Below are 57,671 nucleotides of genomic sequence, written 5' to 3'. Positions count from 1 at the left end.
AGCAGCTGGCTCGAGATGCGTAGCGTTGCGCGGTCCTCCATGAGGGCGACATCGTGGATGTCGGGAACCTTGGAGCAGCCGACGCCCGCGTCGATCCACCGGACGACGTAGCCGAGGATGGACTGGCAGTTGTTGTCGAGTTCTTCCTTCTTCTCCGCGTCCGTCCAGTCGGTGCTGGGGGCGAGCGGAATGGTCAGGATGTCGTCGACGCTCGCGCGCGGCTTACCCTTCAGGCCGTCCTGAACCGCGAACACGTCGACGCGGTGGTAGTGCGTCGCGTGCAGGGTGGCGCCGGTGGGCGAAGGCACCCAGGCGGTGTTGGCGCCGGCCTTGGGGTGACCGATCTTCTGCTCGAGCATGTCCGCCATCAGTTCGGTCATGGCCCACATGCCCTTGCCGATCTGAGCCTTGCCCTGCAGACCGCAGGCCAGGCCGGTGTCGACGTTCCAGTCCTCGTACGCGCCGATCCACTTCTGCTTCTTCATCTCGGCCTTGCGCACCATCGCGCCGGCTTCCATGGAGGTGTGGATCTCGTCGCCGGTGCGGTCGAGGAACCCGGTGTTGATGAAGACAACGCGGTCGACGGCTTCCTTGATGCAGGCTGCAAGGTTGACCGTCGTACGACGCTCCTCGTCCATGATGCCGACCTTGAGCGTGTTCGCCGGAAGACCGAGGACCTGCTCGACACGGCCGAACAGTTCGGTGGTGAAGGCAACTTCCTCGGGACCGTGCTGCTTGGGCTTGACGATGTAGATCGAACCGGTGCGGCTGTTGTCCAGTGGGCCGTTGGCGTCGCTGATCGACAAGCCGTGGACAGCACAGGCGCTGGTGATCAACGCGTCGAGAATGCCCTCGGGAACCTCGTTGCCGTCGGCGTCGAGGATCGCCGGGTTGGTCATGAGGTGACCGACGTTGCGGACGAACAGGAGTGAACGACCGTGCAGGCTGAGTTCGCTGCCGTCGACGGCCGTGTACTTACGGTCGCCGTTGAGCGTGCGGGTGAAGGACTTGGCGCCCTTCTTGATCTCCTCGGACAGATCGCCGCGGTTCAGGCCCAACCAGTTGCGGTAACCGACGACCTTGTCGTCGGCATCGACAGCGGCGACCGAATCCTCGAAGTCCATGATCGTGGTGACCGCGGATTCGAGAACGACGTCCTTGACGCCGGCCGCGTCGGTGCTGCCGATCGGGGAGGACGCGTCGATCTGGATCTCCGCGTGCAGTCCGTTGTTGCGCAGCAGGATGCTCGTCGGTGCGTTCTTGTCGCCGAGGTAGCCGACAAACTTTTCCGGCTGGGCGAGCGTGGTGACAGTGCCGTCCGCGAGGGTGACCTTGACGTCAGTGCCCTCGATCGAGTACTTGGTCGAATCGGCGTGCGATCCCGACGCGAGAGGTGCTGCCGCGTCGAGGAATTCACGAGCCCACGCGATGACCTTGTCGCCGCGGACCTTGTTGTAACCCGAACCCTTCTCGGCGCCGTTCTCCTCGGAGATGGCGTTTGTGCCGTAGAGCGCGTCGTACAACGAACCCCAGCGAGCATTGGAGGCGTTGAGCGCGAAGCGGGCATTGAGGATCGGGACGACCAACTGCGGGCCCGCGGTTGAGGTGATCTCGGTGTCGACGTTGGTGGTCGTCACGGAGAACTCGGCGGGTGTGGGCAGGAGATATCCGATTTCCTGCAGGAACGCCTTGTATGCGGCGGCGTCGATGGGAGCGCCGGCCTGGTTGCGATGCCACTGATCGATCTGCGCCTGCAGATCGTCGCGCTTGGCAAGCAGGGCGCGGTTCTTCGGCGCGAGCTCGGTGATGACCTTGTCAGCGCCGGCCCAGAAGGTCTCGGCATCTACACCGGTGCCTGGCAGAGCCTCCTCGACCACGAAGTCGTAGAGAACCTTGGCAACCTGCAGACTGCCGACCTGAACGCGCTCAGTCATGAATAGCCTCACTTTTCCGAAATCGGAGCACCACGACGGGTGCCATGAACCACAATCAATGTTACTCGTGAGTATCTCGCAGGTGGACAGAGCCTCGATGGATACATCACAACCGGCCTGCGGAGATCTCGAAACCGCTACGACGCAGACGTTCGACCAGGACATCCCCCAAGGCTGTGGCCGGGGTGAGGACGCCTGCAGCGTTGGGTAATGCTGCGTTATCGGGCAATTCTGCGTTGCTGACAGCAAGACTCAGCGCTGATTCGCCGAGCATCACTGCGGTAGCACTATATCCCGGGTCGCCTTTGGCCCGGACACGCGAGGTGTAGCGCGCGCCCGTTGTGGTCACCGTGAATACGTCGAGGGTGAAGTGGCCTTTGCTCTGAGTTTCCTCGCTTGGTCCCTCGCCCGGGGACGGCAGAACCTTGTCGAGGAGGAAACGCGTCGGCGGCAGTGCGAGGCCTGCGATCAAGGCGCCGAGTCCCACGGCAACGCCGCCGGCGATCACCGGTGAGACCACCGACGAACCGACGTTCATCACCTCGGTGTACTTGAACTTTCGGCCGTAGGCCCACTCGCGAAGGGCATTGCTGCGTCGTACGACTCGGGTGTTGTACGACGCCATGAAGAACGGCGCCTTCCAGCCGTGCAGCGACGGATCGATCTTTCGGCCGTCGACCACCGTGGCGTCGCTCTGCTTGCCGAGATCGGGTTCGCTGGCGCGATCGGGGCTCAGCGAGTACGGCGAGGCCGCGAGTTTCCGCAACCGTGCGTCGTGTTTCGACACGTCGATCTGCGTGCGGAGTGAATCGATGGTCCCGCCGCTGACGCCGCCGCGCAGTGACGTGACCACCAGCGTGGTGTCCGTCAACTCCCCGGCGCCGTCCGCTTCGATCAGCTTGTGAAGAACATGGACTCCAAGATCGGAAGGGACGGAATCGAAGCCGCACGAATGGACGATGCGGGCACCTGTCGACACGGCAAGTTCGTGATTGGCGTCGATGCTCTCGCGGTGGAAGAGAACCTCACCGGTGAGGTCGACGTAATGGGTTCCCGCGGCGGCGCATTCGTGAACCAACTGATGGCCGTACTTGGCATACGGACCGACCGTCGTAGCTACGACGCGCGTTCGTTCGGCAAGCGCCTTCAAGGCGGTCGAATCATCGGCGTCGGCGACAACGAGGGGGAGTTCGGCTGCCGCAGCACCCAATCCGGCCCGCACTGCGGTCAGCTTCTCGAGGGAACGCCCGCCGAGGCCGATCTTCGTTCCGGCGGGTGCATGCTGAACGAGGTATTCGGCAAGGAGTTTGCCGACGAAGCCGGTAGCTCCGTAGACGATGATGTCGAGTTCGCGCTCGGGTCGACTGTCGATATTGCGGTCACTCACGGGTCCGGTCATGTAGTCAGCCTACAAATGCGGGACCCGAATGCGTGTGAGTGAGCTCACTCCGCAGGTAGTGGTTCCTTCACGACGAGGATCGGAACCTCGACTTCGAGCAGTAGCCGCTGCAGCGGGCGCTCGAGTAGGAACTTGCCGATCGGGGACATACGACGCGTTCCCACGATCAACAGATCGGCTTCGACGGCATCGACCAACTCGACCAGCGCGGTCACCGGATCGCCGTCGTGTTCTGTGGTGCGGAGCTCCCACGGAGTCTGCGCAAATCCTCCGGCGTCCAGTGCCGATTGGATCTCGCCGCGCAAAGCCGCGCTGTCTTCGTCAGTGTCCGGGACATTGACGTCGTCGAGTACGTGCAGCACGACAAGTTGCTCACGCCGATTCACGGATTCTCGTGCTCCGTGGACAATTGCCGCGCGGCCCTCCGGGCTGTCCTTGTGTACGACGGCAATCGTCATGGTTCCTCCGAGGCAGTGGGCAGTGTCGGGGTCCATTATCGCGCGGTATCGCCGGGCACTACCTCAAATGCGGTACTCGACACGGCGTATACGGGGTGTCGAGATCGCCACATCGAGACGGTGAGGTGTGTGAGGTCACCTCTCTCACCAGGGTGAGGGCTTGTAGTCCTTGAGGAAGCAGCCATGGATGTCGACGCCCAGTTCGCCCTGAACGATGGGGTCGTAGACGCGGGCGGCGCCGTCGACAAGGTCGAGCGGAGCGTGGAAACCCTCGTCGGCGAGGCGCATCTTGGTGAAGTGGGGGCGCTCGTCGGTGATCCACCCGGTGTCGACGGCAGTCATGAGGATGCCGTCCTCGAGCATTTCCTTGGAGCTGGTGCGAGTGAGCATGTTCAGTGCTGCTTTCGCCATGTTGGTGTGCGGGTGACCAGGACCCTTGTACGCGCGGCTGAACTGGCCTTCCATCGCGGAGACGTTCACGACGTACTTACGACGCGCTGCTGCTGCCGCCATCGACGGGCGCAGGCGCGAGACGAGAATGAACGGGGCAACCGAATTGCAGAGTTGCACTTCGAGAAGCTCGATCGGATCAACTTCCTCGACGGTCTGAACCCAGCTGTTGGTGTGTGCGAGGTCGGGGAGGAGTCCGCCTGCATCAATGGCGATGCCCTGCTCGATGCGATCGGGCGACGCTGATTTCGCGACCAGCGCGAGCGAGCTGACTGCGTCAGCGGAGAGATTTCCGGACGTGATGGCTGCGACGTCGGACAGTGAGCCTGCGAGCGCTGCGGGATGCGCGTCGCTGGTTTTGCCGAAGGTCACGACATCGGGGAGTTCGCCCGCCGGCAGTGCGCCGGATTCGGCGTCGACCAGAGCGCCGTACGCGCCGGGGGAGCGGCGCACGGTCTGGGCGGCGTTGTTGATCAGGATGTCGAGAGGGCCTTGTGCTGCAACGGAATCGGCAAGGGCGACTACCTGCGCAGGGTCGCGGAGATCGATGCCGACGATGCGAAGGCGATGAATCCAGTCGGCGCTGTCTTCCATCGCTTTGAAGCGCCGGATCGCGTCGTTGGGGAATCGCGTGGTGATCGTCAGGTGGGCGCCGTCGCGCAGGAGGCGAAGCGCGATGTACATGCCGATCTTGGCGCGGCCACCGGTCAGGAGTGCGCGGCGTCCGGTCAGGTCTGTGCTGGCGTCACGCTTGGCGCGGGAAGTTGCGGCGCAGTCCGGGCACAACTGGTGATAGAACGCGTCGACCTGGGTGTAGCGCTGCTTGCAGATGTAGCAGGGACGCGCCTTGATAAGGGTGCCCGCGATTGCCCCGGCAGTGTTGGACGTGATGGGGATGCCGGCGGTTTCGTCGTCGATTCGATCCGGTGATCCCGTCGCCGTTGCGGCGACGACACTGCGGTCGGCTTCGTTGACCGCCGCACGCGAGGCGAGGCGACGCTTCTTCTTGAGTCGTTTGAACAGATGGCCGACGGCACGCTGCATGATGATCGAGTCGGGATGCTCGTCGTCGAGTTCGGCTGCTTCGCGCAGAACCTTCAAGCAGATTTCGAGTTCTGCGGGGTCGAGTCCGGCCAGTTCTGCTCCCGCAGATTCTGTATCCGTTACGTCGAACTGCCGTGTGTCTGTATCCACGTGAACTTCTGTTCCATCTCGATCGCCGCTCGCGCGGTCTGTTCCCGGTGTGGGAACTTGGCCTTTTACGAGAAAAGCTCCGGTTCAATGAACCGGAGCTTTTCCTGTCTGTCTCAACACAGAGTGTCCGAGGGGGGACTTGAACCCCCACGTCCGTTAATAGGACACTAGCACCTCAAGCTAGCGCGTCTGCCATTCCGCCACTCGGACTCGGCCCCGATTTCTCGGTGCTGGGAAAGAGTATCCGATGCTGTCCCGCTCTCCCAAATCGCGTCGGCGGTGTGGACGTTTGTCCTGTTCAGGCGTGTCAGCTGCCGCTGCCGAATGGTCCCGGATTCGGAGCGACGGGGTAGGCCGCGACGTCCATGATCACCGAACCGTCGCAGGGCCCGCCGTAGATGTCGGTGCGCCACGAACCGACCAGGGTGCCGTCTGGCTGTGGCGTGTAATAGGCCAAGGAATGAGCCGGCGCCATCACTTTGGGTACACCCTCACCCTGATAGCAGTCCCATTCCCAGTCGTATGGATGAACCCAACTGGTGCCGTCCCACGTGTATTGCGCAGGCTGAGGCAAAGTCGGATTAGCCGGCGCCGGCCCGGCGATCACGGTGGCGACACAGGGTTCGGCGGAGCAATCGGTGTCGAAAGTGTAGATATCGGAGAAGTCCGGTTCCCACTGACTCGCCGCGAGACTGGTGCCGGTTTTCGAGGCTGCGAACCGCTTGACCGAGTAGTCACCGTCCCAGGTCTGCGTAGCGGCTCCCGCCGGCATTGCCGTGACGATCACGGACGTACCGAGCAACGCTGCGACCAGCAGTGATTTGCGCATAAACGAAGTCAAGCACACGGAATGTCCGGATTTCCGGCATTCGGTACATAGTGAACAAAAAATGACCCCAGCTTGATCAGCTGGAGTCATTGGTTGTTTATTCGAGTGTCCGAGGGGGGACTTGAACCCCCACGTCCGTTAATAGGACACTAGCACCTCAAGCTAGCGCGTCTGCCATTCCGCCACTCGGACTCGGCCCCGATTTCTCGGTGCTGGGAAAGAGTATCCGATTCGGTGAGGTTGCCCAAATCGCCAGGTCGGACCACGTCCATGCCGCCGCGGCGGGTGTTTCGGTGGTAGGAAAGTGACATGTCCTTATCGCCGAATAACTCAGGTCCTTCTCGCGCCGAAAGCGAAGTTGTCGAACTTGTCAGCTCACTGATCCGGTTCGACACATCCAATACGGGAGAACTCGAAACAACCAAGGGTGAACGGGCGTGCGCGGAATGGGTCGCCGCCCAACTTCAGGAAGTGGGATACGAGACCGAGTACGTCGAATCCGGCGCGCCCGGACGCGGCAATGTGTTTGCCCGGTTGAAAGGCGCCGAGTCCGGCCGTGGGGCTCTCATGCTGCACGGGCACTTGGACGTCGTCCCGGCCGAGCCCGCCGACTGGAGTGTTCACCCCTTCTCCGGCACCGTGCAGGACGGTTACATCTGGGGACGTGGCGCCGTCGACATGAAGGACATGGTCGGGATGATCCTGGCCCTGGCGCGGCAGTTCAAGGCAGAGGGAACAGTGCCGCCGCGTGATCTTGTGTTTGCCTTTGTCGCCGATGAAGAGGCGGGCGGCAAGTACGGCTGCCAGTGGCTTGTGGAGCACCGTCCGGATCTGTTCGAGGGCGTCACCGAAGCAGTCGGTGAAGTGGGCGGATTCTCGCTGACCGTTCCGCGTCCGGACGGAACCGACCGTCGGCTGTATGTCGTGGAGACCGCGGAAAAGGGACTTGGCTGGATGCGGCTCACCGCAAAAGGCCGAGCCGGACACGGCTCCTTCCTGCACGACGACAACGCAGTGGCAACGTTGGCCGGTGCGGTGGCCCGCCTGAGCGCGCATGAATTCCCGATCGTGATCTCCGATTCGGTCGCGGAGTTCCTGACCGCGGTCGGCGAGGAAACCGGGCTCGACTTCGACCCGACGTCACCGGACATCGACGGGACACTCGCGAAGCTGGGGAGCATCTCCAACATCATCGGTGCAACGTTCCGCGACACCGCCAATCCGACCATGCTCAAAGCCGGTTACAAGGCGAATGTCATTCCTCAGACAGCCGAGGCTGTCTTCGACTGCCGTGTGCTTCCCGGCCGTCAAGCCGAGTTCGAGCGCACCGTCGACGCCCTGATCGGACCCGACGTCACCCGAGAGTGGATCACGAAACTCGACTCGTACGAGACAACGTTCGACGGTCATCTTGTCGACGCGATGAACGACGCAATCCTGGCCCATGACCCAGGCGCGCGCACTGTGCCGTACATGCTCTCCGCGGGCACCGACGCAAAGGCCTTCGCGAAGCTCGGGATTCGGTGCTTCGGGTTTGCGCCGCTGCAGTTGCCGCCGGAACTCGATTTCACCGCGCTGTTCCACGGCGTCGACGAGCGGGTGCCGGTGGACGCACTACTGTTCGGAACACGCGTGCTGGAACATTTTCTCCGCAATTCCTGAACGCGTGGACAGTCACCGAGTACAAGAAACAGAGAGGATTCGCATGGCTTACGATCCGTACGAACCATTGCCGAAGCTCCCGAGCTTCGAGCTGACCAGTGAAGACATCACGGCCGGTGAGCCGCTGAAACTTGCGCAGGCGAGTGGCGCTTTCGGCGTCCCCGGTGGGCAGGACATCTCGCCGCAGCTCTCCTGGTCGGGTTTCCCCGCTGAGACGAAGAGCTTTGTGGTCACCGTGTTCGATCCGGATGCTCCGACGGCGTCGGGATTCTGGCACTGGGCCGTAGCGAACATTCCCGCTTCGGTCACCGAACTGCCTGCCGGTATCGGCAGTGCGGACAGCACTGACCTTCCCGCGGGAACCGTGACTCTGCGCCACGACGGCGGCGGATTCGGCTTCATCGGTGCAGGCCCGCCTCCCGGGCACGGCCCGCATCGCTACATCGTCGCGGTACACGCGCTCGACGTGGACAAGCTCGACGGAGTCACGGCTGATTCCTCGCCGGCATTCCTCGGGTTCAACGTGTTCCAGCACGCAATTGCGCGTGCAACGCTGACCGGGACGTTCGAGGTCGCATAACGCACTGTGTGCCTTTGTTAACCGCCCGCGGTTAACAAAGGCACACAGCGTTCAGCGGGGGTTTTCCGCCCCGACGGCCTGGCTGATCGACGAGAAACCAGCCGCGCGAACACGCTTCGCGATTCCCTTGTGAATGCTGCGCGCCCAGAACGGGCCGCCGTAGATGAAGCCGGTGTAGCCCTGCACCAAGGTTGCACCTGCAAGAATCCGCTCCCACGCCTGATCAGCTGTTTCGATACCGCCGACAGAGATGATGGTGAGCTTGTCGCCAACCCGCGCGTACAGCCGGCGAAGTACCTCGAGTGAACGGTCCGCGACGGGAGCGCCCGAGAGTCCACCGGCGCCGATCGCGGCTACCTCCGCGTCCGGGGTTTTCAAACCGTCACGGCGAATTGTGGTGTTCGTGGCCACGATGCCGGCCAACCCGAGTTCGATCGCCAGGTCGGCGACGGCGTCGACGTCCTCGTCGGACAGATCAGGCGCGATCTTCACCAGCACCGGGATATGGACCGTATCGAGTACGGCCTGCAGGAGCGGGCGCAGCGACTCGACGGCTTGCAGGTCACGCAACCCGGGGGTGTTCGGTGAGCTGACATTGACGACCATGAAATCGGCGAGCGGCCCGAGCAATTGGGCGCTGGCGGTGTAATCGGCGGGCGCGTCCGCGGCGTCGACGATCTTGGTCTTGCCGATGTTCGCGCCGATCGGCACAGTGACTCGGCGCTGACGGAGGAAGTTCGCGGCATGTCCGGCGCCGTGATTGTTGAATCCCATCCGGTTGATCAGTGCACGGTCGGCAGGCAGTCGGAACAGTCGTGGCTGCGGATTGCCGGGCTGAGCCTGAGCGGTGACGGTGCCGATTTCAGCGAATCCGAAACCGAGCGGACCCCAGGCGTCGACGCCGGTTGCATCCTTGTCGAAGCCCGCGGCCAAACCGAGTGGGGCGGGAAATGTCAGTCCGAATGCCTGACTACGTAGTACCGGATCGTCGAGAACAAGAACCTTCGCCACGAGCCACCGGATCGGTGCAAACCGAGTCACCAGTTTCATCGCGGTGAAGGCCAGGTGGTGGATGCGCTCCGGGGGTAGCCGAAACATCAGGCTCAAGAGCAGTTGGTACACGATTCTCCTGCTTGTCTGGTGAGATCTTCGATGAAACGGGCGGCTCAGTGAGCAATGCCGTCCGGGTTGTCCACGTGCAACGGTGTCTTCTTGCGCCGCAGAAGGACCCGACGGCTGCCGTCGGGATAGAGCCGCACCTGCGAGAGTTCCCAACCGCCGAACTCCGCGGAAATTGCCAGGCGCATCGACGCCGTCACTCGTGAGACGTGGGGCGGAAGTTGCAGCGGCAGATAGTCGAACACATCGTCGGACATGTCCCACTGTGGTGACGGAGTGCGTCGCAGATGTGGCGATCCACCGTTGTGCCGCTGCATCGTCAGCCGTTCCGAGTGGGGATGACCTGCACGCCGTCCCCGGTTGCGGAACCGACGACGAGAGTTCCGGTGCTCGAATCGACCGCGAGAGAGTTGGGCTGACGAACGGTGTTGAATCGGTTCGTTTCGACCGGGATGCCCGACGAGAGGTCGAGTCCGACAACTTCGTTGGTCCCGGTCAAGCTCACCCACACACGATCGGCGGTCTCGTCGTATGCCACTGCGTACGGCGAATCGCCGACCGGGAATCGCTGGCGCAGGATGAGGGAATCGGCGGTGAAGACCAGCAGTTCGTCGCCGGTGGTGTCGGTGACGAGAATGCGACCGAAATGGTCGGTCACGAGGTGCGTCGCACCTTCTCCGGCGCGCAGTGCTGCGCCGAGTCGGTCTTCGTCGAGGTTGATATCCGTCAGTGAGGTCTGACGATGATCGAGGGCGCTCAGGTTGTCGCCGGTGACGGCAAGTTCGTCGACCGATGCAAGGCCTGAAATAGTTTGTGACTTATCAGAACTCGGATCGACAACGTGAACTGTGCCTCGCTCGGTTCCGATCGCGATGCGGCCATCGGGCAACTCGACAGCGGAGTTGGCCGGGTCGGGGGAGGCGAAGGACGTCTGTTCGCCGGACGTCAGATTCAGCTTCACAACCTGGTTGTCCATGGACAGCAGTGCGTTTCCGTCGGACGCGATCGACACGTCTCGGATGTTGCCGTCGATGCTGATGTTGCGACCGGCCGCAGCCGGGCCTGCGGACTCGACCTCGTCGGCCGCGACGATCCGAACGGCGGGCGGATCCTGCGATACGAGAAGTACGTTGCGCGTAACCGGATCAAATGTGATGGAATCGATCCGACCCGAATACGGATGAACGACGCCGTCCAGAGAACTTGTCGTGGCAGGCGATACGACGGCGGTGGCCGGATCAATTGTCTGGAGCTTGGTGCCGTCGCTTTCGGAAGAACATCCTGTCACCAGCATCAACGCCGCCCCCATCGCTGCTGTGGTGGTGCGGAGCCCAATGCGAGTCATGGTGTTGAATCCTCGTTTTCTACTCGAGACGGTGTTTCAGCGGAACGCGCCTGCACTCGATCATCCCTGATCGCTGCGAATCGGTTTTCATTGCATCGAAGTGCAACGGTCATTCCGTCTGCTGTTCGCACGCGATACCGTACAAATACGGATTTCCGCGCACGCGGTAATCCTCGAGGAGATCACTGTGATTCCTGTCGAACCCACCGAATCCGCTGCGGAACGACCTGGCGGATCTTTCGGCGATTTCGAGATCGAAGATATTTCGGTAGGACCCTATGCCCACGGTTTCGGCAGGTCGGAGGGGCGAACTTTCGCGTTTCGTGTCCGCAAGAGTGTGCTGTACGTCGAGGTGTATCGCGATTATTGCGAGCGCACCGTGCCGAGTTCTGACGACGTGATTGCCACGGCCAATCGTTCGGTGACCGATATCGATCTGACCGATGAACGCAGCATTTCTGCTGTGGTGCGAGACGCAGTACATTCCGCTGAGTCGGATTCGTCACATTCTCCGACTCGTGGTTCCGGTGTGACCACGTTGCGCGGAGTGCTCGATCGGCTCGGTTCGATCATCGATTCCGTTCGTTGACGCCGGCTTACTGATGCTGCGTGCTGCGGGAATCGCGCCGCGGGATCACCAGCGTCGCGCCGCTCCGTGGGTGGGCGAACACCTCCACGGGATAGCCGTAGACACGGGTGAGCAGATCTTCACGTAGAACCGACGCAGGTGGACCGTCGGCGGCAATGCGGCCGTTCTCGAGGACGACTATCCGGTCCGCGTAGGCGGCGGCCAACGCCAGATCGTGGAGAACGACAACGACGGCGTCACCGTCGGCCGCGCGGCTGCGTGCAACGGACATGACCGCTTCCTGATGCCCGAGATCAAGCGCGGCCGTGGGCTCGTCGAGCAGAACCGTCGACGTTTCCTGCGCCAGAACGCGGGCGAGTGCAACCCTCGCCTGTTCGCCGCCGGACAGCGCCGCAAACGGCCGATGGGCAAACGCTTCGACGTCACAGGTTTTCATTGCCGCCGCGATGGCGTCGCCGTCGCGTTCCTCGCGGGCGGTGCCGGCCCACGGCGCCCTGCCCATCGTGACAACCTGCGCAGCGGTGAACGAGAAGCCGATGGTGTGTTTCTGGGGGAGTACGGCGCGTCGCCTGGCCATGTCCAAGGGTGTCCAGTGATTCAGGTCGGTTCCATCGACGTCGACGCGGCCGGCGACAACGGGCTGATCGCCCGACAGTGCCGCGAGGAGCGTCGACTTGCCTGCGCCGTTCGGGCCCACGAGAACAACTACCTCGCCGGCGCGAACGTCGACGCTGACGCCTTCGAGGATGTTCCTGCCACCGCGCTCGACGGTGATGTCCCGCGCTTGCAGCGTGATGTCACCGCTCTGCGGACTCGACGGTTCGGGTGGCGTTCGTCCGAACAGTTCGCGCCAGTTCCGGGCGATGCTGCTCATGCCCACCCACCTTGTTGTGAACGGGTGCGTCGGAGGAGCCAGAAGAAGAAGGGTCCGCCGACCAGTGCCGTGAGCATGCCGAGCGGAAGGTCGGCGTTGTCGATCAGGGACCGGGATCCGAGGTCGGCAAGTAGGAGAACCAACGCGCCGGTCAGTGCGCTTGCCGGGATGAGCGCGCGGTGACCTGGACCGACGACGATGCGCATGAGGTGGGGGACAACCAGTCCGACAAACAGGATGATGCCGGTGAAGGCAACGCTCGCCGACACCAGTAGGGCGACGATCAAGACCGCCAGCTGCCGCAGCCGTTCGACGTTGACGCCCAGGTGCCTGGCGGCATGTTCGCCGAGGGCGAGGAGATCGAGACGCGATGCGATCGCCATAGTCGCGGCGATTCCGACAACGGTCATCGGTGCGACCACCAAGACCGAATTCCACGTAGCGCCGTTGAGGCTGCCGAGTTGCCAGAACACGATCTGATCGCGTGCCGACGGGCTGGCGATGAAGGTGAAGAAGGCGATGAGTCCGCCGGCAAACGCGTTGACCGCCACACCGGTCAGGACCAGGGTGACCACTTCGGTCCGGCCTTCGTGGCGCGCGAACAGGTAGACGATTGCCGTGGTCAGGAGTCCGCAGACAAACGCTGCGGCTGCAATGGCCCAGCCTGCGACGAAATTGCCGCCGACCACGATGACCGCGCTGGCGCCTACCGCTGCGCCGGAGGACACGCCGATCACACCCGGCTCGGCCAGTGGATTGGCAAAGACGCCTTGAAGCAGGGCGCCGGAACATCCGAGAGCTGCGCCGACGCAAATAGCCAGAACGACGCGAGGGAAGCGCACTTCCCAGAGCGTGACTTCACCGCTGGGGTGGGCGGGCATCGGGCCGATGTCCAGACCGATGCGGTGCATGATGCTGCCGAGTACCTCGAGCGGCGAGGTCGGCACCTGACCGATACACGCGGAGAGCACGGCGACGATAACCAAAGCGACTGTGAGCCCGATCAACACCCCGCTCACCCGTGAGCGCGATGTCGGTCGTGGTGCCGATTTCTCGACTGCTTTATCTGTTTCTGTACTCACGAATCAGCGGGTCCGTAGATTGCTTCGGCGAGCGATTGCATCACTCGCCCGGTGTTGGGGCCGAAGCTGAGCAGCACGCCGTCTTCCATGTCGACGACCCGCTGGTTCTTTCCGGCCGGGGTCTGGGCGATGCCCGGGATCTTCTCGAGACCGTCGATCCCGCCGATGGACGCGAGACCGTCGGTCATCATCAAGAACGCGTCGGGCGCTGCCGCGATGAGTGCTTCGCTGGTGATGGGAGCAAATTTCTGCGTGATGCCCGACGCTGTTCCGGCGTCGACGGCGCCGAGTGCTTCGATGAGTGAATCGGCTCCGGATCCGTCACCGCCGATCATGGTGATCGCCGATCCGCGGAGGTAGAGGAACGCGATCTTCAGGGGATCTCTGTCATCGGGGACCAGGTCGCGCGCAGCGGCGATTTCGCCTTCGGTCCGGTTGACCAAGGCCTTGCCCTGTTCCGGTACACCGAGGGCGTCGGCGACTGCCTGGATTTGTGCCGGGACACCTTCGAGGGTGCGGGTGGGATCGAAGAAGACGACCGGAATCCCGGCTGCCCGCAGTTGGTCCTGCACACTCTGTGGGCCGATGCTGGTATCGGTGAGAACGACAGTCGGGTTGAGATCGAGGATCGCTTCGGCGCTGAGCGACGAACCGCCCACCGTCACTACCGGTACGTCTTCGACAGCCGGGAACTTGGCGGACGTGTCACGCCCGACCAGGTTGTCCCCGAGTCCGAGTGCGACCGTGGTTGCGGCAAAGGTTCCGTACCTGTCGGCAGCGATGATTCGACTGTTGTCCGTGATCGTGACGGGGACGCCGTCGAAGCCGGTGACTGTGGTGGGCAACGCGGCGACCGGATTTTCACTGACCGGTGTGGGACTGGAATCCTCGAGTACCGCAGTGCGGGCCTGCGTCGAGCCGCCCCCGTCGTTCTCCGCCGACCCACATGCGACCAATCCGAAACCGGCAACCGCAACCAGTGCGGCAGCGGCCCACCGCTTGCTCATTTGACGAGGTAGCTCTCGATGTTGCCCTCGAGGTCGGCAAACAGATCACCGTTGAGGCGGTAGGCCAGGTTGACCTCGTCGATGAACTTCTGCTGGTCTTCGGGAGAAATCGAGAGCGCGTCGAGATTTGCGCGGTACGCGTCCTTGAACGGCTTGGGCTTGGGGATGCCGTCGAAGATGTAGAAACGCAGGCCGTCGGTCTCGAAACCGTACGCACGCTCGAGCATGCGGCGGATGATCTGGCCGCCGGACAGGTCGCCCATGTACCGGAGGTAGTGGTGCGCGACGAAGTCGGCCGGCGAGTCGAAGGCAACTTCCTGCAAACGCGCCACGTAACGCTGCGTTGCCGGCAGGGCCTCCAGGCTCTCACGCCAGTTCGGTCCGCTCAGGAACTCGAGATCGGCTTCGAGTGCCGCGACGCGGAGAAGATCGTCGGAGAGGAACGGGTTGACCAGCGCGTTGTCCGCGTGTGCACGACCGGCTTCTTCGAGGCTTGTGTAGACCAGGTACGTCTGTCCCAGTAGCGCCGCGTATCCGGCGGTGGTCAGTTCGCCGCCGAGGAGAGCGCCGACAAACCGTGACTGCTCGGTTTCGCGGTGCGCTGCATCGGTCTCCGCCTTGATGCGTTCGGAGAAGGCCGACGCGTCGGCGGGACTGTGGTCTACGTCAAGCGTGGTCATAGGTTCTCCTCTAGCTAAGGAACGTGTTATCTACTAGGTTAGCCTGCCCTCGCTAAATGGGTAATTCGGGTATTTCGTCGAGTGAGACCGCAAGTTACGCGCTCACGTCGTCGAGTGCAGCAGCGATCGCCGCAGGCAACTCCAACTCCTCGGCTACCAGTACACCCGTCAATTGCGCGAGATCCCGAGTACCGACGACGGCGCTGGCAACTCCGGGGCGATCGCGAGCCCAGGCGAGAGCAACAGCCAACGGTGAGGTACCCAGACCGTCGGCGGCTGTAACGACGGCGTCGACAACCCGGACCGACGAATCCGTGAGGTAGCTCTGCACGTGGTGGGAATGAGCGTCGTCGGCGCCGCGGGAATCGACGGGAATCCCGCCGCGGTATTTACCGGTGAGGACACCGCCGGCGAGGGGGACAGCGGCAAAGACTCCGACGCCGTGGTGTGATGCGGCAGCAAACAATTCCTCTTCGACGCCTCGCGCCAAAAGGGAGTACTCCGCCTGAGTGGCGGTGAGAGATGTTGTGCCACAGGCGCCGACGGCCGTAGCCAACTGCCACCCGAGGTAGCCGCGCACGCCGACATAGCGCACTTTGCCGCTCGAGACCGCGTAGTCGAGAGTTGCAGCGACCTCGTCGACCGGGGTCAGCGGATCCCAAGTCGCGACTTGCCACATGTCGAGGTAGTCGGTGCCGAGTTCGCGCAGTGTGGCGTCCAATTGGCGGAGCAGGCCTCGCCGCGAGCAGTCGACGCGATCCGTGCCGATCGGGTTGGGATGGATCCCCGCGCTCGAGCTGACGATCAGTTCGTCGCGGGGGACGACGTCGTCGAGAAGTTCGGAGAGGAGTCGTTGAGCCGCGCCGTCACCGTACGCGGGGGAGCTGTCCACCAGGGTTCCGCCGGCTTCCGCAAATGCCAGAAGTTGTGCGGCGGCCTCGTCCCCGTCGGTGTCGCGTCCCCAGGTGAGCGTGCCGAGTCCAAGTCGCGACACCCGAAGTCCGCTCGTTCCGACTGATCTGTGTTTCATCAATGCCGTCCATCTCACGCCCGACCCGGGAGCGTACGTCGCACCCGGGAGTTCTCACCACGTGCAGACTAGTGGTCACCCGACCGAACTCGGGGGATTCGGGCATCAGCGTGCCGGGCGCGGCACGTCTGGCGGTGCACCGGTAGCGTGACGCCAGTGAAAAGTGAACTCGCCCCACGAAACTGTTGTGTAGTAATCCCATTCGAATCAGTGCAGTTCGCATCAGTCCGGGCGGTTCTCTGATGGGTGAGGCGATGACATGGCTACAGGCCATGGTCCTGGGGCTCGTGCAGGGATTGACCGAATTTCTTCCCGTCTCGTCGTCGGGGCATCTGCGCATCGTCTCGGAGATCTTCTTCGGAAGTGATGCCGGTGCGTCCTTCACCGCGGTGACTCAGCTCGGCACCGAACTCGCGGTCCTGATCTATTTTGCGCGCGATATCGTGAGGATCATCACCGCGTGGTTCCGAGGGTTGTTCCACGCCGAGCATCGCGGCGACCTCGACTACCGGATGGGCTGGTACGTCATCATCGGCACGCTGCCCGTCGGTATTCTCGGGTTCCTGTTCAAGGACCAAATCCGTACCGGCGCACGAAATCTGTGGCTGATCGCCACAATGCTGATCGTGTTTGCGCTCGTGATCGCCGCCGCCGAGTACTACGGACGTAAGTCCCGACCCATCGAGTCCCTCACGGCGCGTGACGGCATCATCATGGGTTCGGCGCAGGCGCTCGCCCTCATCCCCGGAGTGTCGCGTTCGGGTGGAACCATCAGCGCCGGTCTGTTTCTCGGACTGACACGTGAGGCCGCCGCACGCTATTCGTTCCTGCTGGCGATCCCGGCGGTGCTGGCGTCGGGACTGTTCAGCCTTCCCGATGCCTTCGAACCTGCGGGTGAGGGACTGAACGCCAGTGGCCCCCAGCTGTTTGTCGCGACGGTGATCGCGTTTGCGGTCGGCTATGCGGCCATCGCGTGGTTGCTCAAGTTTGTGGTCAATCACTCGATGTACTGGTTTGTCGGCTACAGAATCGCTCTCGGCGTAGTCGTCCTTGCGTTGCTGGCCACAGGGGTTGTGTCCGCGACATAACGCCGGTTTCGACGTCGACCGCCCGCCGCGCTCTGCGCCGCCCCATTAGGGTTATGGCATGACAGTTGTCCTTCTGCGGCACGGGCGGTCGACGTCCAACACGGCCCACACACTTGCCGGTCGCACGCCGGGCGTCGAACTCGACGATCACGGCCGGAAACAGGCAGCGGCCGTCGTAGACAGGTTGGTGGGTCTCGACATTGCCGAGATCGTGCGGTCCCCGCTGCTGCGATGTGAGCAGACGGTGGGTCCCATCGCCGCGGACCGTGGATTGACTCCCGTTGTCGAGGAACGCCTCGTCGAGGTGGACTACGGGCAGTGGACGGGCCGCCCCCTCAAGGATTTGCTCGAGGAACCGCTGTGGAAAGTTGTGCAGCGGCACGCGTCAGGTGCCGTCTTCCCCGATGGTGAAGGGCTGGCGCAAGTGCAAGCGCGGGCCGTTGCCGCGATTCGTGAACACGACAGAAGGCTTGCCGAGGAGCACGGCAAAGACGTCGTGTGGATTGCCTGTACACACGGCGACGTCATCAAATCCGTACTGGCGGACGCGTACGCGATGCATCTCGATTCGTTCCAGCGCATCGTTGCCGAACCAGCGTCGATGAGTGTGATCCGATATTCCGCGACCTCGCCCTTCGTGCTGCGGGTCAACGACACCGGAGATGCGCTGGCGGCGATCGGTCAGGCCAAGGCGTCGACCAATGGCTCCGCTCCCGAACAGGAATCCGTGCCTGGCGGCGAGGTCGGAGTGTGATCGTGACGGATAATGGGTACCCAGGGAAGTTCCGCTCGAATTCGAGGAGGTGCAATGTCGCGCGCGATTCACGTATTTCGCACCCCTGACCGATTTGTCGCAGGGACCGTGGGAGAACCCGGTGACAGGTCTTTTTATCTCCAAGCCGTGCACGAGGCGCGAGTAGTGAGCGTGCTGCTCGAAAAGCAGCAGGTTCAGGTACTGGCAGACCGGATGGGTCTACTCCTCGAAGAGGTACATCGCCGTTTCGGCACCGAGGTTCCGCCGGAAGCCGGTGATATCACCGACCTCAGTCCGCTTGTTACTCCGTTGGATGCCGAATTCCGGGTCGGGACGATGGGTTTGGGCTGGGATGCAGATGCCGGCGCCGTTGTGGTGGAACTTCTTGCAGTGAGCGAAACCGAGTTCGACGAGTCGGTCGTGCTCGACGATTCGGACGACGGACCCGACGCGGTCCGCGTGTTCTTGACGCCGGAGCAGGCGCGCGAATTCTCACTGCGATCAGAGCGAGTGATTGCCGCCGGCCGTGCGCCATGTCCGCTGTGCGGCGAACCCCTCGCTCCGGACGGACATATCTGTGTCCGGACCAACGGATATCGCCGCGGTGATTCGTTCGGGTTCGCGATCGACGACGCCGACACCGACGAGGACTGAGCGGTGTCGAGCTCGCCTGGCCCTGATGTCCAGCTCGAAGGTGAGCTGACGGTGATCGGTCAGATCACCACTGCCAGCAACGCAACTTTGGTCTGCGACGCTGTTCTCGGTGACGAGTCGATGCGGGTCGTCTACAAGCCGGTGCGCGGCGAGCGCCCGTTGTGGGACTTCCCGGACGGCACCTTGGCGGGGCGCGAAGTGGCGTCGTACCGGGTGTCCGAGGCGCTGGGGTGGGGTGTCATCCCGCGAACAGTGTTGCGCGACGGACCTTTTGGGCCAGGAATGGTGCAGAAATGGATCGACACCGTCGACCGCCACGCTGACATGCTCGGCATGCCGGACATCGTCGACCTCTGCAGCCCGGACAATGTCCCGTCAGGATGGTTCGAGGTTCTTCAGGCGTTCGATTCTGCGGGGGAACCGGTTTCGCTCATTCACGCCGATGATCCCCGGCTTCAGCGGATGGCAGTGCTCGATGTCCTCATCAACAACGCGGATCGCAAAGGTGGTCATGCACTCGAAGGGATCGACGGCTCCGTCTACGGCGTGGATCACGGAATCTGCATGCACACGGACAACAAACTACGCACTGTCCTGTGGGGATGGGCAGGCCGACAAGTTCCCGGGCCCTTGATCGCGGATGTCGCGGAATTTGCGGCAACTGTCGACGGCAGTTTCGGTGATGAACTGTCGGAACTGGTTACCGACGACGAAATTGCGGCGCTGGCGCAGCGGGCGCGTGAGCTGACGTTGTCAGCAGTCATGCCTGTGCCGAACGGGCATCGAACGATCCCGTGGCCGGCGTTCTAGTTTTCGTTGTACTAGTTTTCGTTGTACTTGGGATTGAGTTCCGGGGACCGAACCAGCCGTAGTAGCTGTTCGCGCAATGCCGACACATCTCCGGCGCCGAAGGCCAGAGCGGCTTCGTCCTTTTCGAGTTCGAGTAGGCGTTCATAGGTCGCTTGCCCGGACGCCGTGATGGCTATGAGGCGTCGTCGTTCGTCGCGCGGATCGGTATCCCGGGTGACGTAGCCGGCACGCTCGAGGCGATCGACGGTCCGACTCATGGTCTGGTCGGTTACCCGAGCCTTCTTGGCGATGTCTCGCTGCGATGCGGGGGACATGGCGATGGAATGTAAGACGATAAGTCCGGCGTGCGTCATGTCCTGGCTGCGTAGGACCTGCTCCCACGAGTGTTCGACGAGGCGCGCCGCAGTCGACAGCAAGCGGCCTGTCGGCCAGTTTTCGAGCCCATCCTCGGTCACACTCCTGCCTTCCGTTTGCAATTGTTCAGCTTGCTGAACAAAATAGGGGACCATCACGCATCAGCCAAACCGAACTCTGGAGAAACCGTGAGCACACCCACGAGTACGCGTCGTCGCCTGAGATGGATTGTGCCAGCTCTGCTGGTAATCGGCTGGTTGGCTATCGGCGGCTTCGGTGGACCGTTTGCCGGAAAACTGAGCACAGTGCAGCAGAACGACAACACGTCCTTCCTGCCCGCATCGGCGGAAGCGACCGAGGTCGGCAAGCTCCAGGAAGGTTTCACCGACACACGATTTGTTCCGGCGATCATCGTCGCAGAACGTTCGGGTGGGTTGCAGGGTGGCGACAGCGCCTTCCTGACGGACACGGTCGCAGAGTTTGTCGGAACCGAAGGATTCGGTGACGCGAGCTCGCCCGCGATTCCGTCGGCGGACGGTCAGGCGTTGCAGCTGTTCCTCCCGATCGACAGCACAGTCGAGGTCAAGACCTCGGTGAAGGAACTGCGTGCCGCGCTCGAATCCGCGCCGGAGGGACTGACCGTACTGGTGACCGGCCCGGCCGGTCAGGTCGCCGACTTGTCCGCCGCTTTTGCCGGCATCGACGGTCTCTTGTTGCTGGTGGCCGGATCAGTGGTGATTCTGATCTTGATCGTGGTGTATCGCAGTCCCATCCTGCCGTTCGTGGTTATTTTCTCGGCGGTCTTTGCGCTCGGCTTGTCGAGTCTGTTGGTGTACGCGCTGGCCGACGCCGACGTCATCGCGTTGAACGGTCAGAGCCAGGGCATTTTGTTCATCCTGGTGTTCGGCGCCGCGACAGACTATGCGCTGCTTCTGGTCTCACGCTATCGCGAGGAACTGCGCATCGAGCAGGACAAATACTCGGCGATGCGGGTGGCGTGGCGTGCCACGCTGGAACCCGTCGCAGCGTCAGCCGGTACCGTGATCGCGGGCGTTCTGTGCCTGCTGTTGTCGGATCTGAACTCGAACCGCGGATTGGGACCCGTCGCGGCCATCGGTATCGCCGCATCGTTCCTCGCATCGATGACGTTCCTGCCTGCCATTCTCGTATTGTTCGGCCGTACCGCGTACTGGCCGACCAAGCCGAAATTCGACGCCGACGTCGCCCACCACGACGAGGCAGACGATCACCGTTTCTGGGCCGGACTTGCCGCTCGCATCGGGCGGCATCCGCGTCGTTTCTGGGTGGCGTCGACGCTGGTGCTGGTGATCTTCGCGCTGATGATGCCGCAGTTCAAGGCCAGCGGAGTGGCGTCGTCTGACGTCTTTCTGCTCGAGGTCGACTCGGTTGCGGGTCAGGAGATTCTCGGCGAGCATTTCGACGCCGGATCAGGTTCCCCGGCGATTGTGATCGCTGATGCAGACCAGATGGATGCCGTTGTCGCGGCAAGCCGAGTCGACGGCGTCAGTGACGTCACTGTTGTTCGGAACGGGGGAGCGCCGCTTGTCGTCGACGGCCGTGTCTCGCTCGAGGCGACGCTGACCGATGCCGCTGATTCGATCGAGGCCGAAAACACGATTGTGCGACTACGTGATTCAGTCCACTCCGTCGAGGGGGCCAACGCCTTGGTCGGTGGTGTCACCGCAACGGATCTCGACACCAAGACCACGTCGACGCGCGACCGCACGCTGATCATCCCGGTGGTAGTGCTCGTGGTCTTCGCGATCCTCGCGCTGTTGCTTCGATCACTCCTTGCGCCGCTGCTGCTCATGGGCACCGTAGTGCTCTCTTTTGCTGCGACACTGGGTATTTCGTCGCTCGTATTCGAGCATGTCTTCGGATTCCCCGGCGCAGATCCGGTGGTGCCGTTGTTCGCGTTCGTGTTCCTCGTCGCACTCGGGATCGACTACAACATCTTCCTGATGACCCGGGTTCGGGAGGAGGCACAGAAGATCGGTACACGGGCAGGCGCGCTCCGGGGACTGACCGTCACCGGCGGCGTCATCACCTCAGCCGGAGTTGTTCTGGCAGCAACCTTCTCGGCGTTGGCTGTGATTCCGCTGTTGTTCCTCGCGCAGATTGCATTCATCGTTGCGTTCGGTGTGCTGCTCGACGCGTTGATTGTCCGATCACTGCTGGTCCCGGCGTTGACGTACGACATCGGGCAGAAGATCTGGTGGCCGAGCAAGCTGGCGTCCACGCCGGAACCGACACCGGATCAGCCAGCACCTTCCGAGCCCTCGACCAGTCTCCACTAGGCTCGCCAGTATGCAGTCTTGGTCCGATACCGCACTCCCGTCCGTACCCGGTCAGGGGCCGCCGTTGCGGCTGTACGACACGGCCGACCGTCAGGTTCGTCCAGTCACCCCCGGGAAGACCGCCACGATGTACGTCTGTGGCATCACACCGTACGACGCGACCCACCTCGGGCACGCCGCCACGTACCTCACCTTCGACCTCGTGAACCGTATCTGGCGCGACGCCGGACACGACGTTCACTACGTCCAGAACGTGACCGACGTGGACGACCCGCTCTTCGAACGCGCCAACCGCGACGGTGAAGACTGGGTTGTTCTCGGAATGCGCGAGACGGCGCTCTTCCGGGAAGACATGGAGGCGCTGCGCGTGCTTCCTCCCAAGGACTACATCGGCGCTGTCGAATCGATCAACGAAGTTGTCGAACTTGTCGAGAAGTTCGTCGCATCCGGCGCGGCCTACATCGTCGACGACGCCGAGTTCCCCGACGTCTATTTCCGGGCCGACGCCACCGAACAGTTCGGTTACGAGTCCGGCTACGACCGCGAGACCATGGAGAAGTTCTTCGCCGAGCGCGGCGGCGATCCGGATCGCGCCGGCAAGCGCAATCCGCTCGACGCACTGGTGTGGCGGGCTGTGCGCCCGGGTGAGCCGTCCTGGCCGTCACCGTTCGGACCGGGCCGCCCCGGGTGGCACATCGAGTGCGCGGCTATCGCACTCAACCGCATCGGCTCGGGATTCGACCTCCAGGGCGGCGGCAGCGACCTCATCTTCCCGCACCACGAGTTCTCGGCAGCGCACGCCGAATGTGCCACGGGTGACCGTCGTTTCGCGCGTCACTACGTTCACACCGGCATGATCGGTCTGGACGGCGAGAAGATGTCGAAGAGTCGCGGCAACCTCGTGTTCGTCTCGAAGCTTCGTGGCGAAGGGGTCGACCCCGCAGCGATCCGTCTCGGACTGCTGTCCGGCCATTACCGCCAGGACCGGGCGTGGACCGAACAGGTCCTCGAGGACGCGCAGGATCGTCTGAAGGTGTGGCGTGCTGCCGCTGCCCTGAGTTCGGCTGCGTCCGTCACCGACACAGTTGCACGGTTGCGTCAGCATCTCGCCGACGACCTCGACACCCCGAAGGCTCTTGACGCCCTCGACGGTTGGGCGCGTCGTGCACTCGAAGGTGGCGGATCCGACGCACAGGCACCGGGCGAGTTCGCCGATGCCGTCGACGCCCTGTTGGGGATTTCGCTGCGCTGATGTATTAGCTGTGCGCCTTTGTCAACCGCGGGCGGTTAACAAAGGCGCACAGTGCTTTCACGGGCACGCCGGCGTCACCATGTCGTAGATCTCGTCGACCTGGGCTTGGGTCGGGACAACGCCGTTGTGTTCGGCCTGATCGCGGATTTCGTCGCTGACTTGTTGCTCCGAGGCACCATCGGCGATGTCGTCGCACGTGTCGAGCACGATCTCTTTGATGTCCTCATCGTCTCGATCCTGTGAAAGATCCGGGTAGCGGGTGCGAAACGCCACAACAAATGCAGTGAGCTTTCCCTGATCGACAGCGCTCATCTCGCCCGTCGACGTTCCGGCGGGCATTCGCATGGTTTCTTGACCGGTGGCGTGACCGTTGCCCTGGTTCTGGTCACCGTCGTCGTTTCCGCAGGCGCACATCATCGACGCTGCGCCCGCGATCATGATTGTCGCGATGGCTTTCTTCATGTCGTCTCCGCTCGCAAGTTTCGGCCCATGGATGAAAAGCGCGGGTGGTGCGGTGGTACCCAACCCGGGCGCTTCCCATTCCATCGACCTCGAGGCGCACAGTGTTAGGCGTAGTCGAGCGCACCTTCGGCCGGGGTGGGCACCCTACGGCGCAGCGGAGATCCAAGCGCTCTGGCCAAGTCCGTTCCGTCGTGTTCGGCGAGCAGTTCACCGTTCGACCACACCAGCAGCGCGGCGCTGACGGCTTGCTCGGCCGTCGAGTGAGCCAGGTCGTAGTGCGCGCACCCGGGGACGTCGGCGTACGTGATCCAGAGGTCGTATCCCGTCATGAAGAGGTCGAGGTCGAACTGGACGCTCAATCCCAACAACTCGCTTCGACCGTTGTCGTCGACGCCGGCAAATGCCTCGTCGAGTGCAAGTAGCCGCGGCGCATGCGGATCGGCTGAATCGAGCATGACGTGCGCTGCCGCGAAGAGTGGCAGATGCAGCGACACCGACTGCTCGCCGCCGGACAGCGCGCTGTGCCGGGCGACGGTGAGTCGATCTTCCTTGCCTTCGCCGCTGATGAGGGTGAAGGAGAAGAACCGCCACTGCCGGTAGTCGAGTGCCGACGACAGGATCTCCGGGTACGACCGCTCGGGATGCGCCGCCCGGGCAGTGCGAATCTGCGTCGCAAAATGTGCGCGCAGTGTCGCCAACTCGTCCACGCCCAGCGCCGACGCGTCTCGATCGAGCAGTTTGGAGATGGCGCGGGAGCTGTCGTCGAGGTTGTCGGCCAGAACCCAGTGGACGCCGATGGTGTTGCCGGACGACATGTGCCGCTCGCGCATCTCGGTGCCCATCTGCGCGATGAGTTCGCGGGCGTCGACGGTACGCTCGTGGATCTGTTGGGCCAGTCCGGTGAGCAGTGCGTCTTCGAGAATGCGACGCTCGGATTCGGTGAGCAGCTGCTCCTGATCTCCGCGAGCTTCGTGGATCCGGGTTGCGAACTCGCCGATCGAGGAGTGTCCCTGTTCGTCCTGCACGCGGACGACGGTGAGCCCGTCCGGTGCGTCCCACTGCAGGCGGTAATCCTGGCCGGCGGCAGCGAGTTGGGCGTCGAATTCCTGCAGCGCGGACGTCAGGGCCGTGCGGGTTGCCTTGCGCGCACCGTCGGTGACGCGAACCGTCGAGGTTGCCGCGTCGAGTGCCCGGTACAGCTTGTCCACGTCTTCGGGCAGTACCGGCGGGTGCGGGGCGTCGTCGGTGCGGTCCTCGTTCTGGATCCGGTAGACGAGTTGATCGGGGCTCATCCACGCCGCGGAACTGGCAGGCCAACTCAGCGGTTCGGTGATGCCGAGCAGCTCGAGCAGATCGGGTCGCGCGTACGGCGCGAGTTGCTCTGCGTCGCTACGCGTTTCGGTGAGAGTGTGCCGCAAGGTCTCGACGGCAGTGTTGTAAGCGCCCTCCGCGGTGCCGATGTGAAGCACGGCCGCGTCGTAGGCCTTACGGGCGGCGCGTTGGTCGACTTTGCATTCCTCGATCTTTGCGCGCGCCTTGGCGAGGTCGAGATCGATTTGCTCGGCACTCGCGCCGAGGGTGTCGCGCAGGGTTTCCAGGCGTTGGACCTGCTGGAGCAGACTCTCCTCCGCGATGGCCGCTTCTTCGGCAAATTCCTCGGCATTGGTGCGTGACTCGTCGAGGCGGTCGATCGATTCGCGTTCGAGTTCCACTTCTTTGGCGTACTCGCGTCGGCATCGCAGGGCGACGTCGCCTTGCTTCTCGAAGTGACGGATCGCCGCCGCCAACGAGTCGAGTTCCCGGCCGGCGTGCGGGGTGCGATGCGTCGACGCCGTCGAGCGCAACTGCTTTTCCTTGGCCGCGAGATCCGCTATCGCCGCGTCGAGTTCACGCTGCGCGCTGTCTGTTGCTTCGGACCGTGTGCGCAGAGCGCCCGCCGATTCGGCGACGGCTTTGAGCGCGCGCAGAATCGAGCCGGTCTTGGGGAGTTCCTTTGCGGCCGCGGCAAGTTGAGCCAACTGCTCGTTTGTGTGCGCCACGAGTGCTGTGCCGGTGTCGATTGCCGTGGCAAGTTCGTCGAGGGCAACGTCGATTTCGGCGATCCGGGCAGCGCGACGACGCGCGCGGGCCGTTGTACCGATGTACTCGGCATCGGTCTTGACGTGCCGTCCGTGGACAACACCCTGCCAGAATCGGCCGTCGACGCCGATAGCAACTGCGGCGGTGGTGGTGTCCGCGTTCTCGACCAGGCTGATCGAGGCGAGAATTCCCCTGACCTGTGCGTCGGGGACGTCGGAGTTGCCCTCGACCTCGAGAACATCGGCGAGGGTGCGTCCCTTGGGCCGCTGCTTTGTCGGGAGTGCTGTGAGGAATTGCTCGCTGACGAATTCGGGCAGTTGCTCGCCGGGCACTACCCAGCCGTCCAACATGTTTGCCGCTTGTAGTGCGGATTCGATTCCCGTGGCCACGTCGGGTTCGACAGACTCGGCGAACCGAACAAGGCTCCAGAAGGGCGCACCTGGTAGGTCCTTGCGGCTGTCGGTGCGGGCGTGGAATGCGGGCGGAGCATCGTCGTGCTCGGCCGAGACGGCCTTGCGTTCGGCTTTCAGTGCGGTGACTGAGGCGCGGGCGGCTGAGATTTCCGCTTCCGCACTGCGTCGCCGCTCCCGCAAGGCTTCGATTCCGGCCTCGGTGTGTTCGGCGAGTACGGCAGCCAGCGTCGGAGCGTCTTCGTCACCGACTGCCGACAGTGCACTGTCCAGTGCCTCGAACAGTGAGGTATCGGCGCCGGCAGCGGCGTAGCGCTCCGAATGCCCGGTCCACCACGAGCGAAGGCCGGTCGCACATTCACTGCGAGCCAATTCGACGGCGGCTTCGCCCTCGAGGACCGCAGCTTTGGCTGATTCCAGCAGTTCTTGGCCACGACGCGACGAATTCTCGGCGCGGGTCCGCTCGGTGGTGGCTTTCTCCACGGTGGCGAGGGCGGCGCGCACAACACGAACGTCTCCGTCGCGCTCTTCGGCGTGGCCACGCACGGCAGCGGTGATCTGATCGCTGCGGGAACCGTCCGGCAGCGGTGTCCAGACGATACCGGCGTCTTCGGCGGCGACGCGCAGTTCGTCCTCGGCCCGCGAGAGTGCTTCGGCACCGCGGCGTACCGACGCGGTGGCCTTTTCGGCTTCGTCGCCGCGCTGCGCCAATGTTGCCTGCGCCTTGCGGGACTTGTCGGCCTGCTGCTCGGTGGACAGTTTCAGCGTTGCGACGGCCTGGGCGAGGTCGTCGAGCTGCTGCTTGCCTTCGTACGCGCTCGAGCGTTGCAGCGCTTCGACATTGGCGCGGGCGTGATCGAGTGCCTGTTCGGCGGCATTGAACCGTTCTTCGGCTGCTGTGCGCGCTTCTCGGCTCCGCAGCTGGGCAACAGCCGATTCGTCCATGGCGGCAACACCTTTGGTGACCGCGGCCAGGCGGGCCCCGACCTGTTCGATCTCGCCCCGCGACTGCTGGCGCAGATACTTGGTGTAGACGCCGATGAAAGTCTGGGCCGCGCCGTCGGCAGCGGCCAGCCCCTCGAGCGCGCGGCCCACTTCTTCCATGTCGCTGAACGAGCGGGCAGCTTCGAGCACCAATTGATCGTCGAGGGGGCGCAGTCCGTCGGTGAGCGCCTGCGAAAGACCCTTCGGGTCAAGGTTCTTCGCTAGCTGCGGACGGCGCAGCGTCAGGATCAGGTTGATCAGCTGGTCGTAACGCTGCACGCCGAGGCCGAACATGCGCGCGTCGATGGCGGTGCGGTAGTCGAGGGGACGGTCCGTGATCGCGTCACTGCCCAGTTGCTCGGCCAACTGCTTCTTTGTCAGCGGGCGATCGTCGGCGCCGATCAGCGAGAAGTCGACACCAACTCGGCCGTCGGCGACGAAGTACCAGCGTGTGACCTTGTCGTTGGTTCGGCTCGCACGCATGCCGATGCCGACGGTGACGGCTTCGGGGTCGTCGAGTGAGCCGCGGCAGAACTCCATCCACACATAGGAGTGTGCGGTGTCCTGCCCGCGATAGAGCAGGTTCGACTTCATGGTGCGTTCTTCGCCGGCAAACGGATTGAGGCGACGCGGTTCGATGCGGCCGTCGAAGACAAACGGGAACAGCACCTCGAGTGCCTTGGTCTTGCCGGATCCGTTGGGTCCGCGAAGGACCAGGCGGCCGTCGGCGAAAGAGAATTCCTGGTCGCGGTAATCCCAGAGGTTGATGATGCCGGCCCGGGTAGGTCGGAAACGGGCGCTGTTCATGCGTTTTCTACCTCTGGTTCTTCTGTGCTGCCGGAAAATTCGGAACTGGGCTCGGGTGCGGAGTTGTCGACCGCAAAGTCGATGAGGGGATCGCGTTCGCGGACATTGACCACAACGTCGCGGTAGCGCGCGAGTACGGGCAGAACGAGCACTCCGCCGGGTACCGCGTGTGTCAGGCGCAGTCGCTGCAGCAGTCCGAGTGACTGTTTACGCAGTCCGTTGTGGTCTGCCTGCCACTGGGCCGCAAACGTTCGGCCGAACTGATCCACCAATTCGGTGATCTTGTCAGCCAGCCACGTGTCGTCGATCAGGGGATATGTCGGCGGTTCCTCGGGATCGGCAGGCTCCGCAGCAGGTTCGACCGGTTCGGCATCCTCGTCGGCAAGATCCTCGAAGATTCCGGCCTCGGGGATCGCTGCATCGAGTTGCTCGATGAGGTGGTCGTCGGACTCGGGAGGAAGCGGGAGTTTCGGCAGTTCCGGCGCGTCGACGTCGAGTATCCGGTCGGCGATTTCGCCGGCCAGCAGCAGTGCGACCTGGGCGATCGTGCCGGTGCTGGGAAAACGCACGTCAGACAGGCGCCCGGTGGGGTCGATCATCGCGATTCCCTCGGCCCGGCGCTCGGCAACCAGTCCGGTCAACATTTCGACGTCGGACGCGGTCTTGGGTTGGGCCAACGCGATCAGTTCATGCTGATCGAGTTCACCGGCCAACACCACTGGGCGTTCGACGAGAGCCCGACGCACTCGCCGCCCGATTGCCTTGGCGTCCACGGGAACCCCGTCTTCCTCAGCCGCCTGGGATGTTTCGGCAGCGAGGAGTCCGCGAATGGAATGCAGGTGCTGCAGCGCGCGCGGTGGGCGGAACAGTGCCACGACGACGGATCGGTCGATGTCGTAGAGCGCTTCTCCCGCTTCGGGATTGGATGCCCAGCCGTTGGCGTCACCGTCGGCGAGTGCGATGGCGCCGCGCACACCGAGCCAGCCGACGGCGTCGACAAACGCGTCGCGATCGGCGCCGCGATCGGTGGACAGTTCGACGCCGTCCACCTGTGCGGCGTCGGCGGCCACGTGATCTGCCAACTCCGACAACGTGATCTGGTTGCCGGCGCGGCCCAAGGCGGCGAGGCACAGGGCCAGGTACGAATAGCGGGTGCGGTCGAACGTGCGCTCGGTTGCCGTCTGGGCGGGTGCCGACGGGTTGAGGCGATCGGAGACCGTGAACAACCGAGCCGTTGTCTCGGTGACCTCGAGGCGGTAACCGAAGAGGTCGAGGAGGTCATCTCGCAGTTCGGTGGCCCACCGGCGTAGCAGTGGCAACGCCGCCCGATCCGGATACGACGTGGTGACCAGGTGATTCGACAGGATGACCCTTGCCGCGCGTTGATACGAATCGAGCGCAAGGGGAGTGATCTCGCGAGCTCTCATCGAACGCTGACCTCGATGCCGTCGAGGTGCATCCGGCCACGCGCGGTGGTGATGGTGGTGGAACCGTCCGACGGGCTCAGCGTCAATTTCACCCCGTTCTCGCTACCGGTGGAACTCTTGACGCGGCCGACCACCGGCACGCGGGCCGTGAGTGCGGCATTGAGCAAACTCAGCAAAACTTCGGTCTCCTGCTCGTTGAGCTCACGTTGATACACACCGTTGGTGGCCAGGGATTGTGCTGCGGCACTGCGGGTTCGCTGCGCCGCGAGCTGTTCTTCGCGCAGCCGTCGGATACTTCCGTCGTTGCGGGCGACCTTGCCGGGCAGGCCGGGCGACGGTGGGCGCCCTGTTTCCGCCAGGGTGCGGGCGATCTCGACGGGCGGTGCCTCCCACCAGGATCGGTGGTGGGAAATAATGTCGGCGTCTGGGTGAACCATCGACAGGTGGCGCGGGCGACCGAGGTCGAACACGGCCTGGAACAGTGCATGAGCCGCGTCCTCGGACGGTGTGGCGGCAAACCACCCGGCGAGATGGCGCAGCTGGCTTTCGCGGCTGACACCGCCCCGTCGGGTTTCGGTGACGCGGCGCAACAGCGCGAGCACTGCGGCAATCGCGCTCATCGTTCCTTCGCGCAGTCGCTCGGACTCACTGATTCCGGTCTCGGCGGAGACGAACCACGCGGTCAAACCGCGCCAGCGAGCCATCCAGTCATCTTCGCGTTCGGCGATCGGAACGAACACTCGCTCGTCGCTGGCGGCAGCGAGCCGGATCATCCGGTCGACCCCCGTCGATTCGACGTGCTCGATGGCTTCCTTGAGTTTCGGGGCGTACCGCGCGAGGTCGGAGCTGAATTCGCGCATGTGCGTCAGCAGGGCGTCCTTGTGGTTCAGGAATGCCTGCGGCGTCACTTCCGTCGTCCGAACCAGATCGCCGAGCGTGAGATAGAAGTGCGCGGCACGATCGGCCATGTCGGACAGTGTCGAGTCGAGGCGTTTGAGTTTGCGGAAGATGAGGTCGCCGTCTGCCGTTCGATTGGCTTCGGCCAGTTCCGACATGTCGGCCAGAAGGTCCGCCAGCGCCAGTCGTGAGAGGGACGAATTGTCGAGCCTGGCGGCAAGAACGTCCTCGACGGACCGGTACACCTGATACCCGGCCTGGCCGAACTGGTACACAAAATGGCGGTTCCGATACTCGGCCAACGACGCGGCGCGTGTGCCGTCGTAGCTGCGTTCGAGAATCTCCCACACGTGCAACTGGTCCAGCAGAGGCGCAATCTCGGTCGACGACAGCTGAGCGGCGGGATCCGAGCCACCGATCTTCTCGAGGATCTGAGCGACCGTCCCCGCATGGAGCAGGACTGTGTAATTGGCGCGGGCGTGGTCGAATGCGCGAAGCACCCACAGGTACTCGGCGCGCTTCTCGGCGACCGTGAACGAAAACAATTTCAGTCGATGGGTATCCGCGTACGCCGTCGCTACGCCCGCGATATGCGTTTCATTCACCATGACAGCGTAGGCGAGAGTGTCGTCCGAATTTCCCTACGGTCGATCCTTGGCTGGGGAGGCGGCGCGTCGCCACTGCGATTCGTTCTCGATCATCCAGCCCATGAGGTGATCGGCCGCTGCTTCGTCGGCATCCGGACCGACGAGAAGATCGGCGTAGGCCTGACTCGGAGACACGATCCGGATGCCGTCGCGGGTGAGAATTCGGTCGAACACCGACGGCGACAGAGGAGCGGTGACCCACACATCGGCACCGGTCTCGACGCGCCGCAGGCCCAACGCGTCGGCAAATTGGTCGACGTTGTCGGCGTGGAAATGAGCCCGCTGAGTGGGCGCATACCGGGCGAACGGCGCGGCAGCGACGGATGCCGTTGCCGCATAGATGTGTCCGCTGAGTTGGCGGAGCTGATCGAAGAGCGCTTCAAGTCCGTCTGGAGCGTGAAAGCCGTGCGGTGTGGGTGCTTTGGCGATGGATTCCTGTGCCCACTCCCGGAGCATTTTCTGCCAGTTGGCGTCGGCGATGCCGCCGCGGGGGAGTCTGGTCACCAATTCCCGATCCGCGAGGGTTTGCACTACTCGATACGTTGCGCCCGTTGATGCCCCGGCCAAACGGACCAGAGCGGTGATCGCCAGGGGTGGAGCAAAATCTGCGAGCGCCCGCACGACCCGCGCCGACGGATCGCCGGCCAGTTGGCCCGACGGCCGGCCGGGGCCGCGCCACGGATCGGCGTCGGCGCCCCTGCCTCGCACCCAGACGGCAGGGCGATCGGCGGTGAGTGAGACGTTGCCCGTCGCATCGGCGTAGGAGAGTGCATGGGCGTCGAGTTGGCGGCGCACCGGTTCGGATAGATATTTGGCGCAGACGAACCCGGTTTGCCCGGTGGGGAAGCGGTCGGCGATACCGGGAACGTCGCTGCTGAGAACTCCATGTGCGGCGTAGACGCCGAACTTCGCGACCGACCCGTCAGGGGAGCGCAGGTCGAGGCGAATGGGTGCTTCGGACAGATCGGGGGAGCGTTGCGTCGACAGTGACCAGGTGGCGGGCAGATTTTCTTCGATGATCGCGACGGATCGCCGAAAAATGTCGATGGGGCGCTCGGGTTCCGACTCGGATTCGCTCATTGTTCCATTGTATCAATATCTGTCGCTGACGGAAACACCAAATTTTCCGAATATTTGTCGTCAGTTCTATCCGAACCAACGACCTCAATTCACCAAGTCGCCGCACTTCAGCAACCCAAAGGATCAGAAAATCATCGACGGAGGGGGCTAAGCCTCCGCGGTATTCGACGGTTTCTGCCGAGGCATGATCAGCGGAGCCACAACAGCAAGTAGAGCGGCGGGTATCAGGAAACTTGCGATGGACGAGGCGTCGTAGATCGGAGTGAGAGCGAGGGGAGCGAGTGCCGCGCCGCCGAAGCGCATTGCCTGGACGACGGATACCGCGCCGCCGCGATTCGGACCCTGCGAGCCGAGCACCGCCGCGTTGACGCCGACGAGTACGAACTGGCTGGACACACCGGCAATAAACCAGGCGATCGCAATCGCCGGGATAGCGGACGCGAGTCCTACGACTGCAACGAGTACAGCGCCGCTGATTGCGCCGATGGTCACTGCCTTCCGGGCGCCGATGCGGTCGATCAGGATTCCCGCTCGTCGGGCGGCGATAATGCCGGCCAAACCGAACAGCGTCAGCATCAGACCGCGGGCTGTGGGCGAGAGACCGAACTCGTCCTCGAACCGGAATGCCAGGAGGAAGCTCAGACCGCCGAGTGCGCCCCAACCAAGGAGGGCGGCAACGCCGATCCGCAGCACTTCCGGACGCAGTGCGTCACGGAGTCTGGCGGGCGCGGCAGACGGAGGCGCCGTGGTTTTGGGTAACCCGACGGCGCCCAGAACTCCAGCTACAACCGCGATGACGAGAAATGCGAGGCGCCAATCGAATTCGGCTGCGAGGCCGCCGATCAGGGGAGCGGACGACTGGCCGGCGGCCTGAAACGCACCGAAGGCGCCCAGCGCGCGGCCGAGTCGGGCCTGTGGCGTCGCTGCTGCCAATGATGCAAGCAAGAGGGGAGTTGTGAAGGCATTGGCGCTACCTTGCAGGACCCGAGCTGCAAGGAAGATGTCCAGCGTCGGAGCCAGGAAACATGCCAACGACGCGGCCACATACACGCCATACGCGATGCGGACGGTCCGCACTTTGCCCCACCGGGAGCCGAGAGTTCCCGACACCAACATCAATGCCGCAAAAGGCAGAAGGTACGCAGTGAGCGACGACGCGGCCGCGGACGCCCCGACCCCCAGGTCGTCGCCGATCTCGGGGAGAACGGACGCCACCACGCCGCCGCCGAACGGGCCGAGAAACCCGCCGGCGTACAGCGCGATCAACTGGAGGCGAAGGCGAAGCGGTCTGGGGTTGTGCGTGTTTTCGTCGGGAGAAGTGTTGCTCACAGCCCGAAGCTACCGGGGCCTCGCCGCCGCAGGTAACGCTCGAATTCGGCAGCGATCGCATCGCCGTCGATCTTGGCGATTGCTTCTGTGATGTCTGTCTCAGCGTCGCCGCGCTCTTCCAAAGTCCGTACGTATTCGCCGATCTCCTCGTCGTCTGCAGTCATTTCGTTGACCGCTTCTTCCCAGTCCTCGGATTGAGAGGGGAGTTCGCCCAGGGGAACCTCGATGTCGAGAACGTCTTCGACGCGCTGCAGCAGTGCCACCGTGGCTTTGGGGTTGGGCGGCTGAGACACGTAGTGCGGCACCGCTGCCCAGAACGAGATGGCTGGTACGCCGGCCCGGACGCACTCGTCCTGAAGAACTCCGGTGATACCGGTGGGGCCTTCGTAGCGAGTCTGCTCGAGGTTGAATCGAGCTGCGGATTCGCTGCTGTATGCGGTTCCGGTCACCGGTACCGGACGGGTGTGCGGTGTGTCCGCGAGAAGTGCTCCGAGGATGACCACCGTCTTGACGTTCAGTTGGTCGATCAGCTCGAGGAGATCCTCGCAGAAGCTGCGCCAACGCATGTTCGGCTCGATACCGTGAAGCAGAACGATGTCGCTCTCGCTGCCAGGCGGTGAGCAGACGGACAAACGTGTGGCAGGCCACACGATTTCTCGGGTGACGCCGTCGACCTGCCGTACGGTCGGGCGGTTGACCTGATAGTCGTAGTAGTCCTCCGAATCGAGTTCCGCGAGCGGTTGGGCATCCCAGATCAGTTCGAGGTGCTCGACGGCGCCGCTGGCGGCGTCACCTGCGTCGTTCCAGCCTTCGAAGGCTGCTACGAGAATGGGATCGCGGAGCACGGGGATATCGCCCTGGGGGCGATCAGGGCTCTCGAAGGCCGCGGAATCATCGAAATCGACCGGGCCGTCGGGAGTGACGGGGAACTCACTTGGACTCACCCACCCAGCCTACGGCCAGAGCATCGGAGAGCGCCCACTACTCTGGACGGCATGTCTGCCCCATTTAACTCTGCCCTGCTTGATGCGTTGAATCAGCGCGTTGTCATCGGCGACGGAGCGATGGGCACCATGTTGCAGGCCGCGGACCTCACACTAGATGATTTCCTCGGACTCGAGGGGTGCAATGAGATCCTCAACGACACCCGCCCCGACGTGCTCAAAGACATCCACCGCGCGTACTTTGCCGCCGGTGCCGATGCTGTCGAGACCAACACTTTCGGGTGCAACCTGCCCAACCTCGCCGACTACGACATCTCGCATCGAATCCGTGAGCTTTCCGAGAAGGGCACTGCCCTCGCTCGTGAGGTAGCTGACGAGATGGGGCCAGGCCGCGACGGTATGGCCCGCTTTGTTCTCGGCTCGATGGGCCCGGGAACCAAGCTGCCCAGCCTGGGCCACGCCCCGTTTGCGATCCTGCGGGACGCGTACACCGAATCCGCCCTCGGTATGATCGAAGGCGGCGCCGACGCCATCCTCGTCGAGACCTGCCAGGACCTCCTTCAGGTCAAGGCTGCGATTCTCGGCAGCCAGCGGGCGATGGAGCAGTTGGGCTTGCGGATTCCGATCATCACGCACGTGACGGTCGAGACCACCGGAACCATGCTTCTCGGCAGCGAGATCGGGGCCGCGTTGACGGCACTCGAGCCGCTCGGCATCGACATGATCGGACTCAACTGCGCAACCGGTCCGGCAGAGATGAGCGAGCACCTTCGCCATCTGTCCAAGTACTCGACGCTGCCGGTCTCCGTCATGCCGAACGCCGGCTTGCCGCAGCTCGGCCCCAATGGTGCCGAGTACCCGCTGACCGCAGACGAATTGGCCGAAGCCCTCAGCGGATTCGTCTCCGAGTTCGGTCTCGGCATGGTGGGTGGCTGCTGCGGAACCACCCCCGACCACATCAGGGCAGTTGCCGACGCGGTTCGCCTCGTGGAGAAGGCGCAGCGCACCCCGATTCACGAGGCCAGCACGTCGTCGTTGTACTCGGCTGTCCCGTTCGAACAGGACGCCAGCATCCTGATGATCGGTGAGCGCACGAACTCCAACGGCTCCAAGGCTTTCCGTGAAGCAATGCTGTCCGAGGACTACCAGAAGTGCCTGGACATCGCGAAGGATCAGACTCGCGACGGCGCGCACATGCTCGACCTCAACGTCGACTACGTGGGCCGCGACGGCGCTGCCGACATGTCCGCACTCGCCAGCCGGTTGGCAACGGCGTCGACGCTGCCGATCATGCTCGACTCCACCGAACCTGCAGTTCTGCAGGCCGGACTCGAGCACCTCGGTGGACGTTGTGCCGTCAACTCCGTCAACTACGAGGACGGCGCCGGTCCCGAGTCTCGTTTCCACAAGATCATGACGCTGGTCAAGGAGCACGGCGCTGCCGTTGTCGCGTTGACCATCGACGAGGAGGGCCAGGCGCGCACGGCCGAGACCAAGGTCGCGATCGCCAAGCGCCTGATCGAGGACATCACAGGCAACTGGGGTCTCGCAGAGTCCGACATCATCGTCGACGCTCTCACCTTCCCGATCTCCACCGGTCAGGAAGAAGTGCGCCGCGACGGCATCGAGACCATCGAAGCGATCCGTCAGCTCAAGGCCGCGTACCCGGAACTGCACTTCACACTGGGTATTTCCAATATTTCCTTCGGCTTGAACCCCGCCGCCCGGCAGGTGCTCAACTCGGTGTTCCTGCACGAATGCACCGAGGCCGGCCTCGACACCGCGATCGTGCACGCCTCCAAGATCCTGCCGATGGCACGGATCCCGGAAGAACAGCGTGTGACCGCACTCGACCTGGTTTACGACCGTCGCAGCGAAGGGTACGACCCCCTGCAGAAGTTGATGGAACTGTTCGAGGGTGTCTCGGCAGCGTCGGCCCGTGAGTCACGCGCTCAGGAACTTGCCGGTCTGCCATTGTTCGATCGCCTCGAGCGTCGCATCGTCGACGGCGAGCGCAACGGCCTCGACGACGATCTCACCGAAGCGATGACGGTCAAGTCCCCGATCGAAATCATCAACGAGACACTGCTTTCGGGTATGAAGACCGTCGGTGAACTGTTCGGTTCCGGACAGATGCAGTTGCCGTTCGTTCTGCAGTCCGCTGAAGTCATGAAGGCGGCAGTTGCGTTCCTCGAGCCCCACATGGAAGCGACGGACGACGACGGCAAGGGCCGCCTCGTCATTGCGACGGTCAAGGGCGACGTCCACGATATCGGCAAGAACCTTGTCGACATCATCTTGAGTAACAACGGTTACGACGTCGTGAACCTCGGCATCAAGCAGCCCATCGCGACCATTCTCGATGCTGCGATCGAGCACAAGGCCGATGTCATCGGCATGTCCGGACTGCTCGTGAAGTCGACAGTGGTCATGAAGGACAACCTCAAGGAACTGAACTCTCGCGGTGTCTCGGAACAGTTCCCGGTGTTGCTGGGCGGTGCGGCGCTGACGCGTTCGTACGTCGAGAACGACCTTCAAGAGGTGTACGACGGAACCGTGAGTTACGCACGCGACGCTTTCGAGGGTCTGAATCTGATGGATCAGATCATGACCGAAAAGCGTGGCGGCGGACCCGCGCCGGACAGCCCTGAGGCGATCGCCGCGCGCGAGAAGGTTGCCGAGCGGAAGGCTCGTCATGAGCGTTCCAAGCGGATCGCCGAAAAGCGTAAGGCCGAAGCAGCTCCCGTCGTTCTGCCGGAACGGTCCGATGTTGCAGTCGACATCCCTGTCCCGACCCCGCCGTTCTGGGGCAGCCGCATCGTCAAGGGCGTGGCACTGTCCGAGTACGCCGGTCTGCTCGACGAGCGCGCACTGTTCCTGGGGCAGTGGGGACTTCGTGGTCAGCGTAAGGGCGACGGTCCGACGTACGAAGAGTTGGTCGAAACCGAAGGCAAGCCGCGATTGCGGTACTGGCTGGACCGGTTGACGGCCGAGGGCATTCTCGCGCACGCCGCCGTGGTCTACGGCTACTTCCCGGCCGTGTCCGAGGGTGACGACGTCATCGTGCTCACCGAGCCGAAACCGGATGCGCCGGAACGATTCCGGTTCACGTACCCGCGCCAGCACCGGGACCGTTTCCTGTGCATCGCGGACTTCGTGCGCTCACGTAAGGAAGCCGAGGCGACCGGCCAGGTCGACGTTCTCCCGTTCCAGTTGGTCACCATGGGGCAGCCGATAGCGGACTTCGCCAACGAGCTGTTCGCGTCGAATTCGTACCGTGACTACCTCGAAGTTCACGGCATCGGTGTTCAGCTGACGGAATCGCTTGCCGAGTACTGGCATCGCCGGGTTCGTGAAGAACTGGTTCTGCCTGGCGGCCATTCGGTTGCCGAGCAGGATCCCACCGACGTGTCCGGCTACTTCGACCTCGAATACCGCGGCGCGCGTTACTCCTTCGGATACGGGGCCTGCCCGGATCTCGAGGACCGCGCCAAGTTGGTCGCGTTGCTCGAGCCGGAGCGCATCGGCGTCCACCTCTCGGAGGAACTGCAGTTGCATCCGGAACAGTCCACCGACGCATTTGTCCTGCACCACCCGGAAGCCAAGTACTTCAATGTCTGAGTTGTTGACCGAGGTATCCGAGACGACGCTTGGTGGTGTCCTGTGGGACATGGACGGCACCTTGCTCGATTCGGAGAAGTTGTGGGACGTTGCGCTGCGTGAGCTGTCGCTGCGCCTGGGCGGGCCGATGACGGAGGCGACGCGCGTTGCCGTCATCGGCGCGTCGAGCCCGTTTGCCCTGGCAACGGTGTTCGATTCGCTGGGGCTCGAGCAGCACCCGGAGGCAGTCGCCGAGGCCAAGGACTGGATGTACGCCCGCGTCGGCGATCTGTTCGAGGACGGTGTGACCTGGCGTCCCGGCGCGCAGGATGCACTGGCGATTGTTCGCGACGGGGGACTTCTCTCGGCTCTGGTCACCAATACCGAGCGGGTACTGGTCGATCGCGCACTCGGGATGCTCGGACGAGAGTTCTTCGACCACAGCGTCTGCGGCGACGAGGTAGCCAACGGCAAGCCTGCCGCGGATCCGTATCTGAGGGGTGCTGCGCTTCTCGGTTTGGAACCGTCACAGTGTCTGGCGATCGAGGATTCGCCGACAGGCACGGCTGCGGCCACCGCTGCGGGCTGCGGCGTGCTTGTTGTTCCCTGTGAAGTCGATGTTCCGGCGGGGCCGGGACGTATCTTCCGGGAGTCGTTGACGGACTTGTCGATTCATGATCTCCACGACGTTCATGCGCGTGCGGCACGTTAGGCTGGTGTAGCAAAAGTGTCCATTCCGAAAATTGTTCTGTTCTACCAGTTCACGCCGTTGGCCGATCCCGAAGCGATCAGGTTGTGGCAGCACAGCCTCGCCGAGTCGAACAATCTGACCGGCCGAATCCTGATCTCGCAGCACGGAATCAACGCGACGGTGGGCGGCGATATCGAGGACGTCAAGCGATACGTCCGCGGCACCCGCGGGTACGAACCGTTCCGCATGGCCGACATCAAGTGGTCGGACGGACTCGGCAACGATTTCCCGCGCCTGTCCGTCAAGGTGCGCAGCGAAATCGTGACTTTCGGTGCGCCTGATGAACTCGAGGTCGATGCCAAAGGTGTGGTGGGCGGCGGCGTCCACCTGGCGCCGAAGGAACTGCACGAACTGGTCGACAACCGCGGTGACGACGTTGTCTTCTTCGACGGCCGTAATGCCTTCGAGGCCGAAATCGGACGCTTCCGCGACGCCGTTGTTCCGGACGTGACGACAACACGGGACTTTGTCAGCGAACTCGACAGCGGCAAGTACGACCACCTCAAGGACAAGGCAGTGGTCACCTATTGCACTGGGGGAGTGCGCTGCGAAGTGTTGTCGTCGTTGATGCGCTCACGCGGTTTCGGTGAGGTGTACCAACTCGACGGCGGGATCGTGCGTTACGGCGAGACGTTCGGCGACAAGGGCCTGTGGGACGGATCGTTGTACGTCTTCGACAAGCGGATGAACATCGAATTCTCGCCCGAGGCAAAGGTTCTCGGTGTGTGTGTCGACTGTGGAACGCCGACGCCACGCTTCCGCAACAGAATCGACGGCGACGGACGCACCCTCGAATTGCTGTGCGAGAGTTGCTCACCCGATCTCGAACAGGTCTAGGGCGTGCCAAAGGCTCCGCTGCCGATCCGAGACGGGCTCGGGCCGGATCGGTTGCGGATGCCCCGGACGTCCGACGCGCGTACCGTCCTCGAGTTTCTGGTCGGTGAGTTTCCCGGCGAGCACGAGCTGTGGAACGCCCTCGTCGCTGCTGGTGACGTCGTCGACGAGCACGGGCGGATCATTTCGAGCGAGACTCCGTATCAGCCCACCCGCTTCGTCTACTTCTACCGCGAACCACCACCCGAAATCCCGGTCCCGCACGAGATCGAGATCCTGTACCGCGACGAGCAGATCCTGGTCATCGACAAACCGCACTTCCTCGCGACCATCCCGCGCGGCGCGCACATCGTCGAAAGCGCGGTCGTCCGTCTACGTCGTGACCTTCATCTCCCTGATCTGGCGCCGGTACATCGACTGGACCGCATGACCGCCGGTGTCATCGTGTTTACCGTGACTCCGGACCTGCGACGGCCTTATCAGGAACTCTTCGCGGAGCAGAAGATCGTCAAGGAGTACGAAGCTATAGCGGGATTCGATCCGGAATTGACGTTTCCACGCATCGTCCGTAGCCGGATCAACAAGGTGCACGGGGAGATGACCGCCACCGAAATCGAGGGCGAACCGAACAGTGAAACCCGAGTCGAGTTGGTCGAGCTACTCACTGATTCTGCTGGTAGCACGCTCGGTCGATACCGGCTGTTCCCGAAAACCGGGCGCACCCACCAACTACGACTGCATCTGAACTCGATGGGCATTCCCATCCTCGGTGACAACTACTACCCGCACTACCGTCCGGCGGTACCTGGTGACTTCTCCACACCGTTGCGACTCCTCGCCCGGGCACTGGAATACCCGGACCCGATCACCGGCCACACTCGCCGGTTCGTCAGCACACGCGCTCTCGATCAGGGCTTGTGACGGGCCAGCCTGTAGGCCTGTGAAAATCCGTTCCGCACTCGTGAAAGAATAGCTACCTGTGAAGACCTTCGAATCCTTGTTCGCCGAGTTGACCGAGCGTGCTGCCACCCGTCCCGAGGGGTCCGGCACCGTCGCCGCCCTCGATGCCGGTGTTCACGCACAGGGCAAAAAGGTCATCGAGGAAGCCGGTGAAGTGTGGATCGCTGCGGAGTACCAGAGCGATGAGCAGCTAGCCGAAGAAATTTCTCAGCTCTTGTACTGGACTCAGGTGTTGATGGTCGGCCGCGGGCTGACCCTCGAAGACGTGTACCGACATCTGTGAAGAGGATCTGACCCGACAATTCCGGTTCCCTTTTCCCACGTCTGACCACACCTTCCGAAAGGACGTTCACTGATGTTGCGCGTCGCAGTTCCCAACAAGGGTTCGCTGTCCGAGTCCGCCGCCGAAATCCTCAGCGAAGCGGGCTACCGTCGTCGCACCGATTCCCGCGACCTGACTGTTCTGGACCCCTCCAACCAGGTCGAGTTCTTCTTCCTGCGCCCCAAGGACATTGCCATCTACGTCGGATCGGGTGAACTCGATCTGGGCATCACCGGTCGTGACCTCGCCGGAGATTCCGGTGCACCGGTTTCGGAGCGTTTGGCGCTCGGTTTCGGTCGCTCGTCCTTCCGTTACGCCGCACCTGCCGGCAAGGACTGGACCGTCGAAGATCTTGCCGGCCTCCGTATTGCGACGTCGTACCCGAACCTGGTTCGCAGTGACCTCGCCGCTCGCGGCATCGACGCTTCCGTTATCCGCCTCGACGGCGCCGTGGAGATCTCGATCCAGCTCGGTGTCGCCGACGCCATCGCCGACGTGGTCGGTTCCGGCCGCACTCTGCGTCAGCACAACCTTGTTGCCTTCGGCGATTCTCTGTGCGACTCGGAAGGTGTCCTGATCGAGCGCACCGGCGCCCCGCAGGACGACGCGGCCCGTAACCAGTTGATCGAGCGTGTTCGCGGAATCGTGTTCGCTCAGCAGAACCTGATGATCGACTACGACTGCCCGCGCGGCATTCTCGACGAAGCAATCAAGATGACGCCGGGCATGGAATCTCCGACTCTGTCTCCGCTGGCCGATCCGGAATGGGTCGCCGTGCGCGCCATGGTTCCCATCAAGGGACACAACCAGGTAATGGATGCTCTCGCTGAACTTGGCGCCCGGGCCATTCTTGCGTCCAACATTCGTTCGGTACGCGCGTTCTGATCAGTTAGTTCTCGTGTATTCGCGCCCGTTCCGGAACATCGGGAACGGGCGCGAATCTGTATCGCCTGGACGCATACCGCCCTCGTCTGTAGTGCCTGTGTGTGTCAGGTCATTCAACGCAGCAAACTGAGAGCGTCCATCTTGTCTACGAGAATGGTCTTACAACAAGCATGCAGTGCGTTGTCGCGTCGCGCGGCCTGGCGATGGGTCTTGCCGCCATTGGGCGTATCCGACTCGACCCGCAATCCTAGGCTTGCGATGTGGAGCAGGCGGTAACGCCACTCGAATCCGGAGGTCGCCGAGAGTCTGCATCGCCCACTGTTCGAGACTTGACGCGTTGCCGGGTCGATCGGTGGCTTTCTAACGGCCATCCGGTCTGTAGGCACGGCCACCCATTGCCGGATGTGACCAACCAGACCAATGATCGGCGTCGAATCGCTCTGGGGCTGAACGCAATTCAAGATGTTGATGGAAGGGTTGAGAAGCAAGGATCGAATTGGCCAATGTCATGTTCGAGCGCCCGATAGATGTGGTGGGCGTGTGGACGCAGTCTCTATCGTGGTCATCCCCAATTCTCTTCCGTCGTTTGAATTAGCCGCACCATCATGGCGGCGGTCGTTATCACAAATGGTCGTTGCCCTTCGTTTCAGTTGAGCAGAATCGGGCGTGAGTAATAGCCTTCGGACGATTCGATATACGTGCAGAAATTGGAAATCGATAGCCACAACGGAATGTGGTGCCAATCACACTGAAGCATTCGAGCATTGAGTCCACGAGTGGCGGGCGAATTCGCCGCAATTTGCCCGCGTGGGCTCGAAGTCGTTACGAAGCGGCATCGGTATTGCTCGTTTCTCCGAAAATCGTTTATCGAATCAGCACATCGTGATTGTCCTGCACGCTGCGCCTCGTCTGGTAGTGGTACTGCTGCCACCTGAAATCTCTGTGAGAGAGTGCATCAATTGAAAGTGTCAACAACAATCCTAAGGATCTGGCATGTCGGATGAAATGCACCACTTCTCGATGGGAATCTGGCTGCTCGCACTCGCCTTCGTTGTTTCCGTCGCCGGATCGGTTATCGGCTTGGCGTGCACGCGTCATTCCATGAATGCCACGACCCGCGAATCGCGGATGCGCTGGTTGTTCATGGCTGCACTGTCGATCGGTGGTGTCGCCATATGGTTGATGCACTTCATCGCGATGCTCGGGTTCTCCGTGCCGGGAAGCCCCATTCGATACAGCCTGATGTGGACAGCGGTCTCGGCACTGATTTCCGTGACCGCGGTTTTCGTCGGATTGGTGATCATCGGCACCGAGTTCCGGTTGAGTCGACTCCTCGCCGGTGGCCTCGTCATGGGCGTCGCGGTCAATGTCATGCACTACACAGGTATGCGCGCCTTGCGCTTTCAGGGCGAGATCCACTACGACGTGTACTTTGTCGCACTCTCGCTCCTGATTGCCGTCGTTGCCGGCACCGTTGCGTTGTGGTTCACGATGATTGTGGAATCCACGGTGCTGCGTTTATTCGCCGGCGTGATCATGGGCGTTGCAGTAGTCAGCATGCACTACACGGGAATGGCCGCTGTAGAAGTTGTTCACGATCCGTCGGCAACTACTCCCGAGGGTCTCGAGGTGTTCTCGTTTCTGTTTCCCGTCTTCGTGCTCGGTCTCTTGGCACTGGCTATTCCGATTGTGGCAGTCTTGACCGCTCCGGATCCTGTGACCGCACATATGGATTCCGCTGCCGATGAATTGGCATCGGAAGCGCGGGAATTTGCAGTGAGAGACTGAAGCGAAGGATTCAGGTCAGGGCCTCGCCGAACAGATTTTCGGATGTGACTTTTCGGGCCTCATCCATCTTTAGTCGGGCGGTGCTGACATGAGGTTGATTTCAATCTCAATGTCGGCGTCGCCCGCTGATCCCTATCGTCGTGCCTTGAAAATGGACATAAAACCTACATAGCAGACAAAAAATCTGGACAATAGGGACTATCGGCGCAATGCGATAAAGATCATTCTGTTACCGTTCAATCGCTTTCCTTCGATTGCACGTAGTCGAAGGAGCTCGGGCGATTCCCTGATCGGGGGGTTGACAGACTTTAATAGCAGACGCGAAGAGGCATTGGTCCGCATGAAACACGATGCACACACAACCTCGTGGTGGTCGATCGGCGAATGGCGCCTAGGTTGGAAGGTTGTCGCCGTCTTTGCAGTTCCGATGCTCGTTGCCATCCTGCTCGGCGCACTTCGGATCCAGGGCGAGCTTTCCACTGCTGCAAAACTGACGTCGTCCTCGGAACGCGTGCTTGCTTCCCCCGCGGCTCTCCGGCTCGAAGAGGCGCTCGACGACCTTGCAGTCGCTTCCTCCTCCGGCACCGAACTCGAGACCGCCACGGCAGCAACGACAGCGGCCATGGCAGAGTTCGCCGCGGCCGGTCGAATGTTCCACACCGACGGGGCAATCGGTGACCAGGTCACCCGCGCTCTGGAGAACAGCCAGTCGATCATCGACGAAGTTTCCGCCGGCGCAGTCGCACCCGCTCGACTGGTCACCCGCGTCAACGAGGCATCCATCGACATCTGGACCATATTCGCCGACATCATGCGCGATTCCCCGCAGCCGGTCATGCGTCAGAGCGGAGGCGAGTTCTCTGCCTTGTGGTCAGCTCGTCGAGCATTCGCCGACCAGCGCATTCTGTTCGGTTCCGGGCGCCTCGATCAGCAAGCTCGAACCGCTTTGGTTGGCGTTGCGGGCGCAGAACTCGCGGCCCTGCGCGGTGTAGTGCTCCCGCGCGATGATTCGGAGAGCTCTCTGAATACCGTCGCCGCTGTGAACGCACTTCGCGCGTCCGCACAGGGGCGCGTCGACGAAATCGGTGCCACAGCATCGACGTCCCCGCTGAGCAGCCAGATCGACGTCGGGCTGCAGACAAGTCGTGATCATTACGACACGTTGGCCAACGCGGCATCAAGCAAGTTCGCCGCGACAGTGGGCACCGAAGCCAACTCAGCCCGATCCGCCGCCCTTCGAGACACCGCGCTCGTTCTCGGCGCTGTCCTCGCAGCCCTTGTTCTCGCGCTCATCATCAGCCGCTCGCTGGTCGAACCCATCCGACGCCTGCGATTCGCCGCTCTCCACGCAGCGCGACGGGGACTACCCGAGGCGATCGAGAGAATCCGCGCCGGCGAGAAGGTAAGCGACCTCGAAGTACCTCGAGTACCTGTTGACACCCACGAGGAAATCGGGCAACTCGCACGCGCTGTAGACGACATGCACGGGCAGGCCATCACTTTGGCCGGCGAGCAGGCAACACTCCGTCGCCAGGTCAACGACATGTTCGAAACGCTCTCCCGCCGCAACAAGTCCCTCGTCGAACAGCAACTCGGTCTCATCGAGCAACTTGAACAAGACGAAGACGACCCGAATCGCCTCGAGAATCTCTTTCGTCTCGACCACATTGCCGCCCGAATGCGACGCAACAGCGACAATCTCCTGATCCTGTCCGGCACCGAAGGGCGACGCGTACGAACCGCACCGATCGCTCTTGCCGACGCTCTACGCGCTTCGGTTTCCGGAGTCGAAGACTATCTGCGTGTCGAACTCGGACAGATTCTGTCTGCTGTTGTCAGTGGCCAGGCCAGTGCAGATGTCGTGCACCTCATCACCGAACTCCTCGATAATGCTCTGCGCTACTCGCCGCCCGAAACAACGGTGACGATCGACGCCGCACGCACGAACGACGGTTCCGTGCTGGTGGAGATTGCCGATCTCGGTATCGGAATGTCGTCGGCCGAACTACTCGATGCCAATAGGCGCCTGTCTTCGGGAGGCGAGATGAGCCCAGATACCGCCCGCCACATGGGACTTTTTGTCATCAGTCGTATCAGCCGTCGATACAATATTTCAGTGCGTCTACGCCCGTCGGGCAGCACATCCGAACACAGTGGCATTACCGCCATGGTTCACTTGCCGGTGGCACTGCTCGACGCACCACGCGACAATGTGGTTCGAACGCCGATGGCGCCGCGTGTTGCTCCGGTCCGTACAGCTTCTCAGGTGACTGTCGATCGCCCCGAAAGTCCGGCGGCCGATGTACCGGCAGTATCAGCGAGCGGGCTGCCGCAGCGCCAACCTCGAAACAGTCAACCTCGAAACATCAGTGCGGTCACCTTGCCGCCACCTGTTTCAGGCGCTCCCGCTGCAGTCGTTTCACAGCCGCACGCCAGTGCGCTTCCCGCGGGGAATACGCTTCCTCGCCGCACTCCAGGGAACAGTGGGGTACCCGGCATTGGTAGCGCCCTCGCCACCGAACCGGCAGCTACAACGCCAGCCGAACCGGAAACTACTGCCACTCAACCGGATACCAGCGTGTCCGCCGCCCGAGAACCTGCGCCGAGGCACCTGTTCGGCGCCCCCAATCCGACCAACACGGCGGCGTTCTTCTCCTCCCGCCCGCGCGATTCGACACCGCCGCGTGTGGGTGTATTCGGCGCGGATGCTCCCGACGCCACCTCCGAGACTCCACCGATTGCATCCCCGATCTTTGCCCGGATGGTGTCCGAGTGGCTGGTCGATCCCACAGACGACAACTCCAGTGCCGCAAGCGGAATCATCTGGACAACCGAAGCAGACGAGGGTTGGGTTGCTGCCCGCGCGTCAACGGACATGCCCGTCACCAGGATCTCCGATTCGGGTCTCCCGATGAGGGACCGCGGTGCGCGGTTGGTTCCCGGAACGGTTGGAACCACTACTGCCACTTTCCGTTCCGGATCCCACCGTAAGAGCACCGAGCCGGAGAACATCAGACGGGGATGGAGCGACTACCAATCCGGCGTCAGCCGCGGACGGCGGCACGCTAACAGTGAGAACACCACATCCCTGCACTCGACCACGCATGTGCAGGAAGACGAAGGAGAACAGTGAGTACTGTCGGAGCCCCAGAAACTCCTCGCGCACTCGACTGGTTGGTGTCGGGTTTCGCCCGAGACGTGCCGGGAGTGAGCCACGCGATCATCGTCTCGGCCGACGGATTGTTGAGTGCTGCGAGCACTCACCTTCCGCTCGATCGAGCTGATCAATTGGCCGCTGTGACTTCGGGACTCGCCAGCCTCTCCGCCGGTGCATCACGGTTGTTCGACGGCGGTGCCGTTCTGCAATCGGTGGTCGAGATGGAGAACGGGTACCTCCTCCTCATGGGCGTCGGTAGCGGGGCATACCTCGCTGCACTTGCCGTTGCGGGATGCGACATCGGTCAGATCGGTTACGAAATGGCAACCCTGGTCGATCGCGTCGGAACAACCATGGACATCGCTCCCAGATCAGGTCGGGATATGTGAACTCGATGCCACATCATCACTCCGAGCACGTTGATCCTGAACCGAGTCTCGTTCGACCGTACGCACTCACCGAAGGCAGGACGAAGCCGTCCATCGACCTTCCGCTCGAAGCGATCGTCGCAACGGTAGAGGATGCCATCGCAAAAAGCCTTGCACCCGAGGATATTCGCGCGTCGATTGTCGCTCTCTGCGGGCAGCGAATCTCGATCGCGGAAATCGGGGCATACCTCGGGGTTCCGATCGGGGTGGCTCGGGTCCTGGTCGCAGATCTTGTTGTTGCCGGGGCATTGGAAGTGCAAGCCACTCTGCGAAGCGATGCGACTGCGGTCGAACGCCTCGACCTGATCGAAAGGACCCTCCGTGGACTTCGGGCACTCTGACGCGCCATCTCGCGTCACATCGACAAAAATAGTAGTTGCCGGAGGATTCGGCGTCGGAAAGACCACGCTTGTCGGGACGGTCTCCGAAATCGTCCCCCTGCGCACGGAAGCGATGGTGACCGACGCCAGTGACGGCATCGACCACCTCGGCGCGACACCGAACAAGGACACCACAACAGTCGCAATGGATTTCGGCCGCATTACGCTGGCCGACGACCTGGTTCTCTATCTGTTCGGCACACCGGGCCAGCGGCGTTTCTGGTTCATGTGGGACGACCTCATCACCGGCGCCATCGGAGCCGTCATCCTCATCGACACACGCCGCCTCGAAGACAGCTTTGCCGCTGTCGACTTCTTCGAAGCACGCGGATTGCCGTTCATCGTGGCAGTCAACCGTTTCGACGGAGCCCCGATTCACTCGGCACACGATCTTCGTCAGGCGCTGGCGTTATCCGACCAAATCCCCATGATCGAGATTGATGCCCGCGACCGCGCGTCCGCGGTGCAGGCATTGATCACCGTCACTGAATACTCGCTCGCACGTCTTGCTGCCACTGCGCCCGCTTAACTTTGCGCTATCGCTCCCGAACGGAGTGACCGGCGTCAGAGGTTACTGAGCAGTTGGTTACCACATCGCAATGTTTACATGTATGATCGATGTGTAAGTGTCGATGTTGCAGTTGGCGTTTTGCCGGCGTCGTCGGTCCCCTAATTTGTGTGGCCGTCGAAGTCGACCGGCGTAGATAGTCGACGCGCTACTGTCTCGCTTGCGGCAATCAGGAGCGGGCACGAATCTGCAAGGTCTGGGCGATGCGCCCGACTGCACCCTGCTCGTCGTAGAGCACTCCGGCGCACATTCCGACGCCATCGGGTCCGGTGGTGGTTTCCGCGGAAACCCCGACCCATTCGCCCTCGGGAACCCGGAAGATGTGCACCGTCAGATCGGTGTTCAGGAACGTCCAGTGCGCGGGGTCGAGTTTCGCTCCGACGCCGTTGGAGATGTCGGCAATCGCAAACAGCCTCTCCAGGGCTGTCATCTCTTCACCCTCGACCAATACGGGCTTCGGCCGTGCCCACACCTTTCCTGTTCCCTCGCAACCAATTTCGGCAATCCACGACCAATCGAGAGTCTCGAGATAGCCGATGTTCCACATGCCGCCCAGTACACCCGGCGTGCCGGTTTCGCGCGGTTCCAGCGGTGGATCGACCACGTGGAGAACGTCGGTGGTGTCTGCGGTTTCCATGCGCCACGCCGTACCACGTGCCACGCCCCGTGACGATCCGTCGGGCGCGGTTGCCCACAATTCGGCGACGATCAATTCGATTCTGCGACCGGGTCGTTCGATCCACGAGCGAACCTCGATGTCCGCGATCGGGATCGGCCCGAGAATCTCCACGACCACCCGAGTCAGACGAGTTCCCTCGCGGGCGCCACAACGCTCGAGTGCACGCACCAACAGTGCCGACGGGGGAGCGCCGTGTTGGAGCGTCGGACCCCAGATACTGACCGTTGCCTGCGTAGTCGCGAAGCGTTCGTGGCCTTCCGCGGTAGTGCCCAAGAACTGGTAGTACGAAGTGTCTGCCATTACGTATTCTCCTTTGCCGCAACAACTTCTGCGTCCCGCAAGTCCGGCCACCCAGGATACGGCGGCGGTGTGCCGCCGAACGAGGGGCAGAGGGCCTTGTGATCGCACCAGTCGCACAGTTTGCCAGGCTTGGGTCGGAAGTCTCCCGTTGCACCTGCCGCCAGTATTGCCTTCCAGATAGCGGACAATGTCCGCTCGAAACGCACCAGTTCGTCGTGATCCGGGGTGTATGTGAGGATCGATCCCGACGCCAGGTAGATCAGCTTGAGTTGAGCGGGCACGATCTTGCGAGTACGCAGTAGGACCAGTGCGTAGAACTTCATCTGGAACAGCGCTTTGGACTCCGTGAATTCTCGCGGGGCCTTGCCGGTCTTGTAATCGACGACGCGCACTTCGCCGGTGGGGGCGACGTCGATGCGATCGACAAATCCGCGAAGTCGAACGCCGTTCTCGAGTTCGGTCTCGACGTACACCTCGCAGGCTTGTGCGTCGAACCGCGTCGGATCCTCGAGGCTGTAATACGTCTGAACCAGCTTGCCCACTTCGGAGAGAAAACCGTCGAGGTCCTCGTCGGGAATCAACTCGGCCGCGTCGGGGGAGTCGGCGCTCACCCGCTCCCAAGCGGGGCGAACCAACTCCGCAGCTCGATCCGGAACCCGTTGACCGGTGGGTAGCGCAAACAACGCTTCCAGGGCAGCATGGACAACAGTGCCTCTGACCTGTGCTCTTGTCGGTGTTTCCGGGATTCGATCGATGGCTCTGAACCGATAGAGCAGCGGACACTGTTTGTAGTCACCCGCACGAGAAGGCGACAGCGCCGGCCGACTACGCGGGCGATCGTGTGATGTTCCACCCGCTAACGAGGGGGCTGGCAGTTCTACAGAGCTCACACCTGGCAGGCTAGACGCTTGGCCCGACAACTCCGTCGGGGCCGGTGGCGAGGACGCCGGAGCAAAACGAACAGGGATTACTCACGCATGGTGAACGATACGCAACCCGAAGAAATCACGACCGAGTTGGATGAGGTTGCGCAGTCTGCTGTCACCGAACCGGAACTCGACGCTGTAGTAGCTGTAGCAGACGACCAGGCAGTAGCCGAGGTCGTTGCAGAGGTCGAGGAAACAGCACCCGGTAAGCGCCCCTCCGGGCCGTTCCGTGTCGGCGACCGCGTCCAGCTGACCGACGGCAAGGGACGGCACTACACGATCGTGCTCGAGGCCAACCGCGAGTACCACACCCACAAGGGTGGGATTGTGCACAACGACCTCATCGGCGCGGACGAGGGCAGCGTCGTCAAGTCCGTCAACGGGACGCCGTACCTCGCCTTGCGTCCACTGCTCGTCGACTACGTGCTGTCGATGCCACGCGGCGCGCAGGTTATCTACCCCAAGGACGCGGCGCAGATCGTCCACGAGGGCGACGTGTTTCCGGGTGCCCGGGTACTCGAGGCAGGCGCCGGTTCCGGCGCGTTGACGTGTTCACTGCTTCGTGCGGTCGGGCCCGAGGGCAAGGTCATCTCGTACGAGGTGCGCGACGATCATGCCGAACACGCGGTTCGCAACGTCGAGACGTTCTTCGGTGAGCGTCCGCCGAACTGGGAACTGACGATCGCGGATCTCGCGGAGTTCGATCCGGAAGCGCACGGCGGCAAGGTCGACCGGGTGGTTCTCGACATGCTCGCGCCGTGGGATGTTCTGCCCGCCGTGTCGAAGGCATTGGTTCCCGGCGGCGTTCTGATCGTGTACGTCGCGACGGTGACGCAGCTGTCCAAGGTGGTCGAGGCGATGCGTGAGCAGGAATGCTGGACCGAGCCGCGCTCGTGGGAATCCATCGTCCGCGGCTGGCACGTCGTCGGATTGGCCGTTCGTCCCGAGCACCGCATGCAGGGGCACACCGCGTTCCTGATCAGTGCGCGTCGTCTGGCCGAGGGCACTGTGACCCCGAAGCCTCAGCGCCGCGCCGGCAAGGGCTCGAACACTGCCGCCAAGTAGCCGCTGACTCCAAACAAAACGAGCGGCGATCCGAAAAAATCGGATCGCCGCTCGTTTTGTTTGCGGAGAAATTATCCAGCGCAGGAAGCGCGGCCCATTTCCAGGAGCACGCATGCGGAGGTGTCGGACAGCTTCCAGGTGCCGTCTTCGAGCTCCCACGTCCACGGAGCGGCAGGCATCGCGCCGTGCGGGCTCACCACTGCAACGTCGGCGGTGGCCGTCTCGCCGTCGACCTTGACGTTCTCGACGGTGAAGGTGATCTTGTACGCCGGGTTGCCACCCAGAGCGGTACCCATGGTCTCGATGTTGGCCTGACGGTTCGTTCCGTCGACCACAAGGGCGGTCTTCTCGGCGATCGGCTTGGCCGGATCGATAAGCGCAACCAGCTGTGCATTCAGCTCGTCTGCCGTCGGAGCTGCTGCGGCCGCGGCTGCGGACGTCGTTGCACTCGAGGCGGCAGAAGCGCTCGACGTTGCAGCAACAGAGGTGGACGTGGCCGACGAGTCGGAGCTGTCGTCCGAGCTGCAGGCTCCGAGAGCGAGGACAGCGGCGACGGCACAGGCGCTGACGAGTGTCTTGCGGATGATCACAGCGTGACCTTTCGTTGGGGGAGACAGGCACTGTCTCGGCATTGTAGGCAAGGCTAACATGGCTTACTTTTGGTTCAGGAGCGGTCTCGGTGTGGCAGTCGCGGCTGTGAAATCGAACTCGCGCACCGTGTCTGGCGACACTTGGGCCGCGATGCCGGTAGCGTTGATCTATCGCACTGGGAGGAGACGCATATGAGCTCGACAGAGAACCCGGATTCGGTTGCGGCAGCAGAAGAGCTTCACGCGTTACGAGTGGAATTGCAGGTTCTGCGGCGTCAACTCGCACAGTCGCCGGAGCAGGTGCGGGAGTTGGAGTCGAAACTTGACTCGCTCGCAATCCGAAACGGCAAGTTGATGGACACTCTCAAGGAGGCCCGTCAACAACTGATCGCTTTACGCGAAGAGGTCGACAGACTCGGTCAGCCGCCGAGTGGCTACGGCGTGCTGCTCGCAGTTCACGAAGACAAAACGGTGGACGTTTTCACGTCCGGCCGCAAAATGCGTCTGACGTGTTCACCGAATATCGACACCGACACGCTCACTCAGGGTCAGACCGTGCGGCTCAACGAGGCCCTCACCATCGTGGAAGCCGGTGGTTACGAGCAGGTCGGCGAAATCAGCACTCTGCGTGAGGTACTCGACGACGGCTTGCGGGCGCTGGTAGTCGGGCACGCCGACGAAGAGCGAATCGTGTGGCTTGCTGCGCCCTTGGCAGCGGTGTTCGCCGATCCCCAGGCCGACATCATCGCCTATGACGCCGATTCCCCGACCAGGAAGCTGCGCCCGGGCGACTCCCTGCTGGTCGACGCCAAAGCCGGTTATGCGTTCGAGCGTATTCCCAAGGCCGAGGTCGAAGATCTGGTCCTCGAAGAGGTGCCGGACGTGCATTACGACGACATCGGTGGCCTCGGTCGGCAGATCGAACAGATCCGGGACGCCGTCGAACTGCCCTTCCTGCACAAGGACCTGTTCCACGAGTACTCACTGCGTCCACCGAAGGGTGTACTGCTTTACGGTCCGCCCGGTTGCGGTAAGACCCTGATCGCGAAGGCAGTCGCCAATTCGTTGGCGAAGAAGATCGCCGAAGCCCGCGGGCAGGACAGCAAGGACGCAAAGTCCTACTTCCTCAACATCAAGGGCCCCGAGCTTCTGAACAAGTTCGTCGGCGAAACCGAACGCCACATTCGGATGATTTTCCAGCGGGCCCGCGAAAAGGCGTCCGAAGGCACCCCGGTCATCGTGTTCTTCGACGAGATGGACTCCATTTTCCGTACCCGCGGTTCAGGAGTCTCCTCGGATGTGGAAACGACAGTGGTTCCGCAGTTGCTCAGTGAGATCGACGGTGTGGAAGGCCTCGAGAACGTCATCGTGATTGGTGCGTCCAACCGCGAGGACATGATCGACCCTGCCATTCTGCGGCCGGGTCGTCTGGACGTGAAGATCAAGATCGAGCGTCCCGACGCCGAATCCGCGCAGGACATCTTCTCGAAGTACCTGGTCGACGGTCTGCCGATCAATGCCGACGACCTCGCCGAGTTCGGTGGCGATCGCGCAGCATGCCTCAAGGCGATGATCGTTCGCGTTGTGGATCGCATGTACGCGGAGAGCGAGGAGAACCGTTTCCTCGAAGTCACCTACGCAAACGGTGACAAGGAAGTCCTGTTCTTCAAGGACTTCAACTCCGGTGCCATGATCCAGAACATCGTCGACCGGGCGAAGAAGTACGCCATCAAATCGGTACTCGATACCGGTGCACCGGGATTGCGGGTTCAGCATCTCTTCGATTCGATCGTCGACGAGTTCGCCGAGAACGAAGACCTGCCGAACACCACCAATCCTGATGACTGGGCCCGTATTTCGGGTAAGAAGGGTGAGCGGATCGTCTACATTCGCACCCTTGTCACCGGCAAGAACGCCAGTGCCAGCCGCGCTATCGACACCGAGTCCAACACGGGCCAGTACCTGTAGGACGCCGCAGCAGAATCGGGCCGGCACTCGCAAGAGTGCCGGCCCGATCTGTATTCGAGCGCATGCCAACTCGATCCTGACTGCACACAACCGCGTCGAAAATGGCCAGATGTGACATCTCAGCGCTGGTCGTGTGCCGATACGCACGCCCAACCCGAACCTGTCCCGATCATTCGCTGCTGAGTTGGCTCCATCGGTAGTCGGCCAACAACACCCGGGTATCGGGCACGAAGGGCCACGACGGGTCCTTCAGATGCGCGTCGAGCTCAGCCAGGGTCCACCACCCTCCGTCGGAAATTTCGCTCGGTTGATGGATGACGGGACCGTCGTAGCGGAGCTCGAAGGCAAACAAATGACAGCGCAATGCGTGACCGCCCCATTCTCCGTCCCAGGAGATTCTGGCGATTTCCGTCAGCGCAAGTGGAGTGTCCTCGGTGCCGAAGATTCCGAGTTCTTCACCGACTTCACGCACAGCCGTGTCGAGTGGTGATTCACCGGGGTCGACGACGCCGCCGGCGATGCAGTCGTGATGGCCACCGAAGACCGCTTTGCTTGTAGTTCGGCGATGAACGTACACGCGCTCGCCGTCCGTGGAGCGCACGAGAACTCCTGAACTGGCGTGCCAGAGTCCGTCTCGATAGACAAGGCTGCGAGGCGCCTGGCCGATCGGTTTACCGAACTGGTCGTACACCGCAACAACCTCATCTGATCGTTTTGTGTCGGTGTCAGGTGGATGCTGCATTCCTCCTACTGTGCCACCACTGCAAGTACTGACGCTCGATCGCATAGTCTCGAACGTATGCAGCGGATTATCGGTGTCGAGGTCGAGTACGGAATATCTTCACCCAGTGAGCCTTCGGCGAATCCGATACTCACATCCACCCAGGCGGTACTGGCGTACGCCGCCGCCGCGGGTGTACCCCGAGCGAGGCGTACACGCTGGGACTATGAGGTGGAATCGCCCCTGCGTGACGCCCGTGGATTCGACCTGGGGCGACTCAGCGGGCCGGCTCCGGTGATCGACGCCGACGAAATCGGTGCGGCAAATATGATTCTCACCAACGGTGCCCGCTTGTACGTCGATCACGCACATCCCGAGTATTCGGCACCTGAAGTGGCCGATCCACTCGACGCGGTGATCTGGGACAAGGCCGGTGAGCGGGTCATGGAAGCAGCTGCTCGCCACGCCTCGAGTGTTCCCGGCGCGCCGCGCCTGCAGTTGTACAAGAACAACGTCGACGGCAAGGGTGCCTCGTACGGCACCCACGAGAACTACCTGTGCTCCCGGGCGACCCCGTTCACGGACATCGTTGCCGGTTTGACGCCCTTTTTTGCGTCTCGCCAGGTCATTTGCGGTTCCGGTCGCGTGGGCATCGGCCAGTCCGGGGACGAGGCAGGTTTCCAGCTGTCGCAGCGAGCCGATTACATCGAGGTCGAGGTCGGGCTGGAGACGACTCTCAAACGCGGAATCATCAACACCCGCGACGAACCGCACGCCGACGCGGACAAGTACCGTCGTCTGCACGTCATTATCGGTGACGCGAACCTTGCGGAGATGTCCACGTACCTCAAGGTGGGGACCACGGCGCTGGTTCTCGATCTGATCGAAGCGGGCGTCGATCTGACGGATCTGCAGTTGGCGCGCCCCGTCACCGCGGTTCACCACATCAGCCATGATCCGACCCTGCGCAAGACCGTCGCCTTGTCCGACGGGCGCGAGTTGACTGGGCTTGCGCTGCAACGTATTTACCTCGAACGCGTCGCGAAGTTCCTCGATCGGGAAACTGATCGGGATGCGCGCGCCGACGACATCGTGTCCAAGTGGGCCATGGTTCTCGATCTTCTCGAACGCGATCCGATGGACTGCGCACACATCCTGGACTGGCCGGCAAAGCTGCGCCTGCTCGAAGGTTTCCGCAACCGCGAAGGTCTCGCTTGGTCTGCTCCGCGCCTGCATTTGGTCGATTTGCAGTATTCCGATGTCCGTTTGGACAAGGGTTTGTACAACCGATTGGTTGCCCGCGGATCGATGGAACGACTGGTCACCGAGCAACAGGTGCTCGACGCGGTGTCCAATCCGCCCACCGATACGCGTGCGTATTTCCGTGGTGAATGCCTCCGTCGATTCGGTGGCGATATCGCTGCTGCCAGCTGGGATTCGGTGATATTCGACCTCGGGGGTGAATCGCTGATCCGGATACCGACCCTGGAACCACTGCGCGGCAGTAAGGCTCATGTGGGTGCTCTGCTCGACTCCGTCGACAGCGCTGCGGAGTTGGTGGATCAGCTGACACATTGATTTTGGTGCCTAATCGCGGCCGAGTCTCCCGGCGCGTGACGGTGTCGCTCGGTAGGGTAAAGGTCCGAGCGGATCAGTAACCGAGACTGCTGGGCAGAACAGGATGCTCGTGAGAGCTCCCTTCACACAAGGAGGTCGACGGCGATGGCTCAAGAACAGACGCAGCGTGCCGGTGGCGGCGAAGACGACGACACCACTGGCGGCGACGGTAGTGCCGGCCAGGAACGTCGCGAGAAGCTCGCTGCAGAAACCGACGACCTACTCGACGAAATCGACGACGTGTTGGAAGAGAACGCCGAGGACTTCGTCCGCGCTTACGTGCAGAAGGGCGGCCAGTGACGGTGGATCGCGCGCCCCGGATAACCGACGGGGACACACGGTTGAGCTTCGGCTCCAATCTGTCGTCATTCTCGGAATATCTTCGAGTGCACGCACCGGAGCATCTTCCGCAGAACCGATTCGCTGACAGGGGAGGTGTAACCATGGGCGGGGGTGATGTTGCTCCGCACGGGACCACGATCGTCGCGATCAGTTACGCCGGTGGCGTGTTGCTTGCCGGCGATCGCCGGGCGACCATGGGCAACCTCATCGCCAGCCGTGACGTGCAGAAGGTGTACATCACGGACGACTACTCGGCTGCGGGGATTGCCGGGACCGCCGGCATCGCGATCGAACTGGTGCGCCTGTTCGCGGTTGAACTCGAGCATTACGAGAAGATCGAAGGCGTTTCACTCACGTTCGACGGCAAGGCAAATCGTCTGTCGTCGATGGTGCGTGGCAACCTCGGCGCCGCAATGCAGGGACTCGCAGTTGTACCGCTGCTGGTCGGCTACGACGTGGACGCCGTCGACCCTACGACGGCGGGTCGCATCGTCTCATACGACGTCGTGGGTGGGCGGTACGAGGAACGTGCCGGCTATCACGCTGTCGGATCGGGATCATTGTTCGCGAAGTCGGCGCTCAAGAAGTTGTATTCACCGGGCATCGACGAGGCCACTGCGCTTCGTTTGGCGGTAGAGGCTCTGTACGACGCCGCCGACGACGATTCGGCGACGGGTGGACCAGACGTTACGCGCGGAATTTACCCGACCGCAGTCACGATCACCGCAGCAGGAGCCGTGGAACTGTCCACGGAGCGGGCGGCCGAAATCGCCAGGGACATTGTTGCGGCGCGTACGGCGCTCGGTAATCCGGAAGGGGGTTCTGCGCTATGACGATGCCGTATTACGCATCAGCCGAACAGATCATGCGCGATCGTTCGGAATTGGCGCGCAAAGGAATTGCCCGTGGACGAAGCGTCGTCGTACTGACGTATCGCGACGGTGTGGTGTTTGTCGCGGAGAATCCGTCGACGGCGTTGCACAAGGTCAGTGAGTTGTACGACCGTCTCGGTTTTGCGGCCGTCGGCAAGTACAACGAATTCGAAAATCTCCGTCGTGCGGGCATTGTGCACGCGGACATGCGCGGGTACTCGTACGACCGTCGTGACGTCACAGGCCGTTCGCTCGCCAATGCGTACGCCCAGACTCTGGGCACAATTTTCACCGAGCAACCCAAACCGTACGAGGTCGAGATCTGCGTTGCGGAAATCGGCCGCTTCGGTAGCAACACGCCGGCTCAGCTGTATCGGATCACGTACGACG

The 57,671-nt window shown here is 62.7% G+C and carries 51 protein-coding genes and 2 tRNA genes (2 of these 53 running past the window's edge); 26 read left to right on the top strand and 27 right to left on the bottom strand.

The annotated features are described in order from the left end of the window. The 7 genes from C7T36_RS23810 to C7T36_RS23780 all read right to left on the bottom strand — a co-directional run. Nucleotides 1–1,934, bottom strand: partial view of a malate synthase G gene (locus C7T36_RS23810; RefSeq protein WP_045067852.1) — the 5' portion only. It extends 250 nt beyond the left edge of the window; the window shows 1,934 of its 2,184 coding nt (coding positions 1–1,934); its start codon is at nucleotides 1,932–1,934; the stop codon falls past the left edge of the window. Between the two features lie 106 nt (nucleotides 1,935–2,040). Next, a complete protein-coding gene (locus tag C7T36_RS23805; RefSeq protein ID WP_045067851.1) occupies nucleotides 2,041–3,333 on the bottom strand; it encodes a trans-acting enoyl reductase family protein in 1,293 nt (430 codons plus the stop codon). Between the two features lie 44 nt (nucleotides 3,334–3,377). Next, nucleotides 3,378–3,791, bottom strand: coding sequence for a universal stress protein (locus tag C7T36_RS23800; RefSeq protein ID WP_033232182.1), 414 nt, complete (start codon nucleotides 3,789–3,791; stop codon nucleotides 3,378–3,380). 144 nt (nucleotides 3,792–3,935) lie between these two features. Then, nucleotides 3,936–5,378 carry an SDR family oxidoreductase gene (locus tag C7T36_RS23795; protein ID WP_084702887.1) on the bottom strand — a complete coding sequence of 481 codons (1,443 nt, stop codon included), beginning with the start codon at nucleotides 5,376–5,378 and terminating at the stop codon, nucleotides 3,936–3,938. Nucleotides 5,379–5,559: 181 nt separating this feature from the next. Next, nucleotides 5,560–5,645 (bottom strand) — tRNA-Leu (locus tag C7T36_RS23790). A gap of 97 nt (nucleotides 5,646–5,742) precedes the next feature. Continuing rightward, complete coding sequence (locus C7T36_RS23785; RefSeq protein ID WP_106939800.1) at nucleotides 5,743–6,264, bottom strand: hypothetical protein; 522 nt, start codon at nucleotides 6,262–6,264, stop codon at nucleotides 5,743–5,745. A gap of 106 nt (nucleotides 6,265–6,370) precedes the next feature. Next, a tRNA-Leu gene (locus tag C7T36_RS23780) sits at nucleotides 6,371–6,456 on the bottom strand. Nucleotides 6,457–6,573: 117 nt separating this feature from the next. Here C7T36_RS23780 and C7T36_RS23775 point away from each other — a divergent pair. After that, complete coding sequence (locus C7T36_RS23775) at nucleotides 6,574–7,926, top strand: M20/M25/M40 family metallo-hydrolase (RefSeq protein ID WP_045067849.1); 1,353 nt, start codon at nucleotides 6,574–6,576, stop codon at nucleotides 7,924–7,926. A gap of 43 nt (nucleotides 7,927–7,969) precedes the next feature. Next, nucleotides 7,970–8,506 (top strand): YbhB/YbcL family Raf kinase inhibitor-like protein, encoded by a 537-nt coding sequence (locus C7T36_RS23770; RefSeq protein WP_045067848.1) that lies wholly within the window; start codon nucleotides 7,970–7,972, stop codon nucleotides 8,504–8,506. Nucleotides 8,507–8,557: 51 nt separating this feature from the next. Here C7T36_RS23770 and C7T36_RS23765 read toward each other — a convergent pair whose 3' ends face one another. From C7T36_RS23765 to C7T36_RS23755, 3 genes are all read right to left on the bottom strand, one after another. Next, a complete protein-coding gene (locus C7T36_RS23765; protein ID WP_033231922.1) occupies nucleotides 8,558–9,628 on the bottom strand; it encodes a quinone-dependent dihydroorotate dehydrogenase in 1,071 nt (356 codons plus the stop codon). Between the two features lie 44 nt (nucleotides 9,629–9,672). Then, nucleotides 9,673–9,882 carry a DUF5703 family protein gene (locus tag C7T36_RS23760; protein ID WP_138873227.1) on the bottom strand — a complete coding sequence of 70 codons (210 nt, stop codon included), beginning with the start codon at nucleotides 9,880–9,882 and terminating at the stop codon, nucleotides 9,673–9,675. 62 nt (nucleotides 9,883–9,944) lie between these two features. Beyond that, a complete protein-coding gene (locus C7T36_RS23755; RefSeq protein WP_045067847.1) occupies nucleotides 9,945–10,970 on the bottom strand; it encodes a lipoprotein in 1,026 nt (341 codons plus the stop codon). A gap of 187 nt (nucleotides 10,971–11,157) precedes the next feature. On the opposite strand from C7T36_RS23755, the gene C7T36_RS23750 reads away from it, so the two are divergent. Further along, nucleotides 11,158–11,559 carry a hypothetical protein gene (locus tag C7T36_RS23750; protein ID WP_045068164.1) on the top strand — a complete coding sequence of 134 codons (402 nt, stop codon included), beginning with the start codon at nucleotides 11,158–11,160 and terminating at the stop codon, nucleotides 11,557–11,559. A 7-nt stretch (nucleotides 11,560–11,566) separates the two neighbouring features. On the opposite strand, the gene C7T36_RS23745 is transcribed toward C7T36_RS23750, so the two are convergent. From C7T36_RS23745 to C7T36_RS23725, 5 genes are all read right to left on the bottom strand, one after another. Next, nucleotides 11,567–12,433 (bottom strand): heme ABC transporter ATP-binding protein, encoded by an 867-nt coding sequence (locus C7T36_RS23745; RefSeq protein WP_045067846.1) that lies wholly within the window; start codon nucleotides 12,431–12,433, stop codon nucleotides 11,567–11,569. Continuing rightward, nucleotides 12,430–13,515 (bottom strand): iron ABC transporter permease, encoded by a 1,086-nt coding sequence (locus tag C7T36_RS23740; protein WP_033231925.1) that lies wholly within the window; start codon nucleotides 13,513–13,515, stop codon nucleotides 12,430–12,432. Before C7T36_RS23740 ends, C7T36_RS23745 begins: the two co-directional genes overlap by 4 nt. Next, nucleotides 13,512–14,522 carry a hemin ABC transporter substrate-binding protein gene (locus tag C7T36_RS23735; RefSeq protein WP_045067845.1) on the bottom strand — a complete coding sequence of 337 codons (1,011 nt, stop codon included), beginning with the start codon at nucleotides 14,520–14,522 and terminating at the stop codon, nucleotides 13,512–13,514. The genes C7T36_RS23740 and C7T36_RS23735 overlap by 4 nt, the downstream gene beginning before the upstream one ends. Next, nucleotides 14,519–15,202, bottom strand: a complete 684-nt coding sequence (locus tag C7T36_RS23730; protein ID WP_045067844.1) for a heme oxygenase (biliverdin-producing) — start codon at nucleotides 15,200–15,202, stop codon at nucleotides 14,519–14,521. The genes C7T36_RS23735 and C7T36_RS23730 overlap by 4 nt, the downstream gene beginning before the upstream one ends. A 94-nt stretch (nucleotides 15,203–15,296) precedes the next feature. Further along, nucleotides 15,297–16,232 (bottom strand): aldo/keto reductase, encoded by a 936-nt coding sequence (locus C7T36_RS23725; protein ID WP_033231928.1) that lies wholly within the window; start codon nucleotides 16,230–16,232, stop codon nucleotides 15,297–15,299. A gap of 242 nt (nucleotides 16,233–16,474) precedes the next feature. On the opposite strand from C7T36_RS23725, the gene C7T36_RS23720 reads away from it, so the two are divergent. From C7T36_RS23720 to C7T36_RS23705, 4 genes are read left to right on the top strand one after another with little or no spacing between them, the layout of a single operon-like run. Next, nucleotides 16,475–17,320, top strand: a complete 846-nt coding sequence (locus C7T36_RS23720; RefSeq protein ID WP_080711626.1) for an undecaprenyl-diphosphate phosphatase — start codon at nucleotides 16,475–16,477, stop codon at nucleotides 17,318–17,320. A gap of 58 nt (nucleotides 17,321–17,378) precedes the next feature. Continuing rightward, entirely contained in the window at nucleotides 17,379–18,074 is a 696-nt protein-coding gene (locus C7T36_RS23715; RefSeq protein WP_033231929.1) for a histidine phosphatase family protein, read from the top strand. Nucleotides 18,075–18,128: 54 nt separating this feature from the next. Beyond that, nucleotides 18,129–18,728, top strand: coding sequence for a DUF3090 domain-containing protein (locus C7T36_RS23710; protein ID WP_033231930.1), 600 nt, complete (start codon nucleotides 18,129–18,131; stop codon nucleotides 18,726–18,728). Nucleotides 18,729–18,731: 3 nt separating this feature from the next. Beyond that, a complete protein-coding gene (locus C7T36_RS23705; RefSeq protein WP_045067843.1) occupies nucleotides 18,732–19,538 on the top strand; it encodes an SCO1664 family protein in 807 nt (268 codons plus the stop codon). Nucleotides 19,539–19,549: 11 nt separating this feature from the next. On the opposite strand, the gene C7T36_RS23700 is transcribed toward C7T36_RS23705, so the two are convergent. Further along, nucleotides 19,550–19,993, bottom strand: coding sequence for a MarR family winged helix-turn-helix transcriptional regulator (locus C7T36_RS23700; protein ID WP_033231932.1), 444 nt, complete (start codon nucleotides 19,991–19,993; stop codon nucleotides 19,550–19,552). Nucleotides 19,994–20,080: 87 nt separating this feature from the next. Between C7T36_RS23700 and C7T36_RS23695 the strand changes: the two genes are divergently transcribed. Further along, the gene (locus C7T36_RS23695) at nucleotides 20,081–22,210 is read left to right on the top strand and encodes an MMPL family transporter (RefSeq protein WP_045067842.1); all 2,130 of its coding nucleotides are present in this window, start codon (nucleotides 20,081–20,083) and stop codon (nucleotides 22,208–22,210) included. 10 nt (nucleotides 22,211–22,220) lie between these two features. Continuing rightward, the gene (gene mshC / locus C7T36_RS23690) at nucleotides 22,221–23,462 is read left to right on the top strand and encodes a cysteine--1-D-myo-inosityl 2-amino-2-deoxy-alpha-D-glucopyranoside ligase (RefSeq protein ID WP_045067841.1); all 1,242 of its coding nucleotides are present in this window, start codon (nucleotides 22,221–22,223) and stop codon (nucleotides 23,460–23,462) included. Between the two features lie 57 nt (nucleotides 23,463–23,519). Here the strand turns inward: mshC and C7T36_RS23685 are convergent, their stop codons facing one another. The 7 genes from C7T36_RS23685 to C7T36_RS23655 all read right to left on the bottom strand — a co-directional run bounded on the left by C7T36_RS23685 (nucleotide 23,520) and on the right by C7T36_RS23655 (nucleotide 34,528). Continuing rightward, nucleotides 23,520–23,924: a hypothetical protein gene (locus C7T36_RS23685; protein WP_045068163.1), complete on the bottom strand. Its 405-nt coding sequence runs from the start codon at nucleotides 23,922–23,924 to the stop codon at nucleotides 23,520–23,522. Between the two features lie 104 nt (nucleotides 23,925–24,028). Then, the gene (locus C7T36_RS23680) at nucleotides 24,029–28,204 is read right to left on the bottom strand and encodes a TIGR02680 family protein (protein ID WP_045067840.1); all 4,176 of its coding nucleotides are present in this window, start codon (nucleotides 28,202–28,204) and stop codon (nucleotides 24,029–24,031) included. Further along, complete coding sequence (locus C7T36_RS23675; RefSeq protein ID WP_045067839.1) at nucleotides 28,201–29,631, bottom strand: DUF2398 family protein; 1,431 nt, start codon at nucleotides 29,629–29,631, stop codon at nucleotides 28,201–28,203. Before C7T36_RS23675 ends, C7T36_RS23680 begins: the two co-directional genes overlap by 4 nt. After that, the gene (locus tag C7T36_RS23670) at nucleotides 29,628–31,136 is read right to left on the bottom strand and encodes a TIGR02677 family protein (protein WP_045067838.1); all 1,509 of its coding nucleotides are present in this window, start codon (nucleotides 31,134–31,136) and stop codon (nucleotides 29,628–29,630) included. Before C7T36_RS23670 ends, C7T36_RS23675 begins: the two co-directional genes overlap by 4 nt. A 33-nt stretch (nucleotides 31,137–31,169) precedes the next feature. Then, nucleotides 31,170–32,255 carry a helix-turn-helix domain-containing protein gene (locus C7T36_RS23665; RefSeq protein WP_033231937.1) on the bottom strand — a complete coding sequence of 362 codons (1,086 nt, stop codon included), beginning with the start codon at nucleotides 32,253–32,255 and terminating at the stop codon, nucleotides 31,170–31,172. 147 nt (nucleotides 32,256–32,402) lie between these two features. After that, the gene (locus C7T36_RS23660) at nucleotides 32,403–33,584 is read right to left on the bottom strand and encodes an MFS transporter (protein WP_045067837.1); all 1,182 of its coding nucleotides are present in this window, start codon (nucleotides 33,582–33,584) and stop codon (nucleotides 32,403–32,405) included. Continuing rightward, a complete protein-coding gene (locus C7T36_RS23655; RefSeq protein WP_033231939.1) occupies nucleotides 33,581–34,528 on the bottom strand; it encodes a PAC2 family protein in 948 nt (315 codons plus the stop codon). Before C7T36_RS23655 ends, C7T36_RS23660 begins: the two co-directional genes overlap by 4 nt. A 51-nt stretch (nucleotides 34,529–34,579) precedes the next feature. Between C7T36_RS23655 and metH the strand changes: the two genes are divergently transcribed. The 11 genes from metH (at nucleotide 34,580) to C7T36_RS23600 (ending at nucleotide 48,162) form a co-directional block, all read left to right on the top strand. Continuing rightward, complete coding sequence (gene metH / locus C7T36_RS23650; protein ID WP_045067836.1) at nucleotides 34,580–38,149, top strand: methionine synthase; 3,570 nt, start codon at nucleotides 34,580–34,582, stop codon at nucleotides 38,147–38,149. Beyond that, nucleotides 38,142–38,840, top strand: a complete 699-nt coding sequence (locus tag C7T36_RS23645) for an HAD family phosphatase (protein ID WP_045067835.1) — start codon at nucleotides 38,142–38,144, stop codon at nucleotides 38,838–38,840. Before metH ends, C7T36_RS23645 begins: the two co-directional genes overlap by 8 nt. A 15-nt stretch (nucleotides 38,841–38,855) precedes the next feature. Then, the gene (locus C7T36_RS23640) at nucleotides 38,856–39,716 is read left to right on the top strand and encodes a rhodanese-related sulfurtransferase (RefSeq protein ID WP_045067834.1); all 861 of its coding nucleotides are present in this window, start codon (nucleotides 38,856–38,858) and stop codon (nucleotides 39,714–39,716) included. Nucleotides 39,717–39,773: 57 nt separating this feature from the next. Next, nucleotides 39,774–40,634 (top strand): pseudouridine synthase, encoded by an 861-nt coding sequence (locus tag C7T36_RS23635; RefSeq protein ID WP_045068161.1) that lies wholly within the window; start codon nucleotides 39,774–39,776, stop codon nucleotides 40,632–40,634. A 58-nt stretch (nucleotides 40,635–40,692) separates the two neighbouring features. Next, nucleotides 40,693–40,956, top strand: a complete 264-nt coding sequence (locus tag C7T36_RS23630) for a phosphoribosyl-ATP diphosphatase (protein WP_003944933.1) — start codon at nucleotides 40,693–40,695, stop codon at nucleotides 40,954–40,956. A gap of 72 nt (nucleotides 40,957–41,028) precedes the next feature. After that, on the top strand, nucleotides 41,029–41,880 hold the full coding sequence (hisG, locus tag C7T36_RS23625) for an ATP phosphoribosyltransferase (RefSeq protein ID WP_033231943.1): 852 nt from the start codon (nucleotides 41,029–41,031) through the stop codon (nucleotides 41,878–41,880). A gap of 993 nt (nucleotides 41,881–42,873) precedes the next feature. Further along, nucleotides 42,874–43,668 (top strand): MHYT domain-containing protein, encoded by a 795-nt coding sequence (locus C7T36_RS23620; protein WP_045067833.1) that lies wholly within the window; start codon nucleotides 42,874–42,876, stop codon nucleotides 43,666–43,668. Nucleotides 43,669–44,008: 340 nt separating this feature from the next. After that, on the top strand, nucleotides 44,009–46,801 hold the full coding sequence (locus C7T36_RS23615) for an ATP-binding protein (protein WP_239654739.1): 2,793 nt from the start codon (nucleotides 44,009–44,011) through the stop codon (nucleotides 46,799–46,801). Next, complete coding sequence (locus tag C7T36_RS23610; RefSeq protein WP_033231946.1) at nucleotides 46,798–47,214, top strand: roadblock/LC7 domain-containing protein; 417 nt, start codon at nucleotides 46,798–46,800, stop codon at nucleotides 47,212–47,214. Before C7T36_RS23615 ends, C7T36_RS23610 begins: the two co-directional genes overlap by 4 nt. 5 nt (nucleotides 47,215–47,219) lie before the next feature. Continuing rightward, nucleotides 47,220–47,594 (top strand): DUF742 domain-containing protein, encoded by a 375-nt coding sequence (locus tag C7T36_RS23605; RefSeq protein WP_033231947.1) that lies wholly within the window; start codon nucleotides 47,220–47,222, stop codon nucleotides 47,592–47,594. Continuing rightward, a complete protein-coding gene (locus tag C7T36_RS23600) occupies nucleotides 47,575–48,162 on the top strand; it encodes an ATP/GTP-binding protein (protein WP_033231948.1) in 588 nt (195 codons plus the stop codon). The genes C7T36_RS23605 and C7T36_RS23600 overlap by 20 nt, the downstream gene beginning before the upstream one ends. Before the next feature lie 208 nt (nucleotides 48,163–48,370). Here C7T36_RS23600 and C7T36_RS23595 read toward each other — a convergent pair whose 3' ends face one another. Further along, complete coding sequence (locus C7T36_RS23595; RefSeq protein ID WP_045067831.1) at nucleotides 48,371–49,180, bottom strand: thioesterase family protein; 810 nt, start codon at nucleotides 49,178–49,180, stop codon at nucleotides 48,371–48,373. After that, nucleotides 49,180–50,070: a RecB family exonuclease gene (locus tag C7T36_RS23590; RefSeq protein WP_106939799.1), complete on the bottom strand. Its 891-nt coding sequence runs from the start codon at nucleotides 50,068–50,070 to the stop codon at nucleotides 49,180–49,182. Before C7T36_RS23590 ends, C7T36_RS23595 begins: the two co-directional genes overlap by 1 nt. Before the next feature lie 87 nt (nucleotides 50,071–50,157). Between C7T36_RS23590 and C7T36_RS23585 the strand changes: the two genes are divergently transcribed. Then, the gene (locus C7T36_RS23585; RefSeq protein WP_045067830.1) at nucleotides 50,158–51,171 is read left to right on the top strand and encodes a tRNA (adenine-N1)-methyltransferase; all 1,014 of its coding nucleotides are present in this window, start codon (nucleotides 50,158–50,160) and stop codon (nucleotides 51,169–51,171) included. A 71-nt stretch (nucleotides 51,172–51,242) separates the two neighbouring features. Here C7T36_RS23585 and C7T36_RS23580 read toward each other — a convergent pair whose 3' ends face one another. Further along, a complete protein-coding gene (locus tag C7T36_RS23580; protein WP_033231950.1) occupies nucleotides 51,243–51,761 on the bottom strand; it encodes a hypothetical protein in 519 nt (172 codons plus the stop codon). A 192-nt stretch (nucleotides 51,762–51,953) separates the two neighbouring features. Between C7T36_RS23580 and arc the strand changes: the two genes are divergently transcribed. Further along, nucleotides 51,954–53,729, top strand: a complete 1,776-nt coding sequence (gene arc / locus C7T36_RS23575; protein ID WP_033231951.1) for a proteasome ATPase — start codon at nucleotides 51,954–51,956, stop codon at nucleotides 53,727–53,729. Between the two features lie 169 nt (nucleotides 53,730–53,898). On the opposite strand, the gene C7T36_RS23570 is transcribed toward arc, so the two are convergent. Then, nucleotides 53,899–54,471 (bottom strand): NUDIX domain-containing protein, encoded by a 573-nt coding sequence (locus tag C7T36_RS23570; protein WP_033231952.1) that lies wholly within the window; start codon nucleotides 54,469–54,471, stop codon nucleotides 53,899–53,901. 57 nt (nucleotides 54,472–54,528) lie between these two features. Here C7T36_RS23570 and dop point away from each other — a divergent pair, with 57 nt between their 5' ends. From dop to prcA, 4 genes are all read left to right on the top strand, one after another. Continuing rightward, nucleotides 54,529–56,028: a depupylase/deamidase Dop gene (dop, locus tag C7T36_RS23565; RefSeq protein ID WP_033231953.1), complete on the top strand. Its 1,500-nt coding sequence runs from the start codon at nucleotides 54,529–54,531 to the stop codon at nucleotides 56,026–56,028. Between the two features lie 144 nt (nucleotides 56,029–56,172). After that, a complete protein-coding gene (locus tag C7T36_RS23560; RefSeq protein WP_033231954.1) occupies nucleotides 56,173–56,367 on the top strand; it encodes a ubiquitin-like protein Pup in 195 nt (64 codons plus the stop codon). Next, complete coding sequence (prcB, locus tag C7T36_RS23555) at nucleotides 56,364–57,242, top strand: proteasome subunit beta (RefSeq protein ID WP_033231955.1); 879 nt, start codon at nucleotides 56,364–56,366, stop codon at nucleotides 57,240–57,242. The genes C7T36_RS23560 and prcB overlap by 4 nt, the downstream gene beginning before the upstream one ends. After that, nucleotides 57,239–57,671, top strand: partial view of a proteasome subunit alpha gene (gene prcA, locus C7T36_RS23550; RefSeq protein WP_045067829.1) — the 5' portion only. 356 nt of this gene lie beyond the right edge of the window; only the first 433 of its 789 coding nucleotides appear in the window; its start codon is at nucleotides 57,239–57,241; its stop codon lies beyond the right edge, outside the window. The genes prcB and prcA overlap by 4 nt, the downstream gene beginning before the upstream one ends.

The sequence above is a fragment of the Rhodococcus sp. AD45-ID genome (assembly GCF_003023755.1).
Classification (GTDB): Bacteria; Actinomycetota; Actinomycetes; order Mycobacteriales; family Mycobacteriaceae; genus Rhodococcus_F; species Rhodococcus_F globerula.
The sequence above is the reverse complement of the archived record's forward strand: the minus strand, read 5'-3'. Positions and strand labels throughout refer to the sequence as shown.

Bases quoted from the DNA above. Each gene is read 5' to 3' on its own strand.
- C7T36_RS23805 (WP_045067851.1), bottom strand. From the start codon at position 3,333: ATGACCGGACCCGTGAGTGACCGCAATATCGACAGTCGACCCGAGCGC.
- C7T36_RS23800 (WP_033232182.1), bottom strand. From the start codon at position 3,791: ATGACGATTGCCGTCGTACACAAGGACAGCCCGGAGGGCCGCGCGGCA.
- C7T36_RS23785 (WP_106939800.1), bottom strand. From the start codon at position 6,264: ATGCGCAAATCACTGCTGGTCGCAGCGTTGCTCGGTACGTCCGTGATC.
- C7T36_RS23775 (WP_045067849.1), top strand. From the start codon at position 6,574: ATGTCCTTATCGCCGAATAACTCAGGTCCTTCTCGCGCCGAAAGCGAA.
- C7T36_RS23770 (WP_045067848.1), top strand. From the start codon at position 7,970: ATGGCTTACGATCCGTACGAACCATTGCCGAAGCTCCCGAGCTTCGAG.
- C7T36_RS23760 (WP_138873227.1), bottom strand. From the start codon at position 9,882: ATGTCCGACGATGTGTTCGACTATCTGCCGCTGCAACTTCCGCCCCAC.
- C7T36_RS23755 (WP_045067847.1), bottom strand. From the start codon at position 10,970: ATGACTCGCATTGGGCTCCGCACCACCACAGCAGCGATGGGGGCGGCG.
- C7T36_RS23745 (WP_045067846.1), bottom strand. From the start codon at position 12,433: ATGAGCAGCATCGCCCGGAACTGGCGCGAACTGTTCGGACGAACGCCA.
- C7T36_RS23735 (WP_045067845.1), bottom strand. From the start codon at position 14,522: ATGAGCAAGCGGTGGGCCGCTGCCGCACTGGTTGCGGTTGCCGGTTTC.
- C7T36_RS23730 (WP_045067844.1), bottom strand. From the start codon at position 15,202: ATGACCACGCTTGACGTAGACCACAGTCCCGCCGACGCGTCGGCCTTC.
- C7T36_RS23725 (WP_033231928.1), bottom strand. From the start codon at position 16,232: ATGAAACACAGATCAGTCGGAACGAGCGGACTTCGGGTGTCGCGACTT.
- C7T36_RS23720 (WP_080711626.1), top strand. From the start codon at position 16,475: ATGGGTGAGGCGATGACATGGCTACAGGCCATGGTCCTGGGGCTCGTG.
- C7T36_RS23715 (WP_033231929.1), top strand. From the start codon at position 17,379: ATGACAGTTGTCCTTCTGCGGCACGGGCGGTCGACGTCCAACACGGCC.
- C7T36_RS23710 (WP_033231930.1), top strand. From the start codon at position 18,129: ATGTCGCGCGCGATTCACGTATTTCGCACCCCTGACCGATTTGTCGCA.
- mshC (WP_045067841.1), top strand. From the start codon at position 22,221: ATGCAGTCTTGGTCCGATACCGCACTCCCGTCCGTACCCGGTCAGGGG.
- C7T36_RS23685 (WP_045068163.1), bottom strand. From the start codon at position 23,924: ATGAAGAAAGCCATCGCGACAATCATGATCGCGGGCGCAGCGTCGATG.
- C7T36_RS23680 (WP_045067840.1), bottom strand. From the start codon at position 28,204: ATGAACAGCGCCCGTTTCCGACCTACCCGGGCCGGCATCATCAACCTC.
- C7T36_RS23675 (WP_045067839.1), bottom strand. From the start codon at position 29,631: ATGAGAGCTCGCGAGATCACTCCCCTTGCGCTCGATTCGTATCAACGC.
- C7T36_RS23670 (WP_045067838.1), bottom strand. From the start codon at position 31,136: ATGGTGAATGAAACGCATATCGCGGGCGTAGCGACGGCGTACGCGGAT.
- C7T36_RS23665 (WP_033231937.1), bottom strand. From the start codon at position 32,255: ATGAGCGAATCCGAGTCGGAACCCGAGCGCCCCATCGACATTTTTCGG.
- metH (WP_045067836.1), top strand. From the start codon at position 34,580: ATGTCTGCCCCATTTAACTCTGCCCTGCTTGATGCGTTGAATCAGCGC.
- C7T36_RS23645 (WP_045067835.1), top strand. From the start codon at position 38,142: ATGTCTGAGTTGTTGACCGAGGTATCCGAGACGACGCTTGGTGGTGTC.
- C7T36_RS23635 (WP_045068161.1), top strand. From the start codon at position 39,774: ATGCCCCGGACGTCCGACGCGCGTACCGTCCTCGAGTTTCTGGTCGGT.
- hisG (WP_033231943.1), top strand. From the start codon at position 41,029: ATGTTGCGCGTCGCAGTTCCCAACAAGGGTTCGCTGTCCGAGTCCGCC.
- C7T36_RS23620 (WP_045067833.1), top strand. From the start codon at position 42,874: ATGTCGGATGAAATGCACCACTTCTCGATGGGAATCTGGCTGCTCGCA.
- C7T36_RS23615 (WP_239654739.1), top strand. From the start codon at position 44,009: ATGAAACACGATGCACACACAACCTCGTGGTGGTCGATCGGCGAATGG.
- C7T36_RS23605 (WP_033231947.1), top strand. From the start codon at position 47,220: ATGCCACATCATCACTCCGAGCACGTTGATCCTGAACCGAGTCTCGTT.
- C7T36_RS23595 (WP_045067831.1), bottom strand. From the start codon at position 49,180: ATGGCAGACACTTCGTACTACCAGTTCTTGGGCACTACCGCGGAAGGC.
- C7T36_RS23585 (WP_045067830.1), top strand. From the start codon at position 50,158: ATGGTGAACGATACGCAACCCGAAGAAATCACGACCGAGTTGGATGAG.
- arc (WP_033231951.1), top strand. From the start codon at position 51,954: ATGAGCTCGACAGAGAACCCGGATTCGGTTGCGGCAGCAGAAGAGCTT.
- C7T36_RS23570 (WP_033231952.1), bottom strand. From the start codon at position 54,471: ATGCAGCATCCACCTGACACCGACACAAAACGATCAGATGAGGTTGTT.
- dop (WP_033231953.1), top strand. From the start codon at position 54,529: ATGCAGCGGATTATCGGTGTCGAGGTCGAGTACGGAATATCTTCACCC.
- C7T36_RS23560 (WP_033231954.1), top strand. From the start codon at position 56,173: ATGGCTCAAGAACAGACGCAGCGTGCCGGTGGCGGCGAAGACGACGAC.